General features: G+C 61.6%; 47 protein-coding genes and 2 pseudogenes. 20 read left to right on the forward strand and 29 right to left on the reverse strand.

Annotated elements, in window-relative coordinates:
• Positions 1–245 precede the first annotated feature (245 nt).
• On the reverse strand, positions 246–1211 hold the full coding sequence (locus tag ACH6CV_RS12575) for a serine hydrolase domain-containing protein (RefSeq protein WP_456358550.1): 966 nt from the start codon (positions 1209–1211) through the stop codon (positions 246–248).
• Positions 1212–1512: 301 nt separating this feature from the next.
• Between ACH6CV_RS12575 and ACH6CV_RS12580 the strand changes: the two genes are divergently transcribed.
• The 3 genes and pseudogenes from ACH6CV_RS12580 to ACH6CV_RS12590 all read left to right on the forward strand — a co-directional run.
• Positions 1513–2412, forward strand: coding sequence for a class I SAM-dependent methyltransferase (locus ACH6CV_RS12580; protein WP_456358551.1), 900 nt, complete (start codon positions 1513–1515; stop codon positions 2410–2412).
• 166 nt (positions 2413–2578) lie between these two features.
• Complete coding sequence (locus tag ACH6CV_RS12585; RefSeq protein ID WP_456358552.1) at positions 2579–3451, forward strand: DUF2268 domain-containing protein; 873 nt, start codon at positions 2579–2581, stop codon at positions 3449–3451.
• Positions 3452–3877: 426 nt separating this feature from the next.
• Positions 3878–4378 (forward strand): annotated as a pseudogene (locus ACH6CV_RS12590) (IS5 family transposase); the annotation flags it as partial.
• A gap of 377 nt (positions 4379–4755) precedes the next feature.
• Here the strand turns inward: ACH6CV_RS12590 and ACH6CV_RS12595 are convergent.
• From ACH6CV_RS12595 to ACH6CV_RS12635, 9 genes are all read right to left on the reverse strand, one after another.
• Positions 4756–6318, reverse strand: coding sequence for an ADP-ribosylglycohydrolase family protein (locus ACH6CV_RS12595; protein ID WP_456358553.1), 1563 nt, complete (start codon positions 6316–6318; stop codon positions 4756–4758).
• Positions 6319–6343: 25 nt separating this feature from the next.
• The gene (locus ACH6CV_RS12600) at positions 6344–6607 is read right to left on the reverse strand and encodes a hypothetical protein (protein WP_456358554.1); all 264 of its coding nucleotides are present in this window, start codon (positions 6605–6607) and stop codon (positions 6344–6346) included.
• A 55-nt stretch (positions 6608–6662) separates the two neighbouring features.
• On the reverse strand, positions 6663–6866 hold the full coding sequence (locus ACH6CV_RS12605; protein WP_456358555.1) for a hypothetical protein: 204 nt from the start codon (positions 6864–6866) through the stop codon (positions 6663–6665).
• Between the two features lie 25 nt (positions 6867–6891).
• Positions 6892–7314 carry a hypothetical protein gene (locus tag ACH6CV_RS12610; protein ID WP_456358556.1) on the reverse strand — a complete coding sequence of 141 codons (423 nt, stop codon included), beginning with the start codon at positions 7312–7314 and terminating at the stop codon, positions 6892–6894.
• Entirely contained in the window at positions 7286–9142 is a 1857-nt protein-coding gene (locus tag ACH6CV_RS12615; protein ID WP_456358557.1) for a sensor histidine kinase, read from the reverse strand. Before ACH6CV_RS12615 ends, ACH6CV_RS12610 begins: the two co-directional genes overlap by 29 nt.
• Positions 9143–9146: 4 nt before the next feature.
• A complete protein-coding gene (locus ACH6CV_RS12620) occupies positions 9147–9938 on the reverse strand; it encodes a carbohydrate ABC transporter permease (RefSeq protein WP_456358558.1) in 792 nt (263 codons plus the stop codon).
• Positions 9935–10825: a carbohydrate ABC transporter permease gene (locus ACH6CV_RS12625; protein WP_456358559.1), complete on the reverse strand. Its 891-nt coding sequence runs from the start codon at positions 10823–10825 to the stop codon at positions 9935–9937. Before ACH6CV_RS12625 ends, ACH6CV_RS12620 begins: the two co-directional genes overlap by 4 nt.
• 78 nt (positions 10826–10903) lie before the next feature.
• A complete protein-coding gene (locus tag ACH6CV_RS12630) occupies positions 10904–12199 on the reverse strand; it encodes an ABC transporter substrate-binding protein (protein ID WP_456358560.1) in 1296 nt (431 codons plus the stop codon).
• 110 nt (positions 12200–12309) lie between these two features.
• Positions 12310–13062, reverse strand: coding sequence for a response regulator transcription factor (locus tag ACH6CV_RS12635; RefSeq protein WP_456358561.1), 753 nt, complete (start codon positions 13060–13062; stop codon positions 12310–12312).
• A gap of 256 nt (positions 13063–13318) precedes the next feature.
• On the opposite strand from ACH6CV_RS12635, the gene ACH6CV_RS12640 reads away from it, so the two are divergent.
• From ACH6CV_RS12640 to ACH6CV_RS12680, 9 genes are all read left to right on the forward strand, one after another.
• Entirely contained in the window at positions 13319–14005 is a 687-nt protein-coding gene (locus tag ACH6CV_RS12640; RefSeq protein WP_456358562.1) for an ABC transporter ATP-binding protein, read from the forward strand.
• 13 nt (positions 14006–14018) lie between these two features.
• Positions 14019–14789, forward strand: coding sequence for a hypothetical protein (locus tag ACH6CV_RS12645; protein WP_456358563.1), 771 nt, complete (start codon positions 14019–14021; stop codon positions 14787–14789).
• A 168-nt stretch (positions 14790–14957) separates the two neighbouring features.
• Entirely contained in the window at positions 14958–15716 is a 759-nt protein-coding gene (locus ACH6CV_RS12650; RefSeq protein WP_456358564.1) for a MerR family transcriptional regulator, read from the forward strand.
• Between the two features lie 469 nt (positions 15717–16185).
• Positions 16186–17175 carry a LacI family DNA-binding transcriptional regulator gene (locus tag ACH6CV_RS12655; RefSeq protein ID WP_456358565.1) on the forward strand — a complete coding sequence of 330 codons (990 nt, stop codon included), beginning with the start codon at positions 16186–16188 and terminating at the stop codon, positions 17173–17175.
• 13 nt (positions 17176–17188) lie between these two features.
• Positions 17189–18022 carry a carbohydrate ABC transporter permease gene (locus tag ACH6CV_RS12660; protein WP_456358566.1) on the forward strand — a complete coding sequence of 278 codons (834 nt, stop codon included), beginning with the start codon at positions 17189–17191 and terminating at the stop codon, positions 18020–18022.
• A gap of 57 nt (positions 18023–18079) precedes the next feature.
• The gene (locus ACH6CV_RS12665) at positions 18080–19333 is read left to right on the forward strand and encodes an ABC transporter substrate-binding protein (protein ID WP_456358567.1); all 1254 of its coding nucleotides are present in this window, start codon (positions 18080–18082) and stop codon (positions 19331–19333) included.
• 100 nt (positions 19334–19433) lie between these two features.
• Positions 19434–20303: a carbohydrate ABC transporter permease gene (locus tag ACH6CV_RS12670; protein ID WP_456358568.1), complete on the forward strand. Its 870-nt coding sequence runs from the start codon at positions 19434–19436 to the stop codon at positions 20301–20303.
• A 20-nt stretch (positions 20304–20323) separates the two neighbouring features.
• Positions 20324–21691: a family 4 glycosyl hydrolase gene (locus tag ACH6CV_RS12675; protein ID WP_456358569.1), complete on the forward strand. Its 1368-nt coding sequence runs from the start codon at positions 20324–20326 to the stop codon at positions 21689–21691.
• Position 21692: 1 nt separating this feature from the next.
• Positions 21693–22610: a carbohydrate kinase family protein gene (locus ACH6CV_RS12680; protein ID WP_456358570.1), complete on the forward strand. Its 918-nt coding sequence runs from the start codon at positions 21693–21695 to the stop codon at positions 22608–22610.
• On the opposite strand, the gene ACH6CV_RS12685 is transcribed toward ACH6CV_RS12680, so the two are convergent.
• Genes ACH6CV_RS12685 through ACH6CV_RS12695 form a run of 3 tightly spaced genes read right to left on the reverse strand, consistent with a single transcriptional unit; the run spans position 22607 to position 26707 of the window.
• Positions 22607–23806, reverse strand: coding sequence for a glycosyl hydrolase family 8 (locus ACH6CV_RS12685; protein WP_456358571.1), 1200 nt, complete (start codon positions 23804–23806; stop codon positions 22607–22609). The genes ACH6CV_RS12680 and ACH6CV_RS12685 overlap by 4 nt on opposite strands.
• 6 nt (positions 23807–23812) lie before the next feature.
• A complete protein-coding gene (locus ACH6CV_RS12690) occupies positions 23813–25693 on the reverse strand; it encodes a family 20 glycosylhydrolase (RefSeq protein WP_456358572.1) in 1881 nt (626 codons plus the stop codon).
• Positions 25694–25705: 12 nt separating this feature from the next.
• Positions 25706–26707, reverse strand: a complete 1002-nt coding sequence (locus tag ACH6CV_RS12695; RefSeq protein ID WP_456358573.1) for a LacI family DNA-binding transcriptional regulator — start codon at positions 26705–26707, stop codon at positions 25706–25708.
• 201 nt (positions 26708–26908) lie between these two features.
• Here ACH6CV_RS12695 and ACH6CV_RS12700 point away from each other — a divergent pair, with 201 nt between their 5' ends.
• From ACH6CV_RS12700 to ACH6CV_RS12720, 5 genes are all read left to right on the forward strand, one after another.
• A complete protein-coding gene (locus ACH6CV_RS12700) occupies positions 26909–27886 on the forward strand; it encodes an ABC transporter permease (protein ID WP_456358574.1) in 978 nt (325 codons plus the stop codon).
• Entirely contained in the window at positions 27886–28809 is a 924-nt protein-coding gene (locus ACH6CV_RS12705; RefSeq protein WP_456358575.1) for a carbohydrate ABC transporter permease, read from the forward strand. Before ACH6CV_RS12700 ends, ACH6CV_RS12705 begins: the two co-directional genes overlap by 1 nt.
• Before the next feature lie 74 nt (positions 28810–28883).
• Complete coding sequence (locus ACH6CV_RS12710; protein ID WP_456358576.1) at positions 28884–30530, forward strand: extracellular solute-binding protein; 1647 nt, start codon at positions 28884–28886, stop codon at positions 30528–30530.
• Between the two features lie 105 nt (positions 30531–30635).
• Positions 30636–31913 carry a 6-phospho-beta-glucosidase gene (locus ACH6CV_RS12715; RefSeq protein ID WP_456358577.1) on the forward strand — a complete coding sequence of 426 codons (1278 nt, stop codon included), beginning with the start codon at positions 30636–30638 and terminating at the stop codon, positions 31911–31913.
• A gap of 14 nt (positions 31914–31927) precedes the next feature.
• On the forward strand, positions 31928–32911 hold the full coding sequence (locus tag ACH6CV_RS12720) for a hypothetical protein (RefSeq protein ID WP_456358578.1): 984 nt from the start codon (positions 31928–31930) through the stop codon (positions 32909–32911).
• On the opposite strand, the gene ACH6CV_RS12725 is transcribed toward ACH6CV_RS12720, so the two are convergent.
• The 8 genes from ACH6CV_RS12725 to ACH6CV_RS12760 form a co-directional block, all read right to left on the reverse strand.
• Positions 32908–33405, reverse strand: coding sequence for an N-acetyltransferase family protein (locus tag ACH6CV_RS12725; protein ID WP_456358579.1), 498 nt, complete (start codon positions 33403–33405; stop codon positions 32908–32910). The genes ACH6CV_RS12720 and ACH6CV_RS12725 overlap by 4 nt on opposite strands.
• Before the next feature lie 114 nt (positions 33406–33519).
• Positions 33520–34473 carry a class II fructose-1,6-bisphosphate aldolase gene (gene fba, locus ACH6CV_RS12730; RefSeq protein ID WP_456358580.1) on the reverse strand — a complete coding sequence of 318 codons (954 nt, stop codon included), beginning with the start codon at positions 34471–34473 and terminating at the stop codon, positions 33520–33522.
• Positions 34474–34601: 128 nt separating this feature from the next.
• Complete coding sequence (locus ACH6CV_RS12735; protein ID WP_456358581.1) at positions 34602–34895, reverse strand: zinc-ribbon domain containing protein; 294 nt, start codon at positions 34893–34895, stop codon at positions 34602–34604.
• 359 nt (positions 34896–35254) lie between these two features.
• Positions 35255–36403, reverse strand: a complete 1149-nt coding sequence (gene ricT / locus ACH6CV_RS12740; RefSeq protein WP_456358582.1) for a regulatory iron-sulfur-containing complex subunit RicT — start codon at positions 36401–36403, stop codon at positions 35255–35257.
• A 19-nt stretch (positions 36404–36422) separates the two neighbouring features.
• Positions 36423–37313, reverse strand: coding sequence for a DNA polymerase III subunit delta' (gene holB / locus ACH6CV_RS12745; protein WP_456358583.1), 891 nt, complete (start codon positions 37311–37313; stop codon positions 36423–36425).
• 153 nt (positions 37314–37466) lie between these two features.
• Entirely contained in the window at positions 37467–37796 is a 330-nt protein-coding gene (locus tag ACH6CV_RS12750) for a cyclic-di-AMP receptor (protein WP_456358584.1), read from the reverse strand.
• A gap of 152 nt (positions 37797–37948) precedes the next feature.
• Positions 37949–39430: a stage IV sporulation protein A gene (gene spoIVA / locus ACH6CV_RS12755; protein ID WP_456358585.1), complete on the reverse strand. Its 1482-nt coding sequence runs from the start codon at positions 39428–39430 to the stop codon at positions 37949–37951.
• Positions 39431–39536: 106 nt separating this feature from the next.
• Entirely contained in the window at positions 39537–40454 is a 918-nt protein-coding gene (locus ACH6CV_RS12760; RefSeq protein ID WP_456358586.1) for a class II fructose-bisphosphate aldolase, read from the reverse strand.
• Between the two features lie 217 nt (positions 40455–40671).
• Between ACH6CV_RS12760 and ACH6CV_RS12765 the strand changes: the two genes are divergently transcribed.
• Genes ACH6CV_RS12765 through ACH6CV_RS12775 form a run of 3 tightly spaced genes read left to right on the forward strand, consistent with a single transcriptional unit; the run spans position 40672 to position 42534 of the window.
• Positions 40672–41082 (forward strand): hypothetical protein, encoded by a 411-nt coding sequence (locus ACH6CV_RS12765; protein ID WP_456358587.1) that lies wholly within the window; start codon positions 40672–40674, stop codon positions 41080–41082.
• A 1-nt stretch (position 41083) separates the two neighbouring features.
• Positions 41084–41923, forward strand: coding sequence for a DUF5685 family protein (locus ACH6CV_RS12770; protein WP_456358588.1), 840 nt, complete (start codon positions 41084–41086; stop codon positions 41921–41923).
• Positions 41920–42534, forward strand: coding sequence for a J domain-containing protein (locus tag ACH6CV_RS12775; RefSeq protein WP_456358589.1), 615 nt, complete (start codon positions 41920–41922; stop codon positions 42532–42534). Before ACH6CV_RS12770 ends, ACH6CV_RS12775 begins: the two co-directional genes overlap by 4 nt.
• A 1-nt stretch (position 42535) precedes the next feature.
• On the opposite strand, the gene ACH6CV_RS12780 is transcribed toward ACH6CV_RS12775, so the two are convergent.
• The 8 genes and pseudogenes from ACH6CV_RS12780 to ACH6CV_RS12815 all read right to left on the reverse strand — a co-directional run bounded on the left by ACH6CV_RS12780 (position 42536) and on the right by ACH6CV_RS12815 (position 51314).
• Positions 42536–44482 carry a M13 family metallopeptidase gene (locus tag ACH6CV_RS12780; RefSeq protein ID WP_456358596.1) on the reverse strand — a complete coding sequence of 649 codons (1947 nt, stop codon included), beginning with the start codon at positions 44480–44482 and terminating at the stop codon, positions 42536–42538.
• Between the two features lie 142 nt (positions 44483–44624).
• Positions 44625–45344, reverse strand: a complete 720-nt coding sequence (locus ACH6CV_RS12785; RefSeq protein WP_456358590.1) for a hypothetical protein — start codon at positions 45342–45344, stop codon at positions 44625–44627.
• The gene (locus ACH6CV_RS12790) at positions 45341–46228 is read right to left on the reverse strand and encodes an ABC transporter ATP-binding protein (RefSeq protein WP_456358591.1); all 888 of its coding nucleotides are present in this window, start codon (positions 46226–46228) and stop codon (positions 45341–45343) included. Before ACH6CV_RS12790 ends, ACH6CV_RS12785 begins: the two co-directional genes overlap by 4 nt.
• Before the next feature lie 13 nt (positions 46229–46241).
• On the reverse strand, positions 46242–46616 hold the full coding sequence (locus ACH6CV_RS12795; protein WP_456358592.1) for a GntR family transcriptional regulator: 375 nt from the start codon (positions 46614–46616) through the stop codon (positions 46242–46244).
• Between the two features lie 48 nt (positions 46617–46664).
• Positions 46665–46967, reverse strand: coding sequence for a hypothetical protein (locus ACH6CV_RS12800; protein WP_456358593.1), 303 nt, complete (start codon positions 46965–46967; stop codon positions 46665–46667).
• Between the two features lie 535 nt (positions 46968–47502).
• Positions 47503–48318, reverse strand: coding sequence for a metallophosphoesterase (locus ACH6CV_RS12805; protein ID WP_456358594.1), 816 nt, complete (start codon positions 48316–48318; stop codon positions 47503–47505).
• 127 nt (positions 48319–48445) lie between these two features.
• Positions 48446–48661, reverse strand: a pseudogene (locus ACH6CV_RS12810) (Wadjet anti-phage system protein JetA family protein); the annotation flags it as partial.
• Between the two features lie 163 nt (positions 48662–48824).
• The gene (locus ACH6CV_RS12815) at positions 48825–51314 is read right to left on the reverse strand and encodes a hypothetical protein (RefSeq protein ID WP_456358595.1); all 2490 of its coding nucleotides are present in this window, start codon (positions 51312–51314) and stop codon (positions 48825–48827) included.
• Positions 51315–51617: the final 303 nt, after the last annotated feature.

Consider the following 51617-nt stretch of genomic DNA (forward strand, 5'->3'; position numbering starts at 1 on the left):
CTAAATCAAGGGTTGCATAAGCGCATTTGCACTTTGGGCTGCAAGCTACTTTCATTTTTGATTCATCGATCATCCCACTTGCCAAGGACTCCCAACCATCATTTATCCTACCCATTCTCTCGATTGCACCCAAATGCACCCGACGGCCTTCTGGCCAAGCAATCGTGGTCAGTTCAAAGGGAAACGTGGGGGGGCCGAAATTCGATGGTTCTCCAGCTTGTTTTTCGCGCAGTATCCAAACCCATCTACCAACGCTCAATATGCGCTCGAATCAGTTCCAGCCGATCCTTCGCGTCCGGCGTAAACAGGGAGGCGATGGCAACGACCAGGTTTTTCTTTGCGTTGATGTAGATGACATTCCCGCCATCCCCCAACGCCGCGTAGATGCGTTCCTTTTCATCGAGAATCCACCACAGGTATCCATACGACAACTCGCCCCATTTGGCGTGTGGCTTCGTGCTTTCATCAATCCAATGGGCGGGCACAATCCGCTTGCCCTCCCACATTCCGCCGTCCAGGTACAACCGGCCGAGCTTCGCCATGTCCATCGGAGCCAGGGTAAGGCCCCAGCTCGCCGTGTTGATCCCCTGCGGGTCGACCACCCAACCTCTGGTATGCCGATCTTTTTCGTACCAGGCGATCTGCTCTTCCAGGCTGTGGAACACCACGTTTTGGGCGTGGATGCCCAGCGGTGAAAACAGATTCTTGCTAGCGAAATCCAGCACCGATTGGCCGGTTGCGTTGACGAGAATGCCCGACAAGATGTGCGCTCCGATGATGGGTGAATACCGGAATGTCCCCGCAGATTCCTCGCCGCCCAATAGGTCAAGGGCGGCCTCCACCCAGTTCCGGCTTGCGAAAAATGCCTCAAATGGTTCCGAATCAAACTTGTACGGAGCCGTCATGGTCAGCAGGTGTTCAATCTTCACATGCTGGATCATCTTCTCGCCCGGCTGGACCGTGTAGCCCGGAAAAAAGTCCAATACGCGCTGGTTCACGCCCTTGATGTAGCCCTTGTCAATGGCGATGCCAATCAATCCTGAGAAAATGCTCTTTGTCACCGAAGCCACATGCACGGCGTCGTCGGGCGCAAACCCATGAAAGTAGTTTTCATATTCTACTTTCCCCTCGCGCAGCACAACCATGCCTGCAATATTGCCATATTCGGTCTCTATGGTCTTTTCCAGTGCCGCAATTCGTTCCTGATTCATGTGATCCCCTCCTATAAACAGAGGGTATATCGATTAAAAATCAAAGTCAATATAGGATTTTTAATGTCCAGAAAAGTAACACAATCACCATCAATCCCCATAAGTACACGATCATCACCGCGCACAGAGACAAATCATACCCCGCGCAAAAAGCCGCCACATATCGTGACGGCTTTGTTAATTCCCACTGAATTTCGCACTTATTATACCAGAAAGCAGCCCAAAAGTCAAGTCTGGACATCGAGTCGCAATGGGTGTATTAAGTATATAAAGGAGATGATATGCATTGCAGCAGGGAAGCATGACGGCGCTCATCAGCGCATACGCCCGGTGGCATCACGCACAGCACGATGGCGTCAAGGTCTTTGACGACACCGTAGTGGGTCGCCTGTTGCCCCATGCGGAAAAGCAGAGCATTGGGGAGAACATGAGCAAGGGTATTGGCTTTTTTAACCCCGCATTCCAGGGCACGAACAGCGAGGCGCTGCGCTGGATCGTGGATAATCAACTGGCGCCTTCGCCGCTGGGAAGGGCCGCGTTCTGTGAGCGGCATTTGCAGAACACGGTGCGCCTGGGCGCTAGGCAGTACCTGATCCTGGGCGCGGGCCACGACACGTTTGGCTACCGCCAGCCCGAGTGGGCAAAGGAACTGCATATCTTTGAGGTTGACCATCCGGCGACGGCTGCGGATAAGCGGCGGCGACTAACTTCGGCGGGAATTGCCGTTCCAGAGAATGTTCACTTTATCCCGGCGGATTTCAATGACGAGCACTGGCTGGATGCATTGGCGGAACACCCCGCGTTTCACCGGGAAAAGATCAGCCTGTGCAGCTTGCTTGGGCTCATCTACTATCTTGAAAAGACCTGCTTTGCGCGAATGATCCGAAGCCTGGCGGAACTGCTGCCCAGGGGCAGCGGCATCGCGTGTGACTACCCCGACCAGGGCAGTTACACGGACAGAGCGGGCGAGCGCGCAAAGAAGCAAGCCATGTTGGCCGGGGGCGCAAAGGAGGCAATGCAAGCCAGCTACTCCTATGCCGAACTCGAAGCGCTGCTTGAACCGTATGGTTTCCTCATCTATGAGCACCTGACCCCGCCAGAAATCACAGAGCAGTATTTCTCGCGTTATAACGAGGCGAACCCAGCCCATAAGATGGCCGCGTTCGACAACGTAAATTACTGTCTCGCCGTTCGGCAGTAATCTCTGAGGAAAACCATAAGGGGCGACGCGCGATGGGTCAAATCGGGTTTTCGTATGTAGAACTGGTCATCATTGAATTTTTCACCCCCCTTGACATTGACGTTGCGTCATGGTCTATACTCGCGTTACGGCCACACTGAGCCGAATCATTGAACGGGAGTGAGTCATGATGAACATCAACGTCCAAGACACATTGCGTCAGTACCGGCGCATGTTGGAGCTGCCGAGGGATCAGCGGAAGGCGTATTACGCGGATGAGATTTTGAAGCCGTTCCAGCCTATGTTTGATATCATGCAAATGCCCGTTGACCCTGACATGCTGGGTCTGCTTCCTGTCAGTACGGACATGGATGAAAAGTGTGCCGCGATGCTGAACGCGCTGGAATCGGCGGATGCCTGGAGGCAAGCGCATGCGGCGATTCAGGGAGCCGGCGCGCGCTTTGCGGCGGAGGGGATTTCCCTGCCTGACGATGTTGTTGTCGGCATTTTTCTGGGAAATCCAGAACGGCTCGCGGCCAGTCAAGGATACACCGGTGCCGGATCGATCCCCGGATATATCCAAATTGTGATTGCCCCCAATGCGTACAATTTGCCACGGCTGCAAGCGTGTATAGCGCATGAATTCCACCACAATGTGCTCTTCCATAACGCAGATTGGGATTTCATGCAGGATGTGACTGTGGGAAGGTACATTGCGATCGAAGGGTTGGCGGAGAGTTTTGCCGGGAACTTATATGGTGCCGATTGCATCGGCCCGTGGATTACCGGTATCGGCAATGATGATCTGGAGAAGGCTCGCAGGATCATCGGTAAAAGTCTGTCTGTGAAGGGCTTTATGGCGGTACGTCCGTATATCTTTGGCGATCATCCTATGATGCCGCAGGAGCAATCCATCGGCATGCCATATTGCGGCGGATATGCTGTAGGCTACCATGCAGTTCAGGCATACTTGAACAAAACGGGGGCGTCCGTCGAATTCGCCACTCTGCTGGATGGTGATGTGATTATGGAAGAATCAGGATATTTCGAGATCGTATAGAAGCAGCAGAATGCTTTCAAAGGTCTCGCTGTTTGGGAGTACGCGCGTGGATGGACGACTTTGCTATCTGCCGCTACATCGGAGCGGGATGAGCGGATAAGGTAAGCTCCATGAAATCGGCTTGTGGACGAATCCATTATTTATCCTTCCGCTCGCTTGAACATCCGACGGCGATTTGGTATACTAACCATCCAATGGTACTGTCAAGACTTTTCGCAAATTGGTTAGCCGTCTGATAGCCGACAGTTATCCGGCGACGGGGTTCGATTCCGAAACACCAGCATCGTCTAGGTAACCGCTGATTTAATCACAAGCGGTAGCGTGGTATCATAAAGGAAAAAGCATTGCGGTGATGAAGATGGATAAGCAGCAGAGCATAGCGGATATCGAATACGCGAACCGGAAACGGAAGACCAAGCGGGACGAATTTCTGGGGATCATGGAAGGAGTCATCCGTGGGATGAATGGACGGCGCTCGTAGAGCCGTATTACCCCAGCGGGAAACGCGGACGTCCACCGCGAGGCGTGGAAACGATGCTGCGGATGTATCTGCTGGCGAACTGGTTCAACCTGTCGGACGAAGGGGTAGAGGACACGATCTACGACAGCTATGCATTTCGAAAGTTCATGCGGGTGGACTTTCTGGGCGAGGAACAGGCGCCGGACGCTACGACCCTGTGCAAGTTTCGCAAACTCCTCAACGACAACGGGGTCACGGAGCTGCTTTTCGATACGATACGGGCGTTTCTGGATCGGCACGGGAAACTGATGCATGGTGGAACCATGGTGGACGCGACGATCATCGAAGCGCCGACATCGACCAAGAACGCAGACAAGCAACGCGATCCGGAGATGCACCCGGTGAAAAAGGGGAACGAGTGGCATTTCGGGGAGCGGCTGCACATCGGCGTGGATGCGGGGACAGGATATCCGATGTAGAGCGGGTACAGAAGTCCCAGCGCGTCTAGCTTGCCGACAGAAAAAACCTGGGCAGCGAACGGTACATGTGGCGGTACCCTGCGAGGGGGATGCAAGAGGGTTCACGGGGTGGTAGTTAGGACATGGCATCGCCTTTCTCTCTCGTTTTTGTGGATTGGAGTACTCGGATAACTTTGTGCCATTTGGCGCAAACGGATGCTGACTCAAAGGCCAAGACGTTGTTCGCGCTGATGTCCTACCGCCAATTGCTTGAAAGCTCTGCATAACATTGGACCCCGCACGTCGCGGGGCCCAGAAGTCATTCCTTTTTCGTTTTTCTATTTGGCGGGGGCAACATAATCGGAGGCTTTCGATTGTTCGGATTCTTACCGCTCTCGCATCATCAGGACCTTGACCGCGCCGGTCGAATGACGACCTTCCAGCGTAATGTCCACCAGAAGCTCCGCCTTGGGGCCGGTCATCTGGTCCAGGTTGACCTCAAAGGTAGCCTCGGCTTTCGAGCCCCAGAGGTTGTTGAGCGGCAGCATGACGGCCTTGGGGCCAACCACCTGCACGCCGTCCGGCGCGTAGAGCGAGATGCGCGCCCACTGCTGCTGGCACATGCGCATGTCGTTTTTCACACTGACGGTAAAGCGGCGGTTCTCGCCGAAGCGGAAGAACGGGGAATCCCCCAGGTCCACCATGGCGCTGAAGGCGGCAAACTCATAGCGAGCGACGTTAGAAGTGAGCGCGCTGAGCTTGCGGACCGGCAGACTGTGGTCCTTGTGCATGCCGTTCATGCCGAGCTGGTAGTCCGAGGTATCGGCGCAGAACAGCTCGTCGCCGGACAGGCATTCGATGGTGTAGCCGCCATCCGCCAGAATGTCGCAGGACCCCACGCCCAGGAATATCGGCGTCACGCGCAATACGCGGTCGGTCAGCTCCGTGACCGTCTCCGGCACCCAGACGCCGCGGCTGGTCTTGTCGATGCACATGGTGGCGATCTTGTCGCCCAGCGGGTCGGTCCACTTCTTCGGAAGCCCGCTCGCGCCCAGAAGGATACCCAAGAGCGCGCCCAGCGTGGCGCAGGTGCAGTCGGTATCCTCACCGCAGGCGTTGGCCTTCACGATCTGATCGCCGAAATCCTCGCCGTACAGCCAGCCCGCGATCACGTAACCCACGTTCTCCGCCGCGTCGAAGCCGGGCGCGCCCACCTTGGTCATGCCCATTTCGCGACTCCTCAGTTCGCCCTCTTTGTTTGAGATACCCTGGATGCCAAAAGTGCCCGGCGCCGCGTCGTGGATGGCCGCAATGGCTTTTTTGAACGGCACACCCTCCGCGTGGCACTTGACGGCGGTGCGCACAGCCTCGGCAACCTTGCTGTCCTCCGGGATGTAGGACAGCGCGATGTCGATCAGCTTTTGTACGTCGCTTTCGACAAACGCCGCACTCTGCAGCGCCGCGCAGAAGATTTCGCCCTGCATGCCGTCGTCCGCGTGGTCGACGATGGCGTCCTCAAAGGCGTACTTCGCGGCCAGCGCGGGGTTGCCCGGCGCGAGGCAGGCCCAGATTTCCGAGCGAATAAAGCAGCCGCAGGAGTCCTTGTAGGGGTTATCCACCGCGCCGCTCATCGGTGGCACGAGTCCGGCGCGCAGGTTGGCCTTGCCGGTGCCGTACTCCACCCAGTTGGGGATGACGTAGCTGAGCCAGTAGTCGCCCAGAATCGACGCGTTCACGTTGCGCCCGTAGCGCTCGACGGCGGCCAGCCACACGATCTGCAAATCCAGGTCGTCGTTGGGCGGCGGGCCCATCGAAAGGTCCTGCGTGTAGAAATCGACCTCGTTGAACTGACGGAACGCCTCAAAGGGCGCGCCCAGCACGCCGCCGATGTTTTTGCCAGCCCAACAGCCCATCACTTTGTCGCGGTAGGTTTCAAACGTAAGTTTCATGGAGATCCTCCTTTGTCTATTGCCATCATGGGGTAAACCACTCGTGTAACAGCCGGACGCGCGCCTTATGGAGCTCGGGCCCCGCACCGCAATAGTCTTCCGGCCACGTGCCGGTGATCGTGGGTTGGATGCGGTAACCGCCCGCAAGCGACCTAACCGCCGCGTCCCGAGCCCGCTCAAACGGGCATTGGAAGATGTAGACCAGATCGCGCCTCGCGCCCGCGTCGACCCGTTGCTGCGCGCTCATCTCGATGGCGTTGATGCCGTACAGGTCGCGAGTTTCGCACAATGCGGCGGCAACCCCGGAAAAATCGCCGCAGGAATGTACCGTGAGCCCGCCCAGTTCATTCGAGATGCGCTGAAGCGTCCCCTTGTACCAGCGCCGGAAGCACCGGGCACAGCATTACCAACGAGTCCGCCGACAGCGTCGCGCCATTATCAGGTGGCACCCAGTCCCAAGCGTACAGGTAGGTGGGCAGGAACGCGTCTCCCAGCAGCCGCTTCTGCTCGTTCCACAGGAGGAGAAAGCCGCCAGTCGCCCGTCCCATCAGAAATCCGTAGAGTTCCTCGTCCTCATACGGCGCGGCCCGCCACGTTTTCGCGGGCGAAAGATCCTAGATGCGAGGTTCCGGCAGCGCCCAGACGGAAGCTTCGTCGGTCAGGAGCCGTCGACAGGAGCAGTCGTTTTCCAGCATGACCTCCTTCGCGCCGAAGAGGCTGGGCATCGCGCCCATGCGGCAGCCGGTGAAGAAGGCCGGAACGTAGTCGTCCTGCGCCGCGCCGGATGAAGGTGTCCAAGTAGCGGTCCAGTCCCTCCTCCGGCTCGAACACGTCGTCGTAGTAAGAAAAAACGGGCGGGACCATAACGAACGGCAGCCGGTCCAGCGGAGGCTCGCCCTTCCACACGCGCCGGATGCGCTCCTTGCTTTGATTCAGCCGTTCCGGCGGATAGAGTTCTCGGATGCGCTCAAGCTTTTCCCGAATCCGCGGGCGCATGGTCCTTTTCTCCTTCCACCAGCCTGGAAACGCGCAGTACGGCGGTCACGCCGCGGCCCTCATTCCGGCGGTAGCTCAGGCCGTAACCTTCGGAATAGTACATGCTCAGCCGGTCCTGCACGTTGCGAACGCCGATGTGGCCGCGCGTCACGCGCTCCTCGCCAGGCGCTTCCGGGCGGTTGAACCGCTCGATCAGATCGATCGGCATGCCGATGCCGTTGTCGCTCAGTTCGATCAGGATGTCGTGCCCGTCCGCGCGGACGGTGAGCGTCATCTCGCCGTCGTAGCCTGCCGCCTTCAGTCCGTGCATCAGGCTGTTCTCCACCAGCGGCTGCAGGATAAAGCTGGGAATCAGCGCGTCCAACAGCTTCTCGTCCAGGTGGTAGGCGTCCCGGAGCATCGGGTAGCGGCACTGCATCAATTGCAGGTAGATCTGCATCAGCTTGACCTCGTGCCGGATGGGGACCACGAGGTCGGTGTTGCCCACGCCGAACCGGAAGAAGGCGACCAGCTTCATGATCAGCCCGGACACTTCCTCATCGCCGTTGATGCTGGCCTTGATGCGGATGGTGTCCAAGGTGTTGTAGAGGAAGTGGGGGTTGATCTGGCTGCGCAGGTATTGCAGCTGAGTCTCCTTCTGCTGCAGGCGCGTGTTCTGCAGCTGGATGGTCTTTTCGTACTCGGAGAAGATCAGGTCGTTGATGGTGGTGACCATCTCGTTGAAGGCGTCCGTAAGCCGCTTGGCCTCGTCCTGCGCGTCCACCTCCACCGACGGGCGGGTATTGGTGCGGCTGAAGCTCTCCATGGCGTCGGCCAGCGTGGCGATCGGCCGGACGGTCTTGCGGATGAGGAGCGCCGTGATCAGCATCACGAGCAGCACCGCCGCCGCCGACAGCACCACCAGGATGGTGACCGCGTTGGTCGCGCCCTGGTTGATCAGCGCGCGCGGCTTGTACACGTAGAGCGTCAGGCCGCTGAAGGACGACGCGCGGGACAGCACCAGGCAGTTTTTGCCGTCGAAGGGGAGTTCCACCGGCTGATTGGGCGTGACGCCGGTCAAAAGCGGAAACGCTTCGGACAGCGGATGGTAGAAGGCCCGCCCCAGGCTCTCGCACAATACGTTCCCCTGCCGGTCGGCCAGCACGTAGCGCGCGTCCGGGTCGATGGTGTTGGTGGCGATCTTGTTCAGCGTGGTCATGCGCGCGGCAACCATCATGTACCCCACGCGCTGAAAGGGCGAGAAGCTGTTGATTTCCCTGAGCACGATGAAGTAGGCGTTGTCAAAGGTGTTGGACAGCGTGGGGATGACCAGGAAGCTGTCCGGGCGGCCGTCCATGAGCCTGGTCCCGTTGGGCAAAAGCGGCATGTTCTTCAGGTTTTCGAGGAACCACTCGTCGCGCTCCACCGAGAAGCCCGCGCGGATGCCGATGGAAGCCAGCGAATACTTCTGGATCAGCTTATGGTTATCAAACAGGAACAACGCCGTGACCTCGTTCCGGCTGGAGACGGTGCCCAAGAACAGTTTCTGCAGGTAGTCCGCCGCCTCCAGGCGCTTGCGCTTGCCGTAGCTGTCCAGGTGCATCAAAATCTCCTGCACCCGGTCGTCCGAGACCGCGACGACGGACGTGCGGCCCAAGTCCTTGATCCGCTCGTCGATGGAGAAGAGCGTATTGGTCAGGTAGGAGCGCATCGACTGCTGCTCCTTGTCCAAGGTCAGGTTGATCGTCAGCGTCCACATCAGCGCGATCGCCATGCCCAGCACCACCACCAGCGATAAGCAGGTGGCCAGGATGAGCTTGCCGGACAGCGTTCTTCTGATGCGGCGCATAGGCTCACCCCTTGACCGCGCCGGCCGTCAGCCCCGCGATCAGAAAGCGCTGCGCGAATACGTAGAAGAGGGCGATCGGCGCGAGGCACACCACCAGGCAGGCATACATGACCTCCACCGGGAAGCCGCCGCTGCGCTGCTGCTGGAACCGAAGCGGCACCACCGAGAGCGGCTGCAGCGCGGTCTTATTGATGAAGATCAGCGCCATCTGCAATTCGTTCCAGCTGCTTAAAAACGTCTGCACCAGCACGATGGCAAGTCCCGGCAGGCTGATGGGCAGCATGATGGAGAGGAACGTGCGCATGAGGTTCGCGCCGTCGATGGTCGCGGCCTCGAGCAGTTCATTGGGCAGGCCGTCGTAGAAGTTTTTGAGCACCATGAGATTGAAGATGGCGTTGGCCGTGGCGTAGGGCAGGATCAGCGCAAAGGGCGTGTTGTTGAGTTTCATGTCTTTTACGATCTGAAACAGCGGGAAGATCGTCGCCGCCGTGGGCACCATCATGCCCATGAGCAGGAGGTAGTACAGCGCGCCGCGGCCCCTGAAGGGCACCTTGGAAAACCCGAAGGCGGCCAGCGACGTGACGATGGAGACGATCAGGAGGGAGCCGCCCACCACGATCAAACTGGTCAGAAAGTTTGGCAGCGGATTGACCTTTTCAAACACGCGCGCGTAATTCTGGACGCCGCCCACGTCGAAGGAGCGCATCAGCATCAGCGTCAGCGGGTACAAGAACAATAGGGCAAGGAGGATCAAAACCGACTGCGCGAGAACCGTATAGCTTCTGGAATTTTTCATGCGTCGGCCAGCTCCTTATCCTTGTTTTTGCGGGAGTACAGCCGGAGCTGGAGCAGCGTGATCACCATCGCCAAGGCCAGCATGACCACTACGATCGCCGACGACATGCCCTGGTCGAAGAGTTCAAAGGACTGCTTGTTGATGTAGGTGGAGAAGAACTCCGTGGCGTAGTTCGGGCCGCCCTTGGTCAAAACGTAGGGCAGGTCGAAGCACTTCAGAGAGCCCAGCGCGCCCAGCACGAACAGCGTGAAGTGGGTGGAGCGGAGAAGGGGCAGCGTAATGCGGAAGAACTGCTGCCTCGGGTTCGCACCGTCGATGGTGGCGGCCTCGTAGGTGTCCTGCGGGATGTTGAGCATGTTGGCGTAGTACATCAGCATGCTATACCCTGTCCACTGCCAGATGTTGATCAGGATGATCCAGAGGAGCGCCAAGTTGGGCTCCGCCAGCCACGGCTGTGCCAGCGCGTTCAGCCCGACCGCGCGCAGCATCTCGTTCAGGTAGCCCCGGTTGGTCTCCAGGATCTTGGAAAAGACGTTGCCCACGATCGTCGCGGTGGCGATGACCGGCACGTAGAACACCGTGCGGTAGACGCCCGCACCCTTGACGCCCCTGGCAAAGAACGAGGCCAACAGGACCCCCAGCGCCGCCTGGGTCAAAATGGTCGCGATGCCGAAGACCGCGAAGTTCCGGATCACCCGGGGCATGACGGGGTTTGTCAGGAGCTTTTCATAATTCGCCAGCCCGATGAAATTCCAGCTCTTCGCGATGCCGTTCCAGTCGGTTGCGCCGATCACAAGGTTGAAGAGGATCGGGTACACGTTCATGACCAGAAACAGGATCACCAGCGGCATCACGAATATCAGGCCCGCCAGGTTGTGCTTTTTCATCGGAGCAATGCCTCCCCGCGCGAAATGTTCTGCCCGTGCCGGGGGATGCGCTTTCACGCGCATCCCCCGGCGGAAGCATTACCTTTGAGTGGTCTTGGAAACGGCCTCGACGGCCTCGGCCGCCTGCTGGGGCGTCACTTCGCCCAGGATCAGCGCCTTCAGGTTGTCGGCGATGGCAGTTTTAAGCTCGGGGTACGGGTTCTCGCGGTAGCCGCCGATGTTGGTGGCGCCCATGTCCATGAGCTTATTGAAGTTCTCCACGCCCTCGGCGCTCAGTTCGCCCTCAAAGGACACGCCGGCGCGGGAGGGGAAGTAGGCCAGGTACTTGTTGTTGAGCAGGTCCTGCCCGTCAAAGAGCATGTACTTGATGAAGGTCCATGCGGCATCCTGGTGCTCGCCGGCGTTGTTCATGCACAGCACGTTCTCCACCGTCGCCTGGATCGGGTCGGGCTTGCCGTCGTCATTCCAGTCCATGTTGATGACGGTGTGCTTGCGGCCCTCGCCGTTGAAGTTCTCGTACAGCGTGGGGTTTTCCTCGCGGTAGGGGTAATTGTTGATGATCCAGGAGCCGTTGGTGATCATCGGAATGGTGGCGTCGCGGTCGAAGAGGTCGGTGGTGTCGTTGTACATGTTCACGCCCAGCGCGCCATCCTGGAAGACGCCGTCGTCAAACAGGCCCTTCCAGATCTCAAAGGACTTCACAAGGTCCGGATCGGTGAAGGCGGTCTCGCCCGCGATTGCCTTGTACAGCTTTTCGGAGGAGACGCCGTTGGTGATGTTCATCCACACGTCCAGGTTGATCCAGTCGTCCTTGGCGCCGATGCACAGCGGGTACTGGCCCTGATCGCGCAGCGCCTTGCTGACTTCCGCCAACTCCTTGCGGCTGGTGGGCGCCTTGAGGCCGTACTTTTCGAGCATCGAAACGTCCGCCCAGACGGTGCCGGCGTAGCTGGTGCCCATCGGCAGGCCGTAGTACACGCCCTTGTCCTGGGTCACTTGGGTCGCGAACGGTACGAAAGTCTTCTCCCAGTCTGCGCCCCATTCCTTGGCGGCGAGGGGGGTGAGGTCCACTTCAAAGTCGCGGAATTCCTTCAGCGAAGCGCCGGTCTGCAGCGAGTAGACGTCCGGGCCCTGGCCGGTGGCCAAGTCGATCTTCAGTTTCTGGATGTGGTCGGAGTAGGGCACGTACACCAGCTCGACTTCGATGCCGGGGTTCTTCTTCTCGAAGTCTTCCTTGACCGCGGCGAACCAGTCCTCGCCCGGGTTCCAGGTCTGGTAGATCAGGTGGACCTTCTCTTCCGCGGAAGCCGTGTAGAACAGGCCCATCCCCAGGAGCAGCGTGAGGCACAGCACCAAGGACAGCATGCGCTTCATGAAATAACCTCCCATCAATAATTTGGATGCGGGAGCATCCCAACGGCACCATGGTAGTGCAATTTGCTGGAATATGATAGGCGGTGTTTCAATCGTTGTGTGTCAAAAATTTAGATTCGTCCGTTTTTCTTGCGGAAAGCGGATGGCGAAACGCCTTCCATGCGGCGAAAACGCTTGGTGAAGGTGCGGTAATCCGCCCCGCCCACGGCACGCGCGATATCGCCGATGGTCATGTCCGAAGTGAGCAGCAGGTGCTTGGCCCGCTCCGTTCTCAGGCGACTCAAATAGGCGAAGTAGTTCATGCCGGTCTTCGCCTTAAAATACTGGCTCAAATAGACCGGGTTCATGAAGAATATCTCGGCCAGTTTTTTCAGCGTCAGGTCCTCGGCGCAGTGCTGGTCGATGTAGGCGACGATGCGCTGGATGGTGGGCGGTTCGGCGTCGCCCTCCCACGCCTCCAGCGGCCGCTCCTGAAGGGGCAGGTCGAACCGCTCGCGCCGGAGCCGTCCGATCAACGCTTCGAACTGCGGAAAGTCCACGGGCTTCAGAAGATAGTCGTACGCCCGGAGCTTGAGCGCTTCGCGCGCATACCCGAACTCGTCATACCCGCTGATGATGATGAACACGGTATCCGGACAATCCGGCGACGCGCGGCGGATGACGTCCAGGCCCGAAAGCAGCGGCATGTTGATGTCGATGATCGCGATGTCGGGCTTCAGCCGCGTCAGCTTCTCCACGGCCATGATGCCGTCATACGCCGCGTCCTCCACGCGGCAGCCGATCTTCTCCCAGTTGATGAGTTTGAGAAACCCGTCCACGATCACGCGCTCGTCGTCGGCGATCACCACGCTCAGCGTCCGCATATAATAACCTTCCATCACTCTGTGTTCTGCTGCGCTGCTCACTCCCGCAGAATGGCATCACATTAATGTGTGTCAATCACCAAATGTCTATTTATTATAGCATTGATGAACCACAGCCGTCAAATAAGCAGGTGCCTCCGTGTGAAGCATTATGCCTCAACAACTTGTATCCCCAAAAGTTGACGCGCACGCGCTGTTTGACGGACGGAGTTTGTGGTACAATGAAGGCGCGATTTCGCAAACGGAGGGGACAGCCATGCTTTCATGCGAGCATCTGACCAAGAAATACCTGACTACCACCGCGGTTTCGGACCTGAGCCTTGAGATTCCGAGGGGGCGCGTGTACGCGCTGCTCGGGCCCAACGGCAGCGGCAAGACCACCTTTATGAAGATGGTGGCGGGACTCACGAAGCCCACGTCGGGCGAGCTTACGTTCGGCGGCGATCCGATCGGACCCGAGAGCAAGGCGCGCGTCGCCTACATGCCCACCGAGGGCTACTTCTTCGGCTACATGAACGGCGAGGACGTGGGCGCGTACTACGCGGACTTCTTCCCCGACTTCGACCGCGCGCGCTACCGCGAGGCGCTCGCCTCCATGCAGCTGCCGCCTGCTACCCGTGTGCGCCAGCTGTCCAGCGGCATGATGGCCAAGCTCAAGATCGCGGTCACGCTGTCGCGCGCGAGCGATCTGATTATGCTGGACGAGCCGCTCAACGGCATCGACATCATCGCGCGCGACCAGGTGATCGACGCGATTGCGGAGCGCATCTCGCCCGAGCGCACGTTCCTGCTGTCCAGCCACCTGGTGGATGAGCTCGAGAAGATCGTCGATTACGCGATCTTCATGAAGTCGGGCACGAAGGTGCTCGAGGGCGCGGCGAGCGCGCTGCGCGAGGAGCGCGGCAAGAACTTGGTCGAGCTGTACAGAGAAATCTACGCGTAAAGGGGGAATTGCGATGCTTCACCTGATAAAGTACGAGTACCGCCGGAACCTGTCCGGCATCGTAGCGATGCTGGGCTCGATCATCCTGCTGCAAGGCTTCTTCCTGTACGCGGTCTTGCGCAAGGACGTGGAATTGGTGATACCGGCCTCGACGCTGCTGTTCTTCGCCGCGATGCTCTGCGTGCTGGGCATGCTGCTCTACAGCGTGGCGCTGTATTCCAAGGAGCTGAATGCCAAGACCAGCTACCTGACGTTCATGACGCCCAACTCCGCCACCAAAATCCTGGGCTCAAAGCTGCTGGCGGCATTGCTGCTGGGGCTGTTCTTAGCCCTTCTGCTGGCCGGAACCGCGGCCTGGGATTTTACGCTGCTGAGGCGTACCTTCCCTCAAATCGACCTCGGTGGGATCATGCTGGAGCAGGTGCTCAAGAACATGTCCAGCATCGACCTTCAAACCGTGCTCACGGTGATCGCGGCGATGGCCCTTGACTTTTTGATTAACTTCTTCACCGTCGTGACGATCGCCTACCTCGCCATCACGCTGAGCGCAACGGTGCTGCAAAACAAGAAGTTCAAGGGCTTCTTGAGCTTTTTGATCTTCGTCGGCCTGATGGCCGCGCTCCAGTGGGGCGCCGCCCAGTTGCCGGGCACGGTCATACAACCGGGCCACAGCTTCCCGGACGTCGTGCTGGGCGCCTGGCCGAGGTACGTCGCCTACCTGGGCGCGATGGTCGGCTCGTTCGCGCTGAGCGCGTGGCTGCTGGAGAAGAAGGTCAGCCTATGACACAACCAGGCCAAACGCACAGCCATACGGCATGAGCGGCACCCGTGGGGCCGATGCGCGCATCGGCCCCTGCGCAAGCGGATAAAACCGCGATAAATCACCATCTCTTAACTTGACCCTGACGCTGCGTCAGGGTTTATGCTTTGGGCGTCGAGAGGAGGGATGCGCATGGAGTACACAGTGGACCAGCTTTCGCGGTTGTCGGGGATCAGCGCGCGCACGCTGCGCTACTACGACCAGATCGGGCTGCTCAAGCCTGCGCGGGTGCGTTCCTCGGGCTACCGGATTTACGGAAGCGACGAGGTCAACCGGCTGCAGCAGATCCTGCTGTACCGGGAAATGGACATGGCGCTTTCTGACATCCGGCAGGTGCTGGACGCGCCGGACTTCGACGTGGCGCATGCGCTCCGGGCGCATCTCACCGCGCTCGAGTTGCGCCGCGCGCGTATCGAGCGATTGATCTCGACGGTCAAGAACACGCTGAACAGCCAAGAGGAGGGCAAGGCCATGGACGATCACCAGAAATTCGAGGGTTTCAAGCGGCAATTGGTCGAGGACAATGAGCTGAGGCACGGCCGGGAGGCGCGCGAGCGCTATGGCGAGGCGGCGGTGGACGAGAGCAACCGGAAGCTGATGAATATGACGAAGGCGCAGTACGACGCGATGCAGCAGGCGGCGACCGAACTGCAAGCGCGGCTCGAGCGCGCCGTGCAGGACGGGCTAGACCCGACCGGCGACGAGGGGGGCGCGCTGTGCGCGCTGCACAAGGCATGGCTTTCGTACACCTGGCCCCAGTATACCGCCGAGGCGCATAAGGGTCTCACTCAGATGTACGTATGCGACGAACGCTTCACCGCCCACTACGACCAAAAGGTGGCCGGCTGCGCCGCATTCCTGCACGACGCCGTGCACGCGCACGCCCACTGAGCGGCGACACCGTCTTCCCCACGTAAGCGGTCATGGGGATTCTCAAGGGGCCTGTCCCTTGAGCGGGGTCTGGGGCTGGCCTCAGCGTCCCCCGTACTCCGTCCCCTGCGCCGCCGCATCCATCTCCCAGGCCATAGGGCCGTGCGGCCGATTCCGGTGTCCTCGATCGAAGGCGCCGCCCGCTGGGCGGCGCCTTCGATCGCAGTGCGGTCCCCCGCCGCGTAAAACCACCCGCCCGGCGCCCGCGTCCGGCATGCAAGGCCATCCCATCCTCGCAGCACGATTGTTTCTGAAACAAATCGGCATCCGGGTCACAATTCACATAACGGGCCCCAAATAACCATCCAATAATCCCTATTGAAATTTCGAATTGAAACGAATATAATGAATACAAGAATCCGATTCACTGAATCCCCCTATTTGTTTCAGATTGTTTCATAACGATCACCGAAGAAATGAGGTGCGCGCCGTGACCGTGCGGGAGATTGCGCAGCGGGCGGGGGTGTCCGCGGCCACGGTTTCACGATATCTGACGGGTACCGAGGTGGTGAGCCCGGACAAGTCGGCACGGATCGCGCGGGTGCTCGGGCCGCTCGGCGAGGGTGAGGTCCCGCGGATGCGCGCGGCGGCTAATCCGATGGTCGGGGTGGTGATCCCGGAGCTCGGGCTGCAATACTACATCGATGTGCTGCGCGAGATCATGGATCAAGTCGGAACCTACGGCTTCCAGTCGGTGTTCATCCCCGCATGCGGCAATGCGCGCCATAGCTACTTGGACACGATCAAGGCGCTGAACCTGCGCGGGCTCATCCTGCTCGACGAGGACATCCCGCCCGACCTGATGGCGCTGATCGAGGCGCGGGAGCTGCGCGCGGTGGTGTGCGGCGGCGCGAACCTCGGGTATGGCGGGCGCGTGACGGCGGTGCACATCAACGACCTGGCGGGCGGCTATGAGGGCACAAAGTACCTGATAGGGCTGGGGCATAAGCGCATCGCGTTCCTCAGCGACTCGCCGAAATCGATCGGCAGCGGGTTCCAGCGCATCATCGGCGCGAAACAGGCGCTTACGGAGGCCGGCCTTCCGTTCCACGATCGGCTGTGGCGCTGCGGCGCGCTGACCGACGACGCGGGCTACGAGCTGTGCCGGCAGTTGCTGTCGGAAGGGCAGGCGTTCACCGCGCTGTTCGCGTCCAGCGATCAGATGGCCATCGGGGCGATGCGCGCGCTTAAGGACGCGGGCATCCGCGTGCCCGAGGACGTGTCGGTCATGGGCTTTGATGATTTGCCCATCGCCGACAGGGCGCGCCCGCGGCTGACCACGATCCATCAGCCGCTTAAGGACATCGTGCGCAATACGCTTAGCTTCTTCGCCGAACCGGATCCCGCGATGCTGAGCGCGGAGATCAACGTGCCGTTTTCGGTGTTGGAACGGGAGAGCTGCCGGGCGATCGAAGGATAAGGAGGCCGTTAAGATGAAGGAGCGCAGCAGCGCGGCGGCGGTCGTGCTCAGGTGGATGTTCTTGGCGTTCATCACGTTGATCTCGGTCGGCCCGCTCGTGTGGATCGTGATGTCCTCGTTCAAGACCAACCAGGAGATCTTGCAGAGCGCGTTCGCGCTGCCGTCGAGGATCGGCTTGGACGGATATGCCGCCGCGCTTTCCATGTCGCCCATCTTCCGATACTACGGCAACAGCCTGCTCATAGCCGGCCTGAGCACGGCGCTCGGCGTGCTGGTGGTGGCGATGGCGGCGTACGTCATCGTGCGCGTGCCGTTTCGCGGCTCGAAGGCGCTTATGATGCTGTTCTCCTCGTCGCTGCTGGTTCCGGTGGCGGCGCTGCTGATGCCGATCTACATCATCTTAACCAGGATCGGGCTGTACGACACCAAGGCGGGACTTACGATCGTGTACGCGGCGCTGGGGCTGCCCACCTCGCTGTTCATCCTGCGCGCGCACTTCCAGGGCGTGCCCAAGGAGCTTGAGGAGGCGGCGTTCGTGGACGGCGGCGGGTTTTTGCGCATCTTTTTCTCGATCGTGCTGCCCGTGGTCAAGCCCGGGTTGGCCGCCGCCGCGGTCATGCAGTTCCTGACGTCGTGGAACGAGTTCATGTTCGCGCTGATCCTGACCAAGAGCAACGACAACCGCACGATCCCGCTGGCGCTGTCTTACTTCACCAGCCAGTTCACGTTCAACTACACCGCCATGTTCGCGGCGCTGGTGATGGTGGTCTTGCCCAGCATCCTGATCTACGTGCTGCTGCAGGAGCAAATCACCGACAGTTTGGTGGCGGGATCTGTCAAGGGGTAATCCGTTTTCCCGGCGCGCGGGACGCGCGCAGATTATAGATAAGGGAGGAACTGTACCATGAAGAAGGTCCTGGCTCTGATCCTGGCTGTTGTGATCTGCCTTGGCATGACGGGCGCGGCGCTGGCCGAGGCTGTCGAGATTAGCTTCCCCAACATGTGGGTGGGCGTGAACGGCGCGACCGGCTGGTTCAACGAGTTGAAGGGCGAGTTTGACAAGCTGTACGAGGGCAAGTACAAGCTGGTTGTGGAGGAGATTCCGGGCGACCAGGCGTATGTGGACAAGATCAAGGTGCTGTATTCGTCCGACTCGCTGCCCAGTGCGTTTAACTGCGGCGGCTACAACCTGATCGACCTGATGCGCGACAAGCTGACGGACCTGACGCCCTATCTGGACGCCGATCCCGAGTGGAAGGCCGGCATCAGCGAGGTAGGCCTCAATGTGAACAGCCGCGACGGCAAGCTGTACGGCATCCCGCAGTCCAAGCAGGTCATCGGCTACTTCTACAACAAGGCGCTGTTTGAAAAGGCCGGCATCTCGGGGCCCGCCGCGACCTGGGACGAGTTCTTCGCGCAGTGCGAGCAGCTCAAGGCCGCGGGCATCACGCCCGTGTCGATGGACACCGCCGACAGCGGCTGGGTCACGAGCCTGATGCTGGGCGCGATGATCGGCACAAGCGACGCGGGCGAGGCGTTCATGAACACGCTGCAACCCACCGACTACAACACGCCCGAGTTCATCGAAGCGGCGGGCAACATCCAGAAGCTGTTCATGAACTACACCACCTCCGACGCCGTGGGCGGCAAGTACGAGCATGCCGCCGCCAACTTCTACGCGGGCAAGACCGCGATGATCGCCAACGGCCCCTGGATGATCAGCAGCTTCTACGACGCCTCGATGGCGCCCGAGGGCTTTGCGGACCAGGTGGGCGTAGCGGCCTATCCGGGCAATGTGATGTACAACAGCGGCAAGATCGGGTTCAACGTAGGCGCCAAGTCCCCCGAGGGGATCGAGGCCGCGCTGGCGTTCGTGAAGTTCTTCACCTCGCCCCACGCGCAGCAGCGCGCGCTCGAGATGACCGGCGAGATCCCGGACAACCCGGCCGTCGTCTCCGACGAGGTGTACCCGCTGGTGAACGAAACCATTAAGTTGGGTGCGAACGCCGGCCGCAGCATCAACGACTTCCAGAGCCTGTGGTTTGCCAACGTGGTCGACGAGGTCTCGGTGCAGTATCCCATGCTGGCCCAGAACGCCATCACGCCCGAGGAGTTTGCTCAGGCGCTGACCGCGGCGGCGCAGAAGAACGTGGACTGATCCCCCGCGGGGTATTCCACCCATTCCCCGCCCTGGCGGGGGATGGGCGGAAACGCCCCGGGTACGGCATCCCCCGAATTTCCTGAATGGAGGCGGCGCGATGAAGATCAAGAGGCGCACGGTGGCGCTGTTTCTGCTGCCCTGCGTGGCGCTGTTCGCGCTTACGTACCTGGTGCCGATCGCGCTGGTGCTGTCAAGCTCGCTCACCAGCTGGAAGGCGGGCTCGGCGATGCGGTTTATCGGGCTCAAAAACTACGTCAAGGGCTTTTCCGATCCGTCGATCCTGCGCGCGCTGAAGAACACCGGCATCTGGGTCGGGCTGCAAGCCGTGGTGCACGTGGGCATCGGCGCCGTCGCCGCCATGATTCTCAGCAAGAAGCGGCGGGGCTGGAAGTTCTTTCGCACGGTGTTCATGATCCCCAATGTAATCTCCATGGCCGCGTTGAGCGTGATCCTGCTCAATGTGTTCCGGCCGGGGATCGGACTCGTGAACTCGGCCATCAGCTTCTTCACGGGACAGCCCAGCGACATCAACTTCTACTTCTCCACCCAGACCGCCTTCCCCACGGTCACGCTGGGCTGGCTGCTGTTCGCGGGGCTGATCTGCATTTTGATGCTGGCGGCCATCCAGAGCGTACCGCACGAGGTGCTGGAGGCAGCCCGCATCGACGGCGCGAGCGCGCTTCAAATCGACCTCAGGATCATTTTGCCGCTGGTCAGGGGGAGCCTCGGCACATCGGTCATCATCGCGGCCACCAGTATGCTCAAGGAATTCGAGATGATCTTCCTGACCACCAACGGCGGGCCGGGCTCGCTGACGCTGAACCTGCCGCTGTATTTGTACAAGACCGCGCTGACCGAGAACAACTACGGCTACGCCAACATGATGGGCGTACTGCTGATCTCATCGGGCGTACTGGCGGTGTTCCTGATCAACAAGCTGTTCCGGATGGACGAGGCGGACTACTAATACGCAGGGAGGCGCTATAGATGAAACTCAGCGTGATCGGCGGCGGCGGCGTCCGCTCGATGTTCCTGGCCCGGAGCCTGACGCAGCGCGCGCGGGAGCTCGGGATCGATACGATCGTATTCATGGATAACAACCCCGAGAAGCTGCGCGTGTTCGGCGGGATGGCGCGGCAGGTGGCGCGCAGGATCGACCCTGGCGTGCGGTTTGTGCTGACGGGCAGCCCGGTGGAAGCGGTCACAGACGCCGACTACGCGATCACCACGATGCGCGTGGGCGGGGATTCAAAGCGCGTGGACGATGAAACGGCGGCGCTGGAGCTCGGTCTGCTCGGTCAGGAGACCACCGGCGCGGCGGGCTTTTCGTTCGCGATGCGTTCGGTTCCGGCGCTGGCGGAATACTGCGAGCTGGTCAGGCGGTATGCCAAGCCCGGTGCCAAGGTATTCAACTTCACCAACCCGGCGGGGCTGGTGTCGCAGGCGCTGCGGGACATGGGGTACGACTTCACGTTCGGCATCTGCGACGCCCCGAGCGGCATGCTGCACGCGTTCGCCAAGGCGCTGGGCGAGCGCCCGGACGCGCTGACCGGCGAGTGCTACGGGCTGAACCACCTGAGCTTCTTCGAGCGCGTGATGCTGAACGGGCGCGACATCATGCCCGAGCTGATGGCCGATCCGCGCGCATATCGGGACACCGATCTGCGCTTCTTTGAGCCGGAGTTGGTGAAGCGGCTGGGGCAAATCCCCAACGAGTACCTGTATTACTTCTTCTACCCGGAACGGGCCGTAAGCAACATCCGCGCGTCGGGCACCACGCGCGGCACCGTGATCCGCGACGTGAACCTCAAAATGCTCGAGGAACTGTCGCGGATGGACGTCGAGCGCGACTTCGACGCCTGCCTCGCAGTGTTTGAGAAGTGGCACGGCATCCGCGAGAACAGCTACATGCAGAACGAAACACAAACCGACGCGCACAAGCCGCCGTTCCGGTTCGACGTGTATTCGCAGGACGCCGGCGGCTACGCGGGCGTGGCGCTCAAGTACATCGAGGCCGAGCGCACCGGAAAAGCGACGCAGATGATCCTGTGCGTGCCCAACCGCGGCGCGATCGCGGGCCTTGAGGACGACGACGTGGTCGAGGTCAGCTGCGACATCACGAAAGACGGCTGCGCGCCGCACCGGTTCCCGCACCCCGCACGCATCCCGATGGAGTACATCCGGCGCGTGAAGCTGTACGAGCGCCTCGGTTCCGAGGCCATCGGCGAGCGCGACGCCCAAAAGGCCGTGGATTGCCTGATGGTGCACCCGCTGGTGGGCTCGTATTCGCTGGCCAAGCGGTTGGTCGCGCGCTACATCGAGTTGGGCGGGGATTACATTGGAGGATGGAAATGATATGAGCTTTGCCTGCGGCATCGGGTTCGCCAACTGTGACATCTTCTTTTTGGGCCTCCCTCGCATGCCCGAGGAGGGCGAGGAGCTGTACGCCCGCTCGTTCGACATCCAGGCGGGCGGCGGCGTGCCCGCCACGATGACCGTGCTCGCGCGGCTGGGCGTGCCGGTCAAGCTGGCGACGTTCCTGGGCGGCGACGAGTTCTCCGAGCGCGTCGAGCGCGCGCTCCGGGACTCCGGCATGTCGTACACGAACCTGTACGCGGGCGACGGCTACCCGACCGTAATCTCGTCCACCGCCGTGACGGCGAGCAACCGCACGTTCATTTCCTACAGGGAGGACGTGCCGATCACGGAAGACATACGCGCGCGCGCCGCGGAATTGTTCCGCGGCGCTAAGGTGATGGAGATGCAGCTGGGGATGCTGGACATCTGCCGCGACGTGAAGGCGGCGAGCCCCGACGCGGCGGTGGTGCTGGATACCGGCTGGAACGACGATCTGTCGGTGGAGGGCTACCGCGACTACCTGAAACTGGCCGACTACTACACCCCCAACCGCAACGAGGCCATGAAACTCACCGGAACGCAGACGCCGCTCGACGCGCTGCACGCGCTGGCCGCGTACTTCGCGCACCCGATCGTCAAGCTGGACACCGAGGGCTGCCTGGTGATGGTCAACGGCCGGCCGATCCTGGTGCCGCCGCTGCCCGGCGTGCGCTTCGTGGACGCCACCGGCGCGGGCGACGCGTTTCTGGCCGGCCTGATGTACGGACTGTATCACGGGCGGGACATCGTGGACTGCGTGCGCTACGGCAACGTCACCGGCGGCATCTGCGTACAGGCGGTCGGTTGCCTGACCGGACGCGTGGACGAGCGCGAACTCAAGCGCCTCGCAGGCGCAATCGAGCCGAGGGCGCTTTAATCCCAGTTGCCCGTCGCCACGATCGTGCCGAGCAGGCGCAGCGTGTTGCTATAGTAGACATTCTCCCCGGTCAAGGCGTTCGTATTGTAATCCCACAGGTCGTTCAGCCATTGCTGATCGTCCGGGCGGATCATGGCGCTGACCATCAGCGGGGCGGTGAAACTCAGGTCGCTGTAGTCCTCGAGCGCCTTGCCCTCCAGCGTATAGCCCGCCTTGATGTTGTCGGGCTCATTCTTCGCTTCCGCCTTGATCCAGTCGTTCAGCTGTGCGAGCTGCGGCAGCGCGCGTTCGTCGCCGGTCACCAGGTAGTCGGTCGCCAAGCGCCAGGGGAAGCGGCAGGCGTTCCAGGCATATGCGCCGTCGTTGTCGCCCTCGAGCGCGCCCGGCTGCGCGGGCTGGTGGCCGCCGCCGACCTTCGCCGTCATGAAGTCGGGCAGCAGGCCGGTCTTGGGACTGTACCCGGCAAAGATCGATTGTGCCATCGCGTATTCCGCGTCCAGCACCTGCGTCCAGCGCGCATCGCCGGTCGCCCGCGCGAAGGCCTTCAAGTGCTGGGGCATGAAATCGGAGGAGCGCGTCAGCGGATCGGTCGCGTCCGCCCAATCGCCCACCCTGAGCGTCCATGCGCTGTGGTTGACTTCGCTTTCCATAATGGCGTCGATCAGTTTCTTCGCCTGGCCCAGATAATCAACCTCCGCGCTGCCCCAGGCCGCGTCGGCCAGCAGCAGCGCGTAAGCGATGTCCAGGTCGCCGTCGGTCGCCGAGTCCACGCCGTTCACATCGGTGATCGCGCGGCCGTCGTCGGCCTGCTGCCAGGCCATCAACTGGCTGTTGATCTGACTGCGGTGATGCCGGAAATACTCGTACATCGCGTCGAAGCTATCCTTCGCGCCCGGATCACGCGAGGCCATGGACGCCAGGATGACCATGCCGTATCCATGCGCCTCCGACACGGTGATGATTTCTTTCTCTACATAACCGCCGTCGTTGTACCACACGTACATCTGTTCAGGATCGTAGGGGCTGCGCTTGAGGTATTTGTCCTTCCACTCGCCGTACAGCCGGAGGAGCGTCTGCTCCATCTCGGCCTGCGTGACATGGCTGGGGCGGATGGACGCGGCCTGAACTGTGGAAAAACTCATGAACATCACCATACACATCAGAAATAGCGCCGCGATTCGACTCAAATGTCTCATAAATTCTCACCTCATTCCGATATGTCCCGGCGTGACGACAGGTATCCAGTGGTTGAGCATCTCATACGCGCCGTCCGGCCGGCGCAAATAGGGCAGCTTGGTTGTGCTGAGTTCCGGGATATCCGCGACAGAGCCGTCCCGCAACGCCTCGAAGCGCCGCGCCGCCGTGCCAAAACGCGCGATCAGCCCGCCCAGGCGGATGTCGATCACCTCGAAGCCGAAGGGCTTGTTGGTCGAATGCCACAGCTCGAACCAGGCAAGGCGCAGCGCCTCGAGCGCACGGATGACCTCGAGCGCCAGCGCCGGCATGCGGGCGATCTGCGCCCCGTCCCGTTCGCGTACGCAGGTTGCCGCGCGGTCGCGCCAGCGGCATTTTGCGTTGAGAACCCGCGCGATATGCGCGTGGAACTCGAACAGCAGCGCGTAGCCGGGGTTCTCGCGCGCGTACCGCTCGTAGAGCGGGATCAATTGCTCGTAATGCTCCGCGGCGGGTACGCCCCGTAAATCCTCCTCGAAGATCGGCAGCAGCGGATCCTCGTAGAGCAGGTTCTTGAGCGGGTTCGATACGTCCCCGGCGGGCGGCGCAATCCCCGGCAGCACGTTCAGCCTGGACAGGTCGAGGAAGGCCTGCGCGCTTGCGCCCGCGCACACCTCGAACCGGCGCGCCACTTCTTCCGCGTCGTACCCGCCGGTGTAGCCGTACTCGGCGTACAGCTGCAGGCCGTACAGGATCGCCGTCAGGTTGGTCTCCGCGCCGTCGTCGCCCCAGGCGGTGGCGAACACCTCGCGCACGTTCTGCTTTCGGCACTGCGCGAGCGCGGGCAGCGTCGTATTAATCGTCCGAGCATAGTCGACGACCGGCCCGTTCCAGCTCCATATGCCGCCCGCGAACACGGTGCGGGCCTCGAACCGGGCGTGCAGCTTGAGCAGCTTCTCGTAGTGCGCCTCGTCCTCGTGGTAGTAGTCCCAGTAGGCCAAATCGATCTCGGGCGGCGCGGCCGACAGCGTCTCGCTCGTCAGCACGCAGTCGGGGTCGTACAGCAAGCGCGCGGGCGAAGCCGCGTAGAAATGCATGTCGCTCCACATCATGGCCTTGAGGCCGTGCTTCTTGATGATCGCCCGCACGCGCCTTAGGTGCTCGTCCATCAGCTCGGCGCAGGGCTTGTAGCCGTACTTGGACAGGTAATTGCCCAGCCCCAGTTCCCAAGCCTCGTCCATGCCGATGTTGATGCGCTTCGACCGGAAGGGGCTTGATGCGGCGACGATCATTTGCTCGATCAGCGCGTAGGTGGCGTCCTCGCCCACCATCAGGTTGCGATAGGAGTCCTGGGCCTGCTCGAGGCCCGGCCAGCGCAGCGCGCACTCCAGATGCGCCAGCGTCTGGATGCAGGGGATCATCTCGATGCCGAGCTCGTCGGCGCAGTCGTCGAGCGCGCGCAGTTCCTCCTGAGTATACCGACCGCGCAGGTAGCCAAAGTAGGGCTGAGCTTCGATCTCGTAGGTGTCTTCCGTGTACAGCATGGCCCAGTTGAGGCCCATGAGCGCCATCTTCGCCAGCAGATCCCGCATGCAGTCGGGCGTGAGCACGGCGCCCCGCGAGCAGTCGAGCATCACGCCGTTGCGGTCGAAGCAGCAGGTCTCGTGGAGCTCGAACGCCGCCTCGCCGCCGCGCTGCTTAAGCAGCGACAGCGCCCGGAAGAATTCGACCCTGTGATGGTAGCGGATCAGCGCGCGGTCGCCGTGCTTTGAAACGGCGAGGCCCGGCGCGCCCTGGCGCTCAACCGTCACGGCGAGCCCGTCCGGCGCCTCGTTCAGTTGAAGCAGCGGCGCTACGCGGTCAAGCCCAGCGCGCAGTTCCTCCGGCAACCCGTGAAAGCACAATCGCATCCCGGTCCCTCCTCATATACAACTCTCTCGCATCACGAAATCCGGCTCGAACACCACCGATTGCGGCGCGGCATCCGGGGTGGTCAGCGAGCGGACAAGCAGCTTGATGCCCATCTGCCCCATCTCGTACAGCGGCTGGCGCATCGTGGTCAGCCCGGGAAACAGCATGTCCCGCGAATCGGGCGCCTCGTCGTCAAAGCCGATCACGGCCACGTCGTCCGGCACGCGCAGCCCGCTTGCGATCAGCGCGCGCATCACGCCGTAGGCGGTCTTGTCCGCGCCCGCGAAGCAGGCGTCGGGCACGCGGCCTTGCCCAATCAGCTTTGTCATGCGCTCGCAGGCGAGCGCTTCCTCAAAGTCGGACTGGATCACGGTGCCGTCCTCCACAGGCACCCCCGCGTCGCGCATGGCGGCGAGGAAGCCCTCGAGCCGCTCGTGCGCGACATTGTAGTTCATGTCGCCTGTGAAGTGGCAAATGCGCTTGTAGCCGCGCGCGATCAGGTGGCGGGTCGCGCGGTAGGCCCCGCCCGTGTTGTTCACGCGCACACGGTTGAAGCTCTCGCCCGGCACGTCGCCCTCGATCAGCACGCAGTGGGGCGCGCGCTTGACCAGGTGACGCACGAGCGGCGCGTCCTCGAGCCGGCTGCCGAAGGCGACGATGCCGTCCGCGCGCCCCTCCATGAAGTAGTCCACATAGCGGTACTTTATGTCCGGCCGGCTGCGGCCGCTGCAAAACACCACATTGTAGCCCATCTCCTCTCCCATGTCCTGCAAACCCCGGATCAGTTCAAAGAAGTATTTTTCGCACAGGTCGTCCATCACCACGCCGATGATCTGAGTGGACTGCCTGACGAGCGAACGCGCCAGGGCGTTGGGCACATAGCGCGCCTCCCGTATGGCCTCCCGGATCTTGCGCCGGTTCTCGGGACTGACGCCGGGCTTGTCGTTGAGCACGCGCGACACCAGCGCGCTTGAAACGCCCACCTTTTTAGCGATCTCGTGTATGGTTGCCATGCGCATCCCCCGTCTGTCGGTTGTCGTTTACTCCGCATCAGCATATCATATCGTCACAGGAAAGTCAAACGATTTACATTTCATAACCCCAGAAAATTTCTGCCGATACGGGGTTGACAAACCCAAAACTTTACGCTATGATACGCTCAAGATGTAAATCGATTGACATTTGTGTGATTTCTGTAAACGAGGAGGGCGGCGATGAGCAAAACCGTCTTTGCAACCGTGCGCCGGGCAAAGAAGCGCGGAGCGTCCCTGCACAAAAAGCTGTGGCGGCAGCGCCATCTGCTGATGATGTCGGTGCCGTTCATCATCTGGGCGATCGCGTTCCAATACCTGCCGCTGGCCGGCTGGACGATGGCGTTCCAGGATTTCAAGCTCAAGGCCAGCCTGGCAAACAGTTTTTTCGGCGCGCCGTTCGTGGGGCTCAAGCACTTTCAACTGCTGTGGCAGGACTTTCTCTCGCGCGGCCGGTTCTACCTTGCGCTGCGCAACACGCTGGCCATGAGCCTCTTGTCGCTCACGATCGGGTTCGCCATGCCGATCCTCTTCGCGCTGATGATTAACGAGTTGCGCGGACGCCTGTTCAAGCGCGTGGTGCAGACCGTGTCGTATCTGCCGCACTTCATCTCCTGGGTGGTCGCGGCCGGCATGATCTCCGCGATGCTGTCCTCGGAGGGCCCGATCAACAACGTGCTGCTCTCTATGGGCTTGACGCAGTCGCGCACCGCCTTCCTCGCCGTGCCCGAATACTTCTGGGGGATCGTGACGGCGTCCGACATCTGGAAGGAGATCGGCTGGAACGCGATCATCTTCCTGGCGGCCATCACGAGCGTCGATCAGGCGCTGTACGAATCGGCGGAGATCGACGGCGCGAACCGCTTCCAGAAGATGCTGCGCATCACGCTGCCCTGCATCATGCCGGTCATCGTCGTGATTCTAATCATGAACATCGGCTGGATCATCAGCATCGGCTTTGAGAAGCAGTACCTGCTGGGCAGCGATCTGGTGCGCTCGTATTCGGAGGTGCTGGACATCTACGTGCTCAAGTACGGCATCGGCCAGAGCCGCTACAGCTTCGGCACGGCCATCGGCATCTTCAAATCGGTGGTGTCGATCGCGCTTTTGATGCTGGCCAATTGGTTCGCCAAGCGCGCCGGGCAGGAAGGGGTGCTGTGATGAAGGCGGCGATGCGGCACAGAGGGGCCTTCCTCCGCGGGTCGGTCGGCGACAAAATCTTCGACTTGCTGCTGATTGCGTTCATGATCGCGGTTCTGATCGCGACGCTGTTTCCGTTCCTGAACGCCGTCGCGCTCGCGTTCAACGATTCGAAGGACTCGATCAAGGGCGGCATCGGCATCTGGCCGCGCAGGTTCACATTACAGAATTTCCAAACGCTCGCGCGCTACCCGGCGCTTCGGCAGGGCATGCTGATCTCCGTCGCGCGCACCGTCTTGGGCGCCACGGTCAGCGTGCTGTCCACCAGCATGCTGGCCTACGCGATCAGCCGGCGGGATTTCATCCTGCGCCGCTTCACGACGCTTTTGTTCCTGCTGACGATGTACATCGACTGCGGGCTGATCCCGCACTTCATGGTGATCCGGCTGTTCAAGCTCAACAACAGCTTCTGGGTATACATCATCCCCGGGCTGATTAGCGCCTACAACCTGATCGTCATGCGCAGCTTCATCGACCAGCTGCCCTACAGCCTGCAGGAATCGGCGTTCCTGGACGGCGCGAACGACTTCGTGATCTTCTGGCGGGTGGTGATGCCGCTGTCGGGGCCGGTGATCGCCACGGTGGCGCTGTTCTGCGCGGTGGGCCAGTGGAACAGCTGGTTCGACACCTTCCTGTACGCGCCGTTCAACGAATCGATCACCACGATGCAGTACGAACTGATGAAGGTGCTGCAAAGCGCCTCGGCGCAGACCAACGCCGCCCACATGGGCCAGGCCGGACGAGCGGCGACCGCCGGCAACGTCTCGCCGCTGTCGGTGCGCATGACGATCACCGTGGTGTCCATCCTGCCGATCATCTGCGTGTACCCCTTCGTGCAAAGGTATTTCGTGACCGGCATCACATTGGGCGCGGTCAAGAGTTGACCGCGCGCATCGCGCATGAAGCTTTGCCGCCGGTCATGCCGGGGCATGCAATAATGAAAGTAGGTGGATGACACATGTGTAAGACCCGGAACATCGTAAGCCTGTTGCTGGCCGTGCTGCTGATTTGCGGCATGGCGCCAGCCTTCGCGCAGACCGCGAAGGACCCCATCACCTTCACGATCTACATCGAGGACGCGCAGGAGAACCGCGTCGAGGAGGGCTTCCAGGGCACCGTATCCAAAAAGATCACCGCGGACACCGGCGTCACGATCAAGTACAACTTCGGCGTGGGCGACGTGTCCGAGCAGGTCACGCTGATGGTAGCCGACCGCAGCTTCCCGGACTTCGTATTCTCCCGCTCGCACCTGTACAGCTTCCTGGAGGCCGACGCCTACATCGATCTGGCGCCGCTGATCGAGGAGCACGGGCCCAACATCAAGGCGCTTTACGGCAAGTACTTCGACTCGCTCAAGGACAAGGACGGCCACATCTACTACCTGGGTCAGGACTTCGTGCATCCGATCAACCCCACGAAGGACCCGGAAGACAGCTTCGAGCTGCAGCTGGCCGTGGTCAAGGAACTCGGCTATCCCGAGATCCGCACGCTGGATCAGTATGCCGACGCCATCCGCCAGTACAAGGCGAAGCACCCCACGATCGACGGCCAGCCCACGATCGGCCTGACGCTGACCTGCGGCGAGGGCTGGCGCTACTACATCACGCTGATTAACCCGGGCATCCGCGCCTCAGGCGGGCCGGACGACGGCAACTACTTCATCGATCCCGACACGATGAAGACCATCTACGCCTACGCGAAGCCCGAGATCAAGGAATACTACCGCTTCCTGAACGGCCTGTATGCCGAGGGCCTGCTGGATCCCGACGCGTTCACCCAGACCCACGACGAGTACCTGGCCAAGATCGCCAGCGGCCGCGTACTGGCGCTGACCGACGGCGACTGGGAGTATGCGGAGGCCGAGAACATCCTGCGCAACGAGGGCAAGGCCGAGCGCACCTACGCGCGCTTCCCGGTCACGCTGAGCCGGGACATCCCGCACCCGGCCTACCGCCCCTACGCCCACATCTTCAAGAACGGCGTGGGCGTGACCACCAACTGCCCCGATCCCGTGCGCGCCGTGCAGTTCCTCGACTACCTGTGCCGCCCGGAGACGCAAATCCTGACCAACTGGGGCTTTGAGGGCGAGGACTGGGAGATCCGCGACGGCATGCGCAAACCCACCCGCACCGACGATCAGCAGACCACCGACTACATCCTGAAGACCGGTATCGGGAATATGACCTATCCCTGGCCGGCGCTGGGCGCGGTCAAGGACGCGGACGGCTACTGGATGGTGCCGCGCGCCGACGACGAATCGCTGATCGAGCGCTACTCCCCCGAGGCCAAGGAAGCGCTGGCCGCCTACGGCGTGCGCACCTGGAAGGACCTGTTCCCCAAGCCCGAGGTGTTCAAGGAGTCCAGGTGGGGCCAGGCCTGGCTGATTTTCGACAACCAGCCGGCCGACAGCGAGTTCAGCATCCTGCAGAACGAGTGCAACGCGCTGGCCGCGCAGTACCTGTCCATGGCCGTCAGCGCTGCGCCCGACAAGTTCGACGCGGTGTGGGATGAGTTCACGACCCGGCTCGACAACGCGCAGGTGGATCGGCTGGGCGAACTGGCCACCGAGTTGGTCATCGATACCTCAAACTGGGATAAGAAATAACACGGCGATGGTATAATCAGGGCGGGCGGATTGTATCCGCCCGCCGCGGATTGCCTTAGGGGCGACCTGCGGCCGCCCGAGCCTGTTGGAATGGGAGATGAACCTATGAAAGGGCTAAAATTGACCGTCATCGGTGCGGGCAGCACCTATACCCCGGAGATCGCGGAGGGACTGATTGCCCGACGCGCCACACTGCCCATCAAAACGCTGTGCTTCATGGATGTGAACCTCAAGAAGATGGGCGTGGTCGCCGGCCTGGTCGGTCGGATGCTCGAAAAGTCGCTCTTCAAGGGCCGGTTCATTCAGACCGACGATCTGGGGCTGGCGCTCGACGGCGCCGACTACGTGATCGCTCAGATCCGCGTGGGCGGGCTGGACGCGCGCATCCTGGACGAGAAGCTGCCGCTCAAGTACCGCCTGCTCGGCCAGGAGACCACCGGCATCGGCGGCTTCATGCAGGCGCTGCGCACCGTGGGCCCGGTGATGGACATCGCGCGGGAGATCGAACGGCGCTGCCCGAACGCCTGGTTCGTCAACTTTACCAACCCCTCGGGCATCCTGGCCGAGGCGGTGCTTGGGCATACCTCCGTCCGGATGCTGGGCCTGTGCAATTGCCCGATCAACATGCTCGCCGACGTGCGCAATGAAATGACGCAGGGCCGCGACTTCGACTACGACTACGTGGGGCTCAATCACCTGAGCTGGATCACGTCGGTTCGGCTCGAGGGCCGCGAGCTGCTGACGCCGGGCGCGTTCTCGACCGGGCGCGGCATGGCGAACATCCCGCAGGTTGATCTGCCCGAGCCGCTGCTGCGCGCGGTGGGCGCGATTCCGTCCAGCTACCTCGGCTACTACTACAACCGCGAGGCGCATCTCGAGAAGTGCCTGTCGGCCAAGCTCAGCCGCGGCGAGGAATGCCGCGTGATCGAGCGGAACCTGCTCGACCAGTACGCCGATCCCAACCTCTCCGAGAAGCCCGAGTCGCTGTCCAAGCGCGGAGGCGCGCTGTACTCGACCGCCGCCGTGAACCTTATCAACGCCATCCACCTGGACAGCCACGATCGGCAGGTGGTCAATACGCGCAACCGCGGCGCGCTCAGTTTCATGGACGCGGACGACGTGGTGGAGATCCCCTGCGAGATCAGCCGGGACGATGTCGTGCCTATCGCGCCGAGCGCGCCGGTGAACGCGCACATCGTCGCGCTGATGCGCGCCGTCAAGGCCTACGAAAAGCTGACGGTCCAAGCCGCGCTGACCGGCGAGCGCGACGTCGCGCTCGCCGCGCTCCTCACCCATCCCCTGATCGGCGACTACGAACGGGCCGGCGGCGCGCTGGGCGAGATGCTCGAGGCGAACCGGCAGTGGCTGCCCAATTTTCAGTAGTGGGGGCGCATGACATGAACGGCTTCGTGATGGGCCTGGACGCGGGCAGCAGCAAGAGCCACCTCGCGCTGTTCGACCTCAGTGGCGCGCGCATCGACTTCGTACCCTGGGGCCCGCTCAACCACGAGAACATGGACGGCGGGTTTGAACAGCTGGAGCGGGAAATGCGCGCGCTGGTCGCTTTGGCGCTCAAGCGCAACAAACTGTCCATAGAAGGTCTTGTGCGCGGCGTGTTCGGCATGTCGGGCGCGGACACGGCGCGGCAGCGCGCGAGCATCCGTGCGATCTGCGGGCGGCTGGGCGTCAAGCATCCGCTGGTCGTCAACGACGCCTACCTGCCGATCAAGGCGGTAAGCCCGACCGGCTGCGGCATCGGGGCGATCAACGGCTCGGGCTGCACGGTCGCAGGCATCGGCGTAGGCTCGGTCATGCTGCAAATTGGAGGCTGCGGCGGGCTGACATGCGACATGGGGGGCGGCGGTCACCTGGGCGAGGTGGTGGCCGGCACGGTTTACGCCAGCCTTTTCAAGCGGGGTGCGCAGACCCTGCTCTGCCCCATGCTGAAGCGGCGGCTGGGCGTTACGCGCGACGAGGACTTCCTTGACGCGCTGATCGAGCAGCTCGACGCCGGGACGCTGATGCTGTCGGAGATGGGCCAGATGCTGTTCGAAGCCGCCGACCGCGGCGACGCCGTGTCCCTTCAGCTGCTCGAGGCGACCGGCGAGGACAGCGCCAGGGCGATCGTGGGCCTGCTTGATCGGCTGCCCTTCCCCGCAGGCGAGCCGGTGGACGTGGCGCTGGCCGGTTCCGTGTACGTCAAGGGCAGCAACCCCGCGCTGGTGGACGCGCTTAAACGCAAGGCGACTTCCTTGGCCGGCGATCGTCCGCTGCGCTTCACGGTCACCGACCATCCGCCCGTCATGGGCGCGATCGTGTGGGCGCTCACCGATTATCTGCCCGCCGAGCGCGCGATCGAGCGCGTGGGGGCGCAGCTTTAATTGATCCCGATCGTGCGGCTGCGCCGCTCCATCAGCAGCGTGTTGTGCCACACGCCGCGCCCGTCGAAGCCGATCCGTTCGCGGTAGCCGACCATCCGGAACCCGCAACGCTCGTGCAGGATGCGGCTGGCCTCGTTTTCTTCGAAGATGTGCGCCTCGAGCATCCAGATGCCGAGGTGTTCGCTTTCCAAGATCAGCGCTTCGAGCAGCGCCCGCCCGACGCCCCGGCCGCGCGCCCCGGCGTCCACGTAGATCGCCAGCTCCTTGACGCCCGCGTAGCAGGGCCGCGCGCTGACCGCGGACAGCGCGGTCCAGCCCATGACCCGCCCGTCGATCTCGGCGACCAGCCTCGGTACGCGCTCGCGCGAGACGTCCCACGCCTCGTAGCTGGGCACGGAAACGTGCATGGTCGCGTTGCCCGCGTCGATCCCCTGCTGAAAGATATCGGCCACGCGCGGCCAGTCGGATTGGGTCATCGGTCTGATTTGGAGCATGGGTACCCTCCTTGGTGCGCGGCCCTTTTCATTCCCCTCCTGGGGGGGAATGGAGCGGGGACCGCAGCGCCCTTCCCGGTGCCGCGGCCCCCTTAGTCTCATGCAATCGCTGTATTACGCCTTCCCGTTGCACCCCAGCACGTTGACCAGCTTGTGCTGCACCATCTTGCGGATGTTCTCGCGCGCGGGCTTGAGGTATTGGCGCGGGTCGAAGTGATCCGGATGCTCGGCGAAGTACTGGCGGATCGTGCCGGTCATCGCCAGGCGCAGGTCGGAGTCGATGTTGATCTTGCAGACCGCCGAGCGGGCCGCCTGACGCAGCATCTCTTCCGGGATGCCGATGGCGTCGGGCATCTTGCCGCCGTTTTCGTTTATCATCTTGACATACTCGGGCACCACCGACGACGCGCCGTGCAGCACGATCGGGAAGCCGGGCAGGCGGCGGGTGATCTCGTCCAGGATGTCGAAGCGCAACTGCGGCTTCTGGCCGGGCTTGAACTTATACGCACCGTGGCTGGTGCCGATCGCGATGGCCAGCGAGTCGACGCCGGTCTTGGAGACGAATTCCTCGACCTCCCCGGGGCGGGTGTAGCTGGCGTCCTCGGCGGACACGTTGACCGCGTCTTCGATGCCGGCCAGGCGGCCCAGCTCGCCCTCGACCACCACGCCGTGATCGTGCGCATATTCGACGACCTGGCGCGTCAGCTTGATGTTATCGGCAAAGCTGTGATGGCTGCCGTCGATCATGACCGAAGTAAAGCCGCCGTCGATGCAGCTCTTGCACAGTTCGAAGGTATCGCCGTGGTCGAGGTGCACGCAGATGGGCAGGTCGAATCCCGCGCTCTCCTCGGCGTCCTTGAGCGCCGCCTCGATCAGCTTCATCAGGTACACATGCTTGGCATACTTGCGCGCACCCGAGGACACCTGCAGAATAAGGGGGGCCTTCTCCTGCATCGCCGCCTCGGTGATGCCCTGGATGATCTCCATATTGTTGACATTGAACGCGCCGATGGCGTAGCCGCCCGCGTAGGCCTTCTTAAACATCTCGGTAGAAGTAACCAGTGCCATATTAACATCTCCTCCATCCGTTCTCTTCCATCTATTATACCCATTCCCCGGGCGCAAATCAAGGGCAAAGGCGCGTAAAAAACAGCGCACCTTGTCGATGCGCTGTTTTGATTGCCTGTTACAGCCGATTAATAGCGGCTGCCCTGACGCTGCGTGTCGAAACAGTCGCGGCAGTACACCGGACGATCGCCGCGCGGCTGGAACGGCACCTGGGTGGCGCGGCCGCAGCTGTCGCATACGACGTCGTACATGGGGCGGTCGCCACGGCCCTGACCGTTGTTGGCGCGGCGGTTCGCGCGGCAGCCGGGGCAACGACCGGGCTCGTTCTGAAAGCCCTTATCGGCATAGAACTGCTGCTCGGAAGCGGTGAACACGAACTCCGCGCCGCACTCGCGGCAAGTCAAGGTCTTGTCTTCAAACATGGGAAAAACCCTCCTAATATGATGTGCCCTACCGCGACCTTCCCTGAGCTTCCCGTCCTGTCGTCGGTAGAATCACCACCGGAGGGATACGGACCAACCAAGGGGCCTCATTCTTGGGCTAAGAACAATTATAGCACAACCCGCGCGCTTCGGCAAGGGCTTTTTGGCGCTTTTTCGGCCAAAATTTTACGGGTTACGCGAATCCGCCGCCGCGGTCCCGATCACGAAAACCCCGAGAGGTTTAAAGGGCCGCAGCCCTTCACGCATCCCGCCCCGGCTTGCAGGCGGTTCCCGCAACCGGATTGTGCCCAGGCAGCCGCTGATCTATTCTGCCGCCGCCTGGGGTTCCCTCGGGAAATTCAGCAATCCGGTTCCCCGTCGCCAGTTCCCTCGCGGGCGGCCGCAGCCGGTCGCGAGGGATTACTCAGCTTGTCGAAGTACTGCTCGGTGCTCTGCTTGGGGGCCTTGGGCCGGGTCGAGCGCCGACGCGGCCGCTCGGGCTTGTCGGGCGCGGCGTCCTTGGCGCTGTCCTTCGCGCCGTCCTGCGCGGCCTCCTTGTGCCCCTTTGCGCCGCCTGGTTTTGGCTGCGAGTCCTTGGGCGGCCGGGGCTTGCTCCTTTGCTGCGGTCCGGCTTCACCGCTTTGCGGCTGGCCCTGCTGCGGCTGATGCTGGCGCTGTTCGCCGCCCTCGCCCGCGTGCTGGAGCTTGCTGACCTCCTCGAGCGGGTACTCGCGCACGTCGTAACTGTCGCCCTCGCCGCGCACGCGCGCGCGCACCCTTTCGCGGATCACGTTGATGTCGAGGATCGTGCCGGGGCCGTCGGGCGTCATCCCCTCGCGCCCGACGCGAGGCAGCCGTTTGAGCGCGGCCTCGTAGTGATCCTGCTCGTACTTGAGGCAGCACATCAGCCGCCCGCACTGGCCGGATATCTTGGTGGGGTTGAGCGACAGGTTCTGCTCCTTGGCCATCTTGATCGACACCGGCTGGAAATCGCCGAGGAACGCGCCACAGCAGATCGGCCGGCCGCAAGAACCCAGCCCGCCCAGCATCTTGGCCTCGTCGCGCACGCCGATCTGCCTGAGCTCGATGCGCATCTTGAACACGGACGCCAGATCCTTGACCAGCTCGCGGAAGTCGACGCGCCCGTTGGCGGTGAAGTAGAAGATGATCTTGGAGCCGTCGAATGTATACTCCACGTCGACTAGCTTCATCTCGAGCTGGTGGTGCTGGATGCGCTCGTGGCAGACGCGGCGCGCCTCCTGCTCGCGGTCCCGATTGAACTCGGCGCGGCGCAGGTCCTCGGGCGTGGCCACGCGGATTACCTTCTTGAGCGGGGAAACGATCTGATCGTCGTCCACCTCGCGCGCGCCCGCGATCACCTCGCCCAATTCAACGCCGCGCGAAGTCTCGACCACCACCTGGTCGCCCGCCTTCGGCCACACCTCGCTGGGGTCAAAATAATATACCTTGCCCGCCTTCTTGAAGCGGACGCCGATCACCGTCGTCATGGGTGTAATCCTCCAAGCATTAGGGTCTAGCCAAATCGAAGTATAGCATTTCGACGGCCGACTGCCAGCTTACGTTGCTTTGAAGCATCTTCCGCGCGCGCATAACGCCTTGCAGCAGCCGCGCCCCGATCTCTTCCCCGCCCCGCATGCGCGCGCGCGCCGCCTGTTCCATCACCTCAAGCGCCCGCCGGGCCTCGGCCTTGTCGTCCTTAATCAGCGCGAACGCGTCCGCCACGTCGGCGGGCCTGTGCAGCGCGGACAGGGAACGCGTCACCCGCTCGCGCAGCGCCCAGTAGTCCCCGTCTTTGTCCAGCGCGAGCGCCTTCCCCACCGAGCCGTCCGCGATTTCGGCCAATTGCGCGGCGCGTTCGGGCGCATGACCCAGCCGGATCAACGCATCCGTGAGCGCGTCCTGCGAAAGCTCCGCGAACCGGATCAGTCGTACGCGCGATTTAACCGTCGGCAGCAGCCCCGCCGTGCGCTCGGCCAGCAGGAAGAACACCGCGCCCTCGGGCGGCTCCTCGAGCGTCTTGAGCAGCGCATTTTGAGCCTGTGCGGTCATGCGGTCGGCGTGCTCGACGATCACCGTGCGCCGCCCGCCCTCGTAGGATCTGATCGACAGCCGCTCGAGCGCCGCGCGCACCTCGCTGGCGCCGATCGCCTTGTCGGAGGCCAGCACGATGTGATCGGGGTGCGTGCCCGCGAGGTATCGCTTGCAGGACGGGCAACCATCGCAGGGCCTCTCCCCCGCACCCGCGCAGTTCAGCGCGCGCGCGCAGATTGCAGAAAGCGTCCGCTTGCCGGTGCCCTCGGGCCCGCAAAACAGATAGGCGTGCACGGGTTCGCCCGCCACGCCTTTGAGCCGCCCGATCAGGGCATCGCAACCGTAAAAGTCGTCAAACCGTCGCATGGCACTCCGTTTCTTCGGGAGATTTGGAGGGCCGCACCCTCCAAGTTCGATCCTATGTGCGGGCTTTGCGGGTGCAAGCGGATTCCAACCAAGGGCGGGCCGCCGCACGGCCGACTCGGAATCGATTCATGCAGCCGGACGCGCGTGACCGCGTCATATCTTGACAAATTGCTCGACGTTCAGCACGAAGATCGTCGCGCCGCCCACGGTGACCTCGATCGGATAGGGCACGTATACGCCGGTGGAGCCGGCGACCGGGATGGGCGAGGACGCCATCTGCTTGCGGCACTTGCATACCTTCTCAATGACGGCCATCGCGCCTTCGTACTTCTCGTCGTCCACGCCCACCAACAGCGTGGTGTTGCCCGCGCGCAGGAAACCGCCGGTCGTGGCCAGCTTGGTGACGCCGTATCCGTCGTCCATAAGGTTTCCGATCAAGCGGGAGGCGTCCTCATCCTGTACGATGGCGATGATCAGTTTCATAGTGCGTACCTCCTCGTTTACAGGTTCGCCTGACGCCTTTATTATATACGGTATCTCATGAAAAAGCAAGTCCATCGATATTCCGCAACCCCCGGGAGGGTTTGGAGGGTCAACGCCCTCCCCGTTCAGCCAAAGGTGCTTCGCGCGACCGGCTATAATAGGATGCAAATCATGCCGCCGCTGCCCTCGTTGATGATCTTGGTGATGGCGTCCTTGAGCTTGATCTGCACCTCACCCGGCATGCGCGTCAGCTTCCCCGACAGCCCCTCGCGCATCAGCTCCGACAGGGGTTTGCCGAACATGTTGGTCTCCCAGATGCTCGACGGGTCGGTCTCAAACTCGCTGAGCAGGTACTTGACCAGCTCGGCCGACTGCTGCTCGGTGCCCACGATCGGGCTGACCTCGGCGCCGATGTTCACGCGAATCAGGTGCAGCGACGGGGCGCTGGCGCGCAGCCGCACGCCGAACTTGCCGCCCTGGCGCACGATCTCGGGCTGCTCGAGTTTGAGCTCCGACACCGAGGGCGCGACCAGACCGTAGCCGGTCTCGTCCACCGACTGGAGCGCCTCGGCTACCCGGTCGTAGGCATGCTTTAGCTGGGTCATCTCGGTCATCAGCTTGAGCAGGTGCTCCTCGCCGTCCACCTGCTGGCCGCTGGCCTCGCCCAGCACCTGATAGAACAGCCCGTCGGTCAAGCGCACCACGTAGTCGGCCGCGCCCTCGTTCAGCCGAATCTCGGAGGGCTCCGCGCCCAAGGTGTACGGTCCCTCGGCGAAGGCCGCGCGCAGGCGCTCGTGATCGCGCACCTTGCGCATGCCCTGCGCGGCCTGAACAGCCCGCTCGTACAGCGCGGCGGGCAGCCAGTGCTCGCCCGGCAGCGCGCCCACCCAGGCGGGCAACCGCAAAAAGACCTGCGTCAGCGGGAACTCGAACAGCAGCTGCTCCATCAGCGCGGTCGCGCCCGATTGATCCATCTCGTTCACATTCATCGCCACGACCGGCGCGTCATACTTCTCGGTCAGCGATGCCGCCAGCCGCCGGGCCGCGTCGCTGTCGGGCTCGCGGCAGTTGAGCACCACCGCGTAGGGTTTGCCGAGCGCCTTGAGCTCGCGGATTACCCGCTCCTCGGCCTCGACGTAGCCCGCGCGCGGCAGCTCGGTGATCGAGCCGTCGGTGGTGACCACCACGCCCAGCGTCGCGTGGTCGCTGATGACCTTGCGCGTGCCCACCTCGGCGGCCTTTTCAAATGGAATGTCGTACTCGAACCAGGGTGTGCGCACCATGCGCGCCGCCTCGCCCTCCTGCGTGCCCAGCACGCCCTGGATCAGGTAGCCCACGCAGTCGATCAGCCGCACGCGCACACCCGCGTGGTCGCGCAGCGCGATCGAGGCCGACTCGCCGGGGATGAATTGCGGCTGGGTGGTCATGATGGTCTTGCCCGCGCCGCTCACCGGCAGCTCGTCGACCATGCGCGAGCGTCTCTGCTCCCCCTCGACGCCCGGCAGGATCATGGTCTCCATGAAGCGCTTGATGAACGTGGATTTCCCCGTGCGCACCGGGCCCACCACGCCGATGTAAATATCGCCGCCTAAGCGCCCGGCGATATCCCGGTACATGTCCGCCTGTCTGTCCATACAAATCCTCCTCGCCCGGTAGCCGAAGGCTTCTCGCCTTTCAAGCCTATGAGCGTGGGGGCTTGGGCAGACCACAGCGAAGTGAAATTTGCCCTACGGGCACATTTCACGCGTCGCAGGCGCCCGCCAGCACCGCAGCGTCGCCGCTGGTTTGCAGGAAGTCGCGGATCAGCTCGCGGCAGCGGTCGTACACCCTGTCCTGCGCCGCCGTCACGCTCTTGCCTTCCTTGACGGCGGCTTCGTAAGGCTGGCGCAGCTCGGTGCCCACGTTGATCTTGGCGATGCCGGCCCTGATGCCGCGCCGGATGTAGTCCCGCTCGATCCCGGAGCCGCCGTGCAGCACGAGCGGGATATTCAGCGCGCGCTCGAGCTCCTCGATCCGCCCGATGTCCAGCCGCGCCGCCGGCTTTTTCTTGTCCAGCAGGTTGTCGGCGATCGCGCCGTGCACGCTGCCCACGGCCACGCTCAGCCAGTCGCAGCCGCTCTCGCGCACAAAGCGCAGCGCATCGTCGACCTCGGTAAAGCCCAGCCGCTTCTCGAATATCTCCTCGTACGGGATCGACTGCTCTCTGGTCTCGTGCCCCATCACCGCGCCCAACTCGGCCTCGATCGGTACCTTCGCTTTGTGCGCCAGCTCGGCGGCGCGCGCGGTGGCCGCGATGTTGCCCTCAAGCGACAGGCGCGAGCCGTCCACCATCAGCGACTGGTAGCCCGCCGCGATCGCGCGCGCCAGAATGTCCATGTAATCGACCTCGAGGTGATCCTCGTCGATCACCGGCACATGGTCGAGGTGCAGCAGCGTATAGCCCGGCTTGTGATGCCGCGCGTATTCCTCGGCCACGCGCTCAAGGCTCTCGGCCTCGAACTTCACCCATTCGAGCCGCGCCACCTGGATCATGGCGACCGAGCGCTCGTCGGCCACCGCCTGGGCGATGGGCCGCATCATGTCAAGGTGCGGAATGTTGAACGCGGGCACGACCAAAGCGTTTTGAAGCGCCTTCAGGACAATTGCTTGCGGGTTCATGGGAGACCTCCTCGTATCAGTATGTTGAAGGAAGCGCCGATGCGCCTCTTCATTATAGGTCCCTCCTCATGCCCCGGCAAGCCTTTTTCAATGAACTTTTCGCCGCCGCCGATTGCAATTGTCCGTGCGGCACATTATACTTATGAAGATTAAACCCTCCGACATATGCTCGACAAATGCGTGGTGTAGGATGGCTCTGAGGTGAATGAGGATGCGGATGTTCGATAAAATCATAATGGCCGTGCGGCGCTTCATGAGCGGACGGCACGGCGCGGATCAGCTGTCGCTGGCGCTTGTCTATACGGCGATCGCGCTCAACGTGCTGACGCTTTTGATCCCGCGCGCGGGCGCGCTGGGCATCCTGTCGATGGCGATGCTGGTCTTCGCGCTCGTGCGCATCTTCTCGAAGAACCACGAACGGCGCTACCGCGAGAACGCTTGGTATGTAAAGCACGTGGGCTCGTTGTCCGCGCAGATCCGGCAGGCGTGGACGCGCTTCAAGAACCGCAAGACCTATCTCTATTTCGATTGCCCCCAGTGCCGCGCCAAGCTGCGCCTGCCGCGCGGCAAGGGCGAGGTCACCATGACCTGCGGGCGCTGCGGACACGCGTTCAGAAAGCGGGCCTAGTATGTTTGGGTATGTTCTCATCAACAAGGAGACGCTTCAGGACGCGGAAGTCGCGCGCTTTTCCGCGTTCTATTGCGGGCTGTGCCGCGCGCTCGGCCAGCGCTACGGCGCGCTCAGCCAGCTGGCGCTGAGCTACGACATGACCTTCCTTGCGCTGCTGCTGACTTCGCTCTACGAGCCCGATACGCGCTCGGGCGCGGCGCGCTGCGTGGCGCACCCCATGGGGCCCCGCCCCTATTTGGAAAACGCCCTGATCGACTACGCGGCCGACATGACCGTCGTGCTGGCCTATCACAAGGCGCTGGACGACTGGCGCGACGACAAGAGCCTGACCGCGCGCACCCAGTCGCAGCTGCTCAAGGGGGGTTGCGCGCGCGTCGAAAAGCTCTACCCGCGCCAGACGCAGGCAGTGCAGCGGGGACTGACGCAACTGACCGAGCTCGAGCGGGCCGGCGTACGCGAGATCGACCCGCCCGCCAATGCGTTCGGCGAGACGCTCGGCGAGCTGTTCGTCTACCGCAAGGACATATGGAGCGACGCCATGCGCCAGCTGGGCTCGGCGTTAGGCCGGTTTATCTACCTGCTCGACGCCTACGACGATCTTCAGGCCGACCGCAAGAAAAATCGCTACAACCCGCTTCTGGGTCTCGCGGACGAGCCCGACTTCGACGCGCGCGTCAAGTCGTACCTTACATTGCTGCTGGGCGAGGGCACGGTGGCGTTTGAGCAACTGCCGCTGGTCGACGATTTGGGCCTGCTGCGCAACATCCTGTACTCGGGCGTATGGACCAGATACGAGGCCATCCGCCGTGAGCGCGGCGGGAAGGGGGCAAACGAATGATCGACAATCCCTACAAGGTGCTGGGCCTGTCCGAGGGCGCGTCCGACGACGAGGTCAAGGCCGCCTACAAGCGGATGGCCAAGAAATATCACCCCGACCTCAACAACTCCTCGCCCTACGCCGAGGCCAAGATGAAGGAGATCAACGAGGCCTACACCCAGATCATGAAGGGCGACAAGGGCGCGGCCACGGGCCAGGGCTACGGCGGCTACGGGGCCTATGGCGGCTACGCCGGCCAGGCCCACGCAGGCTCGCAGGAGTCCTCTCGCATGCAGGCCGCGCGCAACTACATCAACGCCGGCTACTACCAAGAGGCGCTGGGCGTGCTGCGCCAAATTGACGAGCGCACCGCGCGCTGGTATTATTACAGCGCGATCGCAAACGCCGCTCTGGGCAACCGCGTGGAGGCGGCGGCCCACGCCGAACGCGCCGCGCGCATGGAGCCGAACAACTTCGAATACCGGCGGTTGCTCGACCAATTGCAGCACGGCGCGTATCAGTACCAAGAGTTTGGGCGCGAATTCACCATGCCCACGATGGACATGGGCCGGGTATGCCTGGGGCTGTGCGCGACGCAGTTGCTGTGCCGGCTGTGCGGGTGTTGGTGTTAGTTCACCAGATTATCACCCGTTCCTCGGGCGCGCGGTACATGCCATCCCCTTCCCGGATGTCAAAAGCGGCATGGAAATCATCCATGTTTTGCAGCTGGATATTCGCGCGCAGTTTGCTGGGCGCGTGAACGTCCAATGTCAGCAGCAGCGCCTCGTATTCCGGCGTGGCCTTTTGCCGCCAGATCGTCGCCCAGCTGGTAAACAGCGCCTTCAAATCCACCTCCGCTTCCCGCTTGGCCGCTTCCAGCGCGCAGGCGAGCCCGCCCGCGTCGGCCACGTTTTCCGCCATGGTCTGCGTGCCGTTGACCACACCGCCGGCATGCTCGAGCCCGTCGAACTCCTTTACCATGTCCTGGGAAAGCTCCTCGAATTTCGCGTAATCCGCCTGCGTCCACCAGTTCTTCAGGTTGCCCAGTTCGTCAACCTTGGCGCCGTTGGGGTCGAACGCGTGAGAAATCTCATGCGCGACCACCGCGCCGATGCCGCCGTAATTCGCGCAGGCGGGCTGCTCCAGGCTGTAGAATGGGGCTTGCAGGATGGCGGCCGGGAAGTTGATGCTGTTGTTCATCGGAGAATACATCGCGTTCACCGTGTCCCCGGAGAGTGGCCACAGGCCGCGATCCACGGGCTTGTTCCACTTGCTGAAGCTGTCGAGCAACATCAGGCGAGTGATGTCCATCGCGTTGTCGATCAGCGTGCCGCCCTCCGCCGCCGGCTTGATTTGAATCTGGCTGTAGATCGGACGGGCCGCGTCCGGATAGCCGACGTTGATGGCCATGGCGGTAAGCTTGCTGATTGCGGTCGCGCGGGTATCATCCGAGAGCCAAACGTTGGCCGACAGGCGATCCTTGTAGGTGTCGATGATCGCCTCCACCATATGTCTTACATCCTGCTTGGCCTGCTCGCCGAAATAGGTCTGGCCGTAGTAGATGCCCACCGGTTCGCTGAACGTGCCCGCGGCCAGATAATAGGCGCTCTTCTCGCGCGAAGCGGCCTCGGCGACACCGGAAAGCATGCGGCTAAAACTGCCCGCCTCCACGCGGAAGCCGTCGCTGAGGTAGGACGCGAAGGCATTGACCGTATTCACCAGCATCCAGCTCTTCATTGCCGGGAACGTCCCGTCATTGACCAGCGCATCGAACGCGGCGAAGTAATCGGGGTTGGCGACGATGACTTTATCCGGAACTTCGCCAAGCAATTCCTCGATCGGCGCGGAGAAATTTACGGACTTGATTTGCGCGTCGAATTCCGAAAAATTCATGGGGTTGTACATCTTGGTATAGTCGCTGGCTTCCTCGGCGCTCTTCGTATAGGGCGCGAGGCTCTCGTCGAACGCCAGGGCCTGCCGGACGATTTCCTCGGCCTCCGCCTCCGTCTTGCCCGCCATCACCAGCAACTTGGTCGACATCTGCGCATAAGCGCCCTGCAGCGCGGCCTTGGTCTGCTCGTCCGCGTAATAGGACTTATCCATCAGGAACAGGCCGGGGTCTGCGATATACAGCGCATGGATGGCGGCATTGCCCATGTCGGCCTCGACGAAAACGCCGAAGGGCGCAGGCATCCCCTCAAGCATCCATTCCTTTAATTGGCCGGCAAAATCCTCGAGACTTTCGAGGTGCTCCACCCGCTCCATAAAAGGCAAAAGCGGTTTGCCGCCCGCGGCATCGCGGGTTTCAAAATCGGAGGCCAGGCGGTAGAATTCGACGAATTGGGATAACTGCTCGTTGCCCGGCTGCTTTTCTCCGCCGAGCATGGCGGCAAAATCCGCCATCAGAGCCTTTTCCACGCCATCCACCAGATTCATAAATCCGCCGGTCGAGGGCTTATCCGCCGGAATCTCGGCGGAGGCATACCATTCGGCGTTTACGGCGTCGTAGAAGTCGTCCTTGAGCGAGGGCGCTTGCGCCAGCACGGCCATAGCATTGCCCCCGAACAACGTGACCGCCATTGCAATACCGAGCATCGAGCGTATGAGCTTCTTCACAATCTTCACTCCTTTACCATCCAAATTATAGCACGAACAGACGGCACATCGCAACCCGTTTGTGGGGGGGCGATCTCGGATCGCCCCCCCACGGATTGCCCGCTCCTCATCCCTTCATTGTCAATCGCCGCAGCGGGATATAACTCGCCGCCAGGAACGCCACGCCCACGAGCGCCAGCTTCCCGGCCAGCATCAGTTTATCCCCGCCAAAGAAACCGGCCATCGCTCTGGCGAGCGCTTCGGTATGCGACAGCGCGCACCAGGTAAACAGCGCGCCCAGGCACAGCGAAACCAGCAGCATCGGCTTAGCCCAGCGTTGGAAGAGCAGGGTAATGCACTGCGTTATGGCAAGCAGCGCAAAGGCGATGGCGGCGGGCAGCAACACGCGCACCCCCCACGGCGCACCGCCGAACATAATCTCCTGTATCGTCGCGTTGCCGAGCCGGACCGACAGCCCCATCAACCGGGCCAGCCCGTTGCCGATGGCCGTCGTCAGCCATTGTGCCGGCAAGCTCAAAGCCACCGTCGCCACCCCGAGAATCGCCGTGCCCAGCACGACTTGGCCCGCCCAGACCTCCTTGCGCGTCGTGCCCAACGCGATGTGCATCCGGCCATACTGGACGACATAGATGCCGGCAGAGATACACATGTAGACCACCGCCGAGGGAAAGATGTCCGACGCGCTGATCGTGTCCGGCGTGCTCACCAGCGCGGCGACCATCAGCGGGATCCCCAGCGCGAACAGCGAATAGGCGCCCACCATAATCATGAGATTTCTGCCCAGTACGCCCTTGAGATAATACTTGAGTATCACGCCAATCCTCACGATGCCGCACCCCCCTTCCCGGCCTGCGCGCGTCTCTCCTGCGTCAGGTACACAAACAGCTTTTGCAGCGGCACACCCTCGATGTTTACGCCGTCCACTTCTCGCGGCGTGCCCTTCACGCAGACTACCTTTGTGCCGCCCAGTTGGTCGTCGTGCAGAATCTTCAACCCGGCGACGGCCCGGTCCACCTGTTCCTTCGGCCCGCTGACGTAACGCGCGCCCTCCAGCAACTCCGCGAGCTCCCCGTCGTACAGCATCTGCCCGGCGTCGATCAGCGCCACCCGCTCGAACAGCCGGCTCACCTCGTCGATCAGATGGGTAGAGATCACGACGGTACGCGGGTGCTCGGGCAGATCGCGGATGATCTCGTCGTAGAACGCCTCGCGCGCCACCGCGTCCAGCCCCAGCGAGGGCTCGTCGAACATCACCACCGGCGTGCGGCAGGCAAGCCCCGCGATCAGCCCGAGGCTGGATTCCATGCCCCGACTCAGCTGCTTCACGCGCTTCTTCACATCCAATTCAAATCGTTCCAGCAGCCGGTCGGCATAGGCCGCGTCCCAGTTGGGGTTCAAGTCCCGGCACAGCGCCAGCACCTCGCGCACGCGATACTCTTTGAGATAGGGTGTCTTTTCCCGAATCAGGCACAGCCGGTTCAGCGCGTGCGCGTTTTCCGGGATCGGCTCGCCGTCCAGCATCACCCGACCCCGGTCGGCAAAATTCTGGCCGTGGATGATTTCAAGCAGCGTGGTCTTCCCCGCGCCGTTGCGGCCCAGCAGCCCGGTCACCTGTCCGGGCGCAAACGAAAGGCTCACGTCGTCCAGCGCGAGGGTGTGCCCGAAGCGCTTGGTGATGTTTTCCACGCTGACGGTGGGATTGGTCGTCATATCGCGTCCTCCTTTATCCTTGGACCGGTGTTTTTTCAATCTGCGCGAGCAGCTGCCGCCGGTCGATGCCCAGCCGCGCGGCTTCCCGCAGGATCGCCGGCAGCGTCTCGCTCAAGAACACCTGCCGGCGCTTGCCGGTCAGCTTTTGCACCGCACCGGGAGCCACGAACATCCCGATCCCGCGCTTCTTGTATACGATGCCTTCGTCCACCAACAGGTTCACCCCCTTTGCCGCCGTCGCCGGATTGATCGCATAGAACTGCGCAAACTGGTTGGTGGAGGGAATGCTCTCCTCCTCCTTGAGCGTCCCGGATAGAATATCGTCCTCAATGGACCGCGCGATCTGCAAATACAGATTCTCCCGCGCATCCAAATTGGCCACGGCCATCGAGCCACCTCCTCCATATCCCCATTGGTCAACCGGTTAATCACTCCACTAGCTAACTATATGGCAAGCGGCGGCAAATGTCAATGAAGTTTCGGAGAATTTATACCAATCGAAATCATTAACGCGCTCATCGGGCGAGTGGGTTTTCGTCCTGGCGGTTCGGTACCGCACGGTGCGGCAGGGGAGGCGGGCGAGTTGGGATATGATGTTGCGCCGGTCGTGCATCAGGTACTCGACGTAGTCCCGCTCCCAGCGGTACAGCGTCATGACTGGCACGCCCAGCTTATCGGCCAGCGCGGATTCCTGCCAGTAGCGGATTTGCGCCCCGATCGGCAGGCTATTTGCGTACACCCGGTACGCCTGCCAGCCGTGCCCGCACCCGACGCCCAAACGGCGTCGGCCGCTTGTTGTGCTTATCCAGCCGTACGGCAAAACTCAGCTGACCCAAACTCCGATTGGCTCCATATTTAATCCAAAGCACGACAAAGCCCTCGCATTTCTACGAAGGCTTCATTCATATCAAACCTAACGTTTGATCGTGGCTCCTCAGGTTCGGTTCTGGTATTGTTCACGAAAACAATCCAGCGGGTCGAGGTCGGTTCACCGGCGGCGTACGATCGCAATGAATATCGCGCAGCCGAAGATCACACCTCCATACAGCGGGCCTGCGAACCACATAGCGATGCCGAAACTCTTGAAACTGCTTTACATGGCGCCGAGCATCAGCGCCATCAACCCGCCAAACGCCAGTCCCGCCACGATCGCAGCGCGTAAGAACGCGGCCAATGCAATCCCCAGCAGCCTCATGACCATCCGGAGTGTGTATAGCGGTATAAAAAGGTGCTCCCAGGAACATATCGTATATCCGCACCACGATAGCTTCCTCTCACCCCGCGCTCTCCAGATCGACGACGACCAGTTCCGGCCGATTGAAGATTCTCGGAATTCGCGTGCTTTCTCTCGCCAGTCCGCGACTGACGATCAGCCATGTGCCATTCACGAGATATTTCCCCCCGGCGTACCTGGGAAACCATCCCTGATTCGGAGCAAACAGGCCGTTGACGATTCCGGGCAATCGCCACTGACCACCGTGTGTGTGGCCTGAGAGCACGAGATCAAAGCCATACTCCGAATAGCGCTCGATCTCCTCCGGGCGATGCGCGAGCAAAATGGTGTACTCACCGTTTTCTTGCACGTCCTTCAGCATCTTCAGTTGTTCCTTTGTACCAACTGCCGTTTCTGTGTAAGAAACGACATCCGGATCGCTTACCCCGCAGACGTTGATTTTCTGCCCGTTCACCTCAATTGTATCATACGTCCCATTCAAAACCGTCACGTCATACGACCGAACCAGATCCAAGATTCCGTCGATGTTCCCGCTCCAGTATTCGTGATTCCCGGTGACATAGTAGCAGGGATATTTGTCGGCAATTCCCTTAAGCAGCTGTTCCGCACGATCGTTGGGCAAGATGTCGTCGAAGATATCGCCACCGAGCAAGACGATATCCGGATTCTGTTCGGCAATCTCCCGGATCAAGTCGGCCTGATTGTCCCCGTATCTGCAGGAGTGCAGATCCGTGACAAGCACGATGCGCACCGCGCCCGTCATTTTCTCCGACTTCACTTTGTACGTCTGTACCCGCAGTGTCGGGTTCAATGCCAGCATGATGAGCGCCAGCATGATCGCAATCAGTACGCCCATCAGCCTGCGCCTTTTCTTTCTTAGCTTCACAGGTATTCGTTCCTTCCCAGACGTACCGTCGTAAGTACGCCTTCCGTCGTTGTTTTCCAGCATTATACATGATGGTCAGAAACACATCAAGCAGGGTATCAACATAAGCGCGAACACGCGCTACCGGGTAGCCATTCTTGATTTGCTCCATCATTCCAGGCATGGCTGATTCCGAAAAGGCGTCGTCCGTATCAATTGAAAGCGGCGTCGTGTCGATCCGTCGGCTTCTAACATTTTTATGATAAAGGGATTTCCCATCGACAAGTTCCTGGCGATTGACGCGGATATTCCTCTCAAACATACTGCCCAAAACGTCCCGATCGGCAGATTGCGCGTTTGAATACGCCCTGAATGCTCACACCCTGCCAAATTGAAGAACGATACCACACCTCTTTAGAAAGTGAAAAACGCAGGGATTCTCATGTTTTTGTGCATGAAAGTATCTGCGGTCCATTCTGCATAACGGGCCGTATGCTCTAGTCCGTCCCAAGCCGATCCCTCAGTGCGCGGATGATGTCTGTCATTGCCTTGTCGCGCGGAAACTGCTCGCGGAAGTCCCACCAAAAGCCGCCGCCAACGCTCCCACGATAGCCCAGCGCCGCGTTGTAGTATTGCTTCAAGACAGCGTGCCTTGCCGCCTTGTTGGGACTCGATTTGTCGTAGGCCCACCAATACTGTTGTTCCGGTTCCCAATACCCCAGCTCACCGATCCCGATTTGGGCCTTGGGGAATTCAGCCCTCATCTGATTCATCACTTGATCGAAGGCGAGACCCATCGGCGCTTGCTCGGGGTAGAGGGAGATGAGCGCCACATCGATGTTCTGCCTTGTGGCGGGCGAGAGATTGCTCGCCGCCCAGTTGAACAGGGCGCACTCCTTCGAACCGGTGTTGATCTGCCAGAAGAGCGTCAGCACCGTCTTCTTTTTCGCCGTGTTGTGTACATAATCGGCCGTCCTCGCGACCTTTTCCGCAATGGAATCGGTCAGCCAGCTTCCGTTCACCTCGTTGCCAATCTCCCAGGTGTCAATCTCGGGAAAGGCGCGAATAAACGCCTTGAATCGCTCAAGGTACTGCTCCACCGTGTATTCCTTGTCGTAAAAGGAATCGACCGGTTGCCCCAATATCTTGAGGCCCTTTGATTTTGCGTACCGCACCATTTGCTCATAGTCGGGCGGCCCATTGCCTGCATCAAACACAATCCTGATCCATCCGTAGGGATTTGCCATGGCGGCGATTAGGTCACAGTTCCTCTTGTAGTTGTCGGTCGTGTCGATTGTCACGCCGATCCACGGCACCGACGAGTTCATGCGCGCCTGTGCGTATGCGGGGCCGTATTCCGCCAGCATAGCGTCATAAGCGGCGGCGAGTTGATCGAGGGCAAGTTGTCCAAGCTTTCCCCTGATCGATTCCTTGGGGCTATCTTTTGCAGCCCGAAGGTTCTCCGCGGCGATGGCATAGGCCTTTTGAAACTTCCGCGATGGTTTGTAGTCCGGCCTCGCCTTAAGCGCCTCGTCCAACCTCCGCTTCGTGTCGAGCGCCGCCTGATGGGTGAAATTGATGGTTCCGCGTTCGGAGAACCCCTTGCCCCCATTGTCGAGTACGACCAGCGAATACCCGTGCGGCTTGGTCGGCCAGTTCAGCGCCAGCGCCTTCGGCGTTTCCAGTGCATCGAATGACAGACCCGTGCCCGAAGCATAGATCGGGTTCATCTGCGCCACGCGCATCGTGACGGGATCGATCAGCGCATCATTGTCATAGCCCGCATCTGCGTTATTCGATAGCTTCCGTACAGCGGCGGCGGAGAGTTCCTTCCCCCGGCGGTCGTAGAACCGCAATGAGATTGTGCCCCTCTCATCCGAAAGGTCACCCAAATCGAATCGCTCAAATCGAATGCCCGCCTTTGTGCCCATCGCAAACAGCGCTTCGGCACGACCCGAAGCGGAAGTGCGCAGCATTCCATCCGTGCCCATGTAGTCCCACTCAACGGTTCCCTTTAATGTCTTGACGAAGCGAACAGAAGTTTCGGTCAGCTCCATAATGGCGATGCCCGTGTCCGGCGTGGGGTAAACGGCGATGCGTGCATTGCCCACTCGCCCCGTGACAGTTCGCGCTTCTCGCACGGTCTCCGGGAGGCCTGTCGTCTTCGCCGTAACTTTCCCATTTGTATCCATGAGGATGGCAAAGCCGCCCTCGTCCATCGCGGTACCGGTGACGAGGTATCGCGCAAGCTCTGGGACATAGCATACATCGTAATTGTAGTACTTGATATTCTTTCGTAACGCGATCGGCTTCGCCACGTTCTTTTCCGTCGTGATCGCCCCATAAAGCGTTCCGCCGCCAATGCCCCTCTTTCCGTATCGCTGAAAGACTTGGAGCCAGTTCACATCGGAACCAGCGACCAGCGGCCACCAATCCCGCGACTTTCCGACGCTGGTCTTCATCAGCAGGCCCTGCGTGCCGTCTTCATAGACCACCCGGCAGTAGATGTCGTCGCCCGTTCCGTTGCCATCGACGCCGCCGCCGTCAATCCAGCCGTCGCAAAACGTGACGAGAAACTTGTCCCCCGAAGCCGCCGCGTGCCCCGAATGCCCGCCCTGCGGGGGCATCAGCTTTTCCCCATAGGCGTGGATTTCGTGCAGATTGCTGTGCCATAAGCCGAATGTCTGGTCAAGGTACTCGCTATGTTGCCGATCCTCGGCCGTGACCAAGATCACGCCATTGCTGTTCACACAGGCGCTGGCCGGTTCTTGGGCATACGGGGCATCAACCAGCTTCTTCGCCTTTATGGGCCTATCGATGTTTTCTGGATCAAGCCATGCGCAAAAAACATCGTGCGCCCATTCCTCGCCGGGCGTCGTGGGCGGGTAGCCGTTGCTCGAAAAGACTAAAATCGGCCTATCACCAACCTGCAAGAGATTCACGCCGTGGCTGTAGCCACGATGATCCTCTTCAGCCGAACCCGCCATGCTCAGTGACATTTGTATCAGCAATAGCACAAAGAGACATGCAACCCACCTACCCCGCCACAATCGACACATCCCCATTTGCCTTCTCTTTCCGTCTTCTTCGCATATACACTTGCGACTTTAACACAAAACGCAGAAATGCGCTACCTTCTTCATGATTCTCTCCGCAAGCGGATGTAGGATTGTCAAACATGTTGGACAATCCACATAATCTGGGACAGACCCGATTTTTTAGATACTTACGACAAAAACAGGATTCACTTTCATGAATCCTGTGCTGGCTCCTCAGGTAAGACTCGAACT

Source organism: Anaerozeibacter quisquiliarum, from assembly GCF_051162045.1.
Classification (GTDB): domain Bacteria; phylum Bacillota; class Clostridia; order Christensenellales; family Aristaeellaceae; genus Anaerozeibacter; species Anaerozeibacter quisquiliarum.

Excerpts from the sequence above, each read along its gene's own strand:
- ACH6CV_RS12645 (WP_456358563.1), top strand. The coding sequence starts at position 14,019 with ATGCTTCACCTGATAAAGTACGAGTACCGCCGGAACCTGTCCGGCATC.
- ACH6CV_RS12770 (WP_456358588.1), top strand. The coding sequence starts at position 41,084 with ATGTTTGGGTATGTTCTCATCAACAAGGAGACGCTTCAGGACGCGGAA.
- ACH6CV_RS12735 (WP_456358581.1), bottom strand. The coding sequence starts at position 34,895 with ATGTTTGAAGACAAGACCTTGACTTGCCGCGAGTGCGGCGCGGAGTTC.
- ACH6CV_RS12750 (WP_456358584.1), bottom strand. The coding sequence starts at position 37,796 with ATGAAACTGATCATCGCCATCGTACAGGATGAGGACGCCTCCCGCTTG.
- ACH6CV_RS12710 (WP_456358576.1), top strand. The coding sequence starts at position 28,884 with ATGTGTAAGACCCGGAACATCGTAAGCCTGTTGCTGGCCGTGCTGCTG.
- ACH6CV_RS12615 (WP_456358557.1), bottom strand. The coding sequence starts at position 9,142 with ATGCGCCGCATCAGAAGAACGCTGTCCGGCAAGCTCATCCTGGCCACC.
- ACH6CV_RS12610 (WP_456358556.1), bottom strand. The coding sequence starts at position 7,314 with ATGCGCCCGCGGATTCGGGAAAAGCTTGAGCGCATCCGAGAACTCTAT.
- ACH6CV_RS12585 (WP_456358552.1), top strand. The coding sequence starts at position 2,579 with ATGATGAACATCAACGTCCAAGACACATTGCGTCAGTACCGGCGCATG.
- ACH6CV_RS12665 (WP_456358567.1), top strand. The coding sequence starts at position 18,080 with ATGAAGAAGGTCCTGGCTCTGATCCTGGCTGTTGTGATCTGCCTTGGC.
- ACH6CV_RS12760 (WP_456358586.1), bottom strand. The coding sequence starts at position 40,454 with ATGAACCCGCAAGCAATTGTCCTGAAGGCGCTTCAAAACGCTTTGGTC.
- ACH6CV_RS12765 (WP_456358587.1), top strand. The coding sequence starts at position 40,672 with ATGTTCGATAAAATCATAATGGCCGTGCGGCGCTTCATGAGCGGACGG.
- ACH6CV_RS12775 (WP_456358589.1), top strand. The coding sequence starts at position 41,920 with ATGATCGACAATCCCTACAAGGTGCTGGGCCTGTCCGAGGGCGCGTCC.
- ACH6CV_RS12685 (WP_456358571.1), bottom strand. The coding sequence starts at position 23,806 with ATGAGACATTTGAGTCGAATCGCGGCGCTATTTCTGATGTGTATGGTG.
- ACH6CV_RS12630 (WP_456358560.1), bottom strand. The coding sequence starts at position 12,199 with ATGAAGCGCATGCTGTCCTTGGTGCTGTGCCTCACGCTGCTCCTGGGG.
- ACH6CV_RS12660 (WP_456358566.1), top strand. The coding sequence starts at position 17,189 with ATGAAGGAGCGCAGCAGCGCGGCGGCGGTCGTGCTCAGGTGGATGTTC.
- ACH6CV_RS12680 (WP_456358570.1), top strand. The coding sequence starts at position 21,693 with ATGAGCTTTGCCTGCGGCATCGGGTTCGCCAACTGTGACATCTTCTTT.
- ACH6CV_RS12725 (WP_456358579.1), bottom strand. The coding sequence starts at position 33,405 with ATGCTCCAAATCAGACCGATGACCCAATCCGACTGGCCGCGCGTGGCC.
- ACH6CV_RS12705 (WP_456358575.1), top strand. The coding sequence starts at position 27,886 with ATGAAGGCGGCGATGCGGCACAGAGGGGCCTTCCTCCGCGGGTCGGTC.
- ACH6CV_RS12700 (WP_456358574.1), top strand. The coding sequence starts at position 26,909 with ATGAGCAAAACCGTCTTTGCAACCGTGCGCCGGGCAAAGAAGCGCGGA.
- ACH6CV_RS12780 (WP_456358596.1), bottom strand. The coding sequence starts at position 44,482 with ATGGCGGTCACGTTGTTCGGGGGCAATGCTATGGCCGTGCTGGCGCAA.
- ACH6CV_RS12640 (WP_456358562.1), top strand. The coding sequence starts at position 13,319 with ATGCTTTCATGCGAGCATCTGACCAAGAAATACCTGACTACCACCGCG.
- ACH6CV_RS12575 (WP_456358550.1), bottom strand. The coding sequence starts at position 1,211 with ATGAATCAGGAACGAATTGCGGCACTGGAAAAGACCATAGAGACCGAA.
- ACH6CV_RS12595 (WP_456358553.1), bottom strand. The coding sequence starts at position 6,318 with ATGAAACTTACGTTTGAAACCTACCGCGACAAAGTGATGGGCTGTTGG.
- ACH6CV_RS12620 (WP_456358558.1), bottom strand. The coding sequence starts at position 9,938 with ATGAAAAATTCCAGAAGCTATACGGTTCTCGCGCAGTCGGTTTTGATC.
- ACH6CV_RS12580 (WP_456358551.1), top strand. The coding sequence starts at position 1,513 with ATGACGGCGCTCATCAGCGCATACGCCCGGTGGCATCACGCACAGCAC.
- ricT (WP_456358582.1), bottom strand. The coding sequence starts at position 36,403 with ATGACGACGGTGATCGGCGTCCGCTTCAAGAAGGCGGGCAAGGTATAT.
- ACH6CV_RS12790 (WP_456358591.1), bottom strand. The coding sequence starts at position 46,228 with ATGACGACCAATCCCACCGTCAGCGTGGAAAACATCACCAAGCGCTTC.
- fba (WP_456358580.1), bottom strand. The coding sequence starts at position 34,473 with ATGGCACTGGTTACTTCTACCGAGATGTTTAAGAAGGCCTACGCGGGC.
- ACH6CV_RS12695 (WP_456358573.1), bottom strand. The coding sequence starts at position 26,707 with ATGGCAACCATACACGAGATCGCTAAAAAGGTGGGCGTTTCAAGCGCG.
- ACH6CV_RS12625 (WP_456358559.1), bottom strand. The coding sequence starts at position 10,825 with ATGAAAAAGCACAACCTGGCGGGCCTGATATTCGTGATGCCGCTGGTG.
- ACH6CV_RS12795 (WP_456358592.1), bottom strand. The coding sequence starts at position 46,616 with ATGGCCGTGGCCAATTTGGATGCGCGGGAGAATCTGTATTTGCAGATC.
- ACH6CV_RS12605 (WP_456358555.1), bottom strand. The coding sequence starts at position 6,866 with ATGGGACGGGCGACTGGCGGCTTTCTCCTCCTGTGGAACGAGCAGAAG.
- ACH6CV_RS12650 (WP_456358564.1), top strand. The coding sequence starts at position 14,958 with ATGGAGTACACAGTGGACCAGCTTTCGCGGTTGTCGGGGATCAGCGCG.
- ACH6CV_RS12805 (WP_456358594.1), bottom strand. The coding sequence starts at position 48,318 with ATGGGCGTACTGATTGCGATCATGCTGGCGCTCATCATGCTGGCATTG.
- ACH6CV_RS12815 (WP_456358595.1), bottom strand. The coding sequence starts at position 51,314 with ATGGCGGGTTCGGCTGAAGAGGATCATCGTGGCTACAGCCACGGCGTG.
- ACH6CV_RS12675 (WP_456358569.1), top strand. The coding sequence starts at position 20,324 with ATGAAACTCAGCGTGATCGGCGGCGGCGGCGTCCGCTCGATGTTCCTG.
- ACH6CV_RS12715 (WP_456358577.1), top strand. The coding sequence starts at position 30,636 with ATGAAAGGGCTAAAATTGACCGTCATCGGTGCGGGCAGCACCTATACC.
- ACH6CV_RS12670 (WP_456358568.1), top strand. The coding sequence starts at position 19,434 with ATGAAGATCAAGAGGCGCACGGTGGCGCTGTTTCTGCTGCCCTGCGTG.
- ACH6CV_RS12635 (WP_456358561.1), bottom strand. The coding sequence starts at position 13,062 with ATGCGGACGCTGAGCGTGGTGATCGCCGACGACGAGCGCGTGATCGTG.
- spoIVA (WP_456358585.1), bottom strand. The coding sequence starts at position 39,430 with ATGGACAGACAGGCGGACATGTACCGGGATATCGCCGGGCGCTTAGGC.
- holB (WP_456358583.1), bottom strand. The coding sequence starts at position 37,313 with ATGCGACGGTTTGACGACTTTTACGGTTGCGATGCCCTGATCGGGCGG.
- ACH6CV_RS12720 (WP_456358578.1), top strand. The coding sequence starts at position 31,928 with ATGAACGGCTTCGTGATGGGCCTGGACGCGGGCAGCAGCAAGAGCCAC.
- ACH6CV_RS12690 (WP_456358572.1), bottom strand. The coding sequence starts at position 25,693 with ATGCGATTGTGCTTTCACGGGTTGCCGGAGGAACTGCGCGCTGGGCTT.